The sequence below is a fragment of the Salinicoccus jeotgali genome, from assembly GCF_055379195.1.
Map to the genome: position 1 here is coordinate 115,343 of NZ_AP043830.1, position 57,671 is coordinate 173,013.

General features: G+C 42.6%; 57 protein-coding genes and 2 riboswitches (2 of these 59 running past the window's edge). Of the genes, 30 read left to right on the forward strand and 27 right to left on the reverse strand.

Features of this window, described 5'->3' with window-relative positions:
- From ACZ43I_RS00510 to ACZ43I_RS00520, 3 genes are all read left to right on the forward strand, one after another.
- Nucleotides 1-89, forward strand: partial view of a cation:proton antiporter gene (locus ACZ43I_RS00510; RefSeq protein WP_344700743.1) — the final stretch only. It extends 1,723 nt beyond the left edge of the window; 89 of the gene's 1,812 nt are visible here — the last part of the coding sequence; the start codon falls outside the window, past its left edge; it ends in the stop codon at nt 87-89.
- A gap of 89 nt (nt 90-178) precedes the next feature.
- Nucleotides 179-496 (forward strand): helix-turn-helix domain-containing protein, encoded by a 318-nt coding sequence (locus ACZ43I_RS00515; protein ID WP_344703118.1) that lies wholly within the window; start codon nt 179-181, stop codon nt 494-496.
- Nucleotides 497-498: 2 nt separating this feature from the next.
- Nucleotides 499-1,338, forward strand: a complete 840-nt coding sequence (locus ACZ43I_RS00520) for an IS3 family transposase (RefSeq protein ID WP_344703120.1) — start codon at nt 499-501, stop codon at nt 1,336-1,338.
- A 208-nt stretch (nt 1,339-1,546) separates the two neighbouring features.
- Here ACZ43I_RS00520 and ACZ43I_RS00525 read toward each other — a convergent pair whose 3' ends face one another.
- The 6 genes from ACZ43I_RS00525 to ACZ43I_RS00550 all read right to left on the reverse strand — a co-directional run bounded on the left by ACZ43I_RS00525 (nt 1,547) and on the right by ACZ43I_RS00550 (nt 10,020).
- On the reverse strand, nt 1,547-2,776 hold the full coding sequence (locus tag ACZ43I_RS00525) for an IS110 family RNA-guided transposase (RefSeq protein ID WP_344703124.1): 1,230 nt from the start codon (nt 2,774-2,776) through the stop codon (nt 1,547-1,549).
- A gap of 368 nt (nt 2,777-3,144) precedes the next feature.
- Nucleotides 3,145-4,641 carry a phytoene desaturase family protein gene (locus ACZ43I_RS00530; RefSeq protein ID WP_344703844.1) on the reverse strand — a complete coding sequence of 499 codons (1,497 nt, stop codon included), beginning with the start codon at nt 4,639-4,641 and terminating at the stop codon, nt 3,145-3,147.
- A 13-nt stretch (nt 4,642-4,654) separates the two neighbouring features.
- A complete protein-coding gene (locus ACZ43I_RS00535; protein ID WP_344703842.1) occupies nt 4,655-5,542 on the reverse strand; it encodes a phytoene/squalene synthase family protein in 888 nt (295 codons plus the stop codon).
- A gap of 12 nt (nt 5,543-5,554) precedes the next feature.
- Nucleotides 5,555-7,057, reverse strand: a complete 1,503-nt coding sequence (locus tag ACZ43I_RS00540; RefSeq protein WP_344703840.1) for a phytoene desaturase family protein — start codon at nt 7,055-7,057, stop codon at nt 5,555-5,557.
- Nucleotide 7,058: 1 nt separating this feature from the next.
- Complete coding sequence (gene fni, locus ACZ43I_RS00545; protein ID WP_344703838.1) at nt 7,059-8,129, reverse strand: type 2 isopentenyl-diphosphate Delta-isomerase; 1,071 nt, start codon at nt 8,127-8,129, stop codon at nt 7,059-7,061.
- A gap of 286 nt (nt 8,130-8,415) precedes the next feature.
- Nucleotides 8,416-10,020, reverse strand: a complete 1,605-nt coding sequence (locus ACZ43I_RS00550; protein WP_344703836.1) for a BCCT family transporter — start codon at nt 10,018-10,020, stop codon at nt 8,416-8,418.
- A gap of 230 nt (nt 10,021-10,250) precedes the next feature.
- On the opposite strand from ACZ43I_RS00550, the gene ACZ43I_RS00555 reads away from it, so the two are divergent.
- Nucleotides 10,251-11,468: an MFS transporter gene (locus ACZ43I_RS00555; protein WP_344703834.1), complete on the forward strand. Its 1,218-nt coding sequence runs from the start codon at nt 10,251-10,253 to the stop codon at nt 11,466-11,468.
- Nucleotides 11,469-11,526: 58 nt separating this feature from the next.
- Here the strand turns inward: ACZ43I_RS00555 and ACZ43I_RS00560 are convergent, their stop codons facing one another.
- Complete coding sequence (locus ACZ43I_RS00560; RefSeq protein WP_344703832.1) at nt 11,527-11,991, reverse strand: TspO/MBR family protein; 465 nt, start codon at nt 11,989-11,991, stop codon at nt 11,527-11,529.
- 95 nt (nt 11,992-12,086) lie between these two features.
- On the opposite strand from ACZ43I_RS00560, the gene ACZ43I_RS00565 reads away from it, so the two are divergent.
- Complete coding sequence (locus tag ACZ43I_RS00565) at nt 12,087-13,292, forward strand: iron-containing alcohol dehydrogenase (RefSeq protein WP_344703830.1); 1,206 nt, start codon at nt 12,087-12,089, stop codon at nt 13,290-13,292.
- Between the two features lie 51 nt (nt 13,293-13,343).
- On the opposite strand, the gene dhaM is transcribed toward ACZ43I_RS00565, so the two are convergent.
- The 5 genes from dhaM to ACZ43I_RS00590 form a co-directional block, all read right to left on the reverse strand.
- Entirely contained in the window at nt 13,344-13,706 is a 363-nt protein-coding gene (gene dhaM, locus ACZ43I_RS00570; RefSeq protein WP_344703828.1) for a dihydroxyacetone kinase phosphoryl donor subunit DhaM, read from the reverse strand.
- A complete protein-coding gene (dhaL, locus tag ACZ43I_RS00575; protein WP_344703854.1) occupies nt 13,699-14,283 on the reverse strand; it encodes a dihydroxyacetone kinase subunit DhaL in 585 nt (194 codons plus the stop codon). The genes dhaM and dhaL overlap by 8 nt, the downstream gene beginning before the upstream one ends.
- A gap of 13 nt (nt 14,284-14,296) precedes the next feature.
- A complete protein-coding gene (gene dhaK, locus ACZ43I_RS00580) occupies nt 14,297-15,262 on the reverse strand; it encodes a dihydroxyacetone kinase subunit DhaK (protein ID WP_344703826.1) in 966 nt (321 codons plus the stop codon).
- Nucleotides 15,263-15,299: 37 nt separating this feature from the next.
- On the reverse strand, nt 15,300-16,727 hold the full coding sequence (locus ACZ43I_RS00585; RefSeq protein WP_344703824.1) for an aldehyde dehydrogenase family protein: 1,428 nt from the start codon (nt 16,725-16,727) through the stop codon (nt 15,300-15,302).
- A gap of 126 nt (nt 16,728-16,853) precedes the next feature.
- Nucleotides 16,854-18,044: a YeeE/YedE family protein gene (locus ACZ43I_RS00590; protein ID WP_425568409.1), complete on the reverse strand. Its 1,191-nt coding sequence runs from the start codon at nt 18,042-18,044 to the stop codon at nt 16,854-16,856.
- 244 nt (nt 18,045-18,288) lie between these two features.
- Between ACZ43I_RS00590 and ACZ43I_RS00595 the strand changes: the two genes are divergently transcribed.
- The 8 genes from ACZ43I_RS00595 to proC all read left to right on the forward strand — a co-directional run bounded on the left by ACZ43I_RS00595 (nt 18,289) and on the right by proC (nt 25,347).
- On the forward strand, nt 18,289-18,861 hold the full coding sequence (locus ACZ43I_RS00595) for a thymidine kinase (RefSeq protein ID WP_344703820.1): 573 nt from the start codon (nt 18,289-18,291) through the stop codon (nt 18,859-18,861).
- Nucleotides 18,862-18,954: 93 nt separating this feature from the next.
- A complete protein-coding gene (locus ACZ43I_RS00600) occupies nt 18,955-19,692 on the forward strand; it encodes a methionine ABC transporter ATP-binding protein (RefSeq protein WP_344703818.1) in 738 nt (245 codons plus the stop codon).
- A complete protein-coding gene (locus tag ACZ43I_RS00605) occupies nt 19,685-20,368 on the forward strand; it encodes a methionine ABC transporter permease (RefSeq protein WP_344703817.1) in 684 nt (227 codons plus the stop codon). The genes ACZ43I_RS00600 and ACZ43I_RS00605 overlap by 8 nt, the downstream gene beginning before the upstream one ends.
- A 24-nt stretch (nt 20,369-20,392) precedes the next feature.
- Nucleotides 20,393-21,235, forward strand: a complete 843-nt coding sequence (locus tag ACZ43I_RS00610; protein WP_344703815.1) for a MetQ/NlpA family ABC transporter substrate-binding protein — start codon at nt 20,393-20,395, stop codon at nt 21,233-21,235.
- 164 nt (nt 21,236-21,399) lie between these two features.
- Nucleotides 21,400-22,065 carry an HAD family hydrolase gene (locus ACZ43I_RS00615; RefSeq protein ID WP_344703813.1) on the forward strand — a complete coding sequence of 222 codons (666 nt, stop codon included), beginning with the start codon at nt 21,400-21,402 and terminating at the stop codon, nt 22,063-22,065.
- Between the two features lie 68 nt (nt 22,066-22,133).
- Nucleotides 22,134-22,463, forward strand: a complete 330-nt coding sequence (locus ACZ43I_RS00620; RefSeq protein WP_344703811.1) for a hypothetical protein — start codon at nt 22,134-22,136, stop codon at nt 22,461-22,463.
- 438 nt (nt 22,464-22,901) lie between these two features.
- Nucleotides 22,902-24,410, forward strand: coding sequence for a malate dehydrogenase (quinone) (gene mqo / locus ACZ43I_RS00625; RefSeq protein WP_344703809.1), 1,509 nt, complete (start codon nt 22,902-22,904; stop codon nt 24,408-24,410).
- Between the two features lie 148 nt (nt 24,411-24,558).
- Nucleotides 24,559-25,347: a pyrroline-5-carboxylate reductase gene (proC, locus tag ACZ43I_RS00630; RefSeq protein ID WP_344703807.1), complete on the forward strand. Its 789-nt coding sequence runs from the start codon at nt 24,559-24,561 to the stop codon at nt 25,345-25,347.
- Nucleotides 25,348-25,457: 110 nt separating this feature from the next.
- Here the strand turns inward: proC and ACZ43I_RS00635 are convergent, their stop codons facing one another.
- Nucleotides 25,458-26,585: a trans-sulfuration enzyme family protein gene (locus ACZ43I_RS00635; RefSeq protein WP_344703805.1), complete on the reverse strand. Its 1,128-nt coding sequence runs from the start codon at nt 26,583-26,585 to the stop codon at nt 25,458-25,460.
- Between the two features lie 368 nt (nt 26,586-26,953).
- On the opposite strand from ACZ43I_RS00635, the gene ACZ43I_RS00640 reads away from it, so the two are divergent.
- From ACZ43I_RS00640 to ACZ43I_RS00655, 4 genes are all read left to right on the forward strand, one after another.
- Entirely contained in the window at nt 26,954-27,706 is a 753-nt protein-coding gene (locus ACZ43I_RS00640) for a hypothetical protein (RefSeq protein ID WP_344703803.1), read from the forward strand.
- 26 nt (nt 27,707-27,732) lie between these two features.
- Entirely contained in the window at nt 27,733-28,557 is an 825-nt protein-coding gene (locus tag ACZ43I_RS00645; RefSeq protein ID WP_344703801.1) for an SDR family NAD(P)-dependent oxidoreductase, read from the forward strand.
- Between the two features lie 80 nt (nt 28,558-28,637).
- Nucleotides 28,638-29,267, forward strand: a complete 630-nt coding sequence (locus ACZ43I_RS00650) for a hypothetical protein (protein WP_344703799.1) — start codon at nt 28,638-28,640, stop codon at nt 29,265-29,267.
- Nucleotides 29,254-29,799, forward strand: coding sequence for a redoxin domain-containing protein (locus ACZ43I_RS00655; protein ID WP_344703797.1), 546 nt, complete (start codon nt 29,254-29,256; stop codon nt 29,797-29,799). Before ACZ43I_RS00650 ends, ACZ43I_RS00655 begins: the two co-directional genes overlap by 14 nt.
- 168 nt (nt 29,800-29,967) lie before the next feature.
- Here the strand turns inward: ACZ43I_RS00655 and ACZ43I_RS00660 are convergent, their stop codons facing one another.
- From ACZ43I_RS00660 to ACZ43I_RS00690, 7 genes are all read right to left on the reverse strand, one after another.
- On the reverse strand, nt 29,968-30,726 hold the full coding sequence (locus ACZ43I_RS00660) for an arylamine N-acetyltransferase family protein (RefSeq protein WP_464761648.1): 759 nt from the start codon (nt 30,724-30,726) through the stop codon (nt 29,968-29,970).
- A 260-nt stretch (nt 30,727-30,986) separates the two neighbouring features.
- Nucleotides 30,987-31,766 carry a sulfite exporter TauE/SafE family protein gene (locus ACZ43I_RS00665; RefSeq protein WP_344703853.1) on the reverse strand — a complete coding sequence of 260 codons (780 nt, stop codon included), beginning with the start codon at nt 31,764-31,766 and terminating at the stop codon, nt 30,987-30,989.
- Nucleotides 31,766-33,127 carry an MBL fold metallo-hydrolase gene (locus ACZ43I_RS00670; protein ID WP_344703793.1) on the reverse strand — a complete coding sequence of 454 codons (1,362 nt, stop codon included), beginning with the start codon at nt 33,125-33,127 and terminating at the stop codon, nt 31,766-31,768. The genes ACZ43I_RS00665 and ACZ43I_RS00670 overlap by 1 nt, the downstream gene beginning before the upstream one ends.
- Nucleotides 33,128-33,178: 51 nt before the next feature.
- Entirely contained in the window at nt 33,179-34,276 is a 1,098-nt protein-coding gene (locus tag ACZ43I_RS00675) for a DsrE/DsrF/DrsH-like family protein (protein WP_344703791.1), read from the reverse strand.
- A 127-nt stretch (nt 34,277-34,403) separates the two neighbouring features.
- Entirely contained in the window at nt 34,404-34,631 is a 228-nt protein-coding gene (locus ACZ43I_RS00680; protein ID WP_464761751.1) for a metal-sensing transcriptional repressor, read from the reverse strand.
- 201 nt (nt 34,632-34,832) lie between these two features.
- Nucleotides 34,833-35,828 (reverse strand): ornithine carbamoyltransferase, encoded by a 996-nt coding sequence (argF, locus tag ACZ43I_RS00685; RefSeq protein WP_344703850.1) that lies wholly within the window; start codon nt 35,826-35,828, stop codon nt 34,833-34,835.
- Between the two features lie 237 nt (nt 35,829-36,065).
- Nucleotides 36,066-36,908: a prephenate dehydrogenase gene (locus ACZ43I_RS00690; protein WP_344703789.1), complete on the reverse strand. Its 843-nt coding sequence runs from the start codon at nt 36,906-36,908 to the stop codon at nt 36,066-36,068.
- 408 nt (nt 36,909-37,316) lie between these two features.
- Between ACZ43I_RS00690 and aroF the strand changes: the two genes are divergently transcribed.
- On the forward strand, nt 37,317-38,354 hold the full coding sequence (gene aroF, locus ACZ43I_RS00695; RefSeq protein WP_344703787.1) for a 3-deoxy-7-phosphoheptulonate synthase: 1,038 nt from the start codon (nt 37,317-37,319) through the stop codon (nt 38,352-38,354).
- Nucleotides 38,355-38,373: 19 nt separating this feature from the next.
- Complete coding sequence (locus tag ACZ43I_RS00700) at nt 38,374-38,667, forward strand: chorismate mutase (RefSeq protein WP_344703785.1); 294 nt, start codon at nt 38,374-38,376, stop codon at nt 38,665-38,667.
- Between the two features lie 57 nt (nt 38,668-38,724).
- Here ACZ43I_RS00700 and ACZ43I_RS00705 read toward each other — a convergent pair whose 3' ends face one another.
- Nucleotides 38,725-39,642 carry a homoserine O-succinyltransferase gene (locus ACZ43I_RS00705; protein WP_344703783.1) on the reverse strand — a complete coding sequence of 306 codons (918 nt, stop codon included), beginning with the start codon at nt 39,640-39,642 and terminating at the stop codon, nt 38,725-38,727.
- Entirely contained in the window at nt 39,643-40,920 is a 1,278-nt protein-coding gene (locus ACZ43I_RS00710; protein WP_344703781.1) for an O-acetylhomoserine aminocarboxypropyltransferase/cysteine synthase family protein, read from the reverse strand.
- A 70-nt stretch (nt 40,921-40,990) separates the two neighbouring features.
- A riboswitch (SAM riboswitch) is annotated at nt 40,991-41,086 on the reverse strand.
- A 128-nt stretch (nt 41,087-41,214) separates the two neighbouring features.
- On the opposite strand from ACZ43I_RS00710, the gene ACZ43I_RS00715 reads away from it, so the two are divergent.
- The 3 genes from ACZ43I_RS00715 to ACZ43I_RS00725 all read left to right on the forward strand — a co-directional run bounded on the left by ACZ43I_RS00715 (nt 41,215) and on the right by ACZ43I_RS00725 (nt 42,847).
- Complete coding sequence (locus tag ACZ43I_RS00715) at nt 41,215-41,961, forward strand: alpha/beta hydrolase (protein WP_344703779.1); 747 nt, start codon at nt 41,215-41,217, stop codon at nt 41,959-41,961.
- 92 nt (nt 41,962-42,053) lie between these two features.
- Nucleotides 42,054-42,149: riboswitch (guanidine-I (ykkC/yxkD leader) on the forward strand.
- Between the two features lie 46 nt (nt 42,150-42,195).
- Nucleotides 42,196-42,531, forward strand: coding sequence for a DMT family transporter (locus ACZ43I_RS00720; protein ID WP_344703848.1), 336 nt, complete (start codon nt 42,196-42,198; stop codon nt 42,529-42,531).
- 1 nt (nt 42,532) lies between these two features.
- Nucleotides 42,533-42,847: a DMT family transporter gene (locus ACZ43I_RS00725; protein ID WP_344703777.1), complete on the forward strand. Its 315-nt coding sequence runs from the start codon at nt 42,533-42,535 to the stop codon at nt 42,845-42,847.
- A gap of 95 nt (nt 42,848-42,942) precedes the next feature.
- Here ACZ43I_RS00725 and ACZ43I_RS00730 read toward each other — a convergent pair whose 3' ends face one another.
- Nucleotides 42,943-43,293, reverse strand: a complete 351-nt coding sequence (locus ACZ43I_RS00730) for a YflT domain-containing protein (RefSeq protein WP_344703775.1) — start codon at nt 43,291-43,293, stop codon at nt 42,943-42,945.
- 188 nt (nt 43,294-43,481) lie between these two features.
- On the opposite strand from ACZ43I_RS00730, the gene ACZ43I_RS00735 reads away from it, so the two are divergent.
- Entirely contained in the window at nt 43,482-44,795 is a 1,314-nt protein-coding gene (locus ACZ43I_RS00735; RefSeq protein WP_344703846.1) for a Na+/H+ antiporter family protein, read from the forward strand.
- A gap of 60 nt (nt 44,796-44,855) precedes the next feature.
- Nucleotides 44,856-46,226, forward strand: coding sequence for an MATE family efflux transporter (locus ACZ43I_RS00740; RefSeq protein WP_344703773.1), 1,371 nt, complete (start codon nt 44,856-44,858; stop codon nt 46,224-46,226).
- A gap of 60 nt (nt 46,227-46,286) precedes the next feature.
- Here ACZ43I_RS00740 and ACZ43I_RS00745 read toward each other — a convergent pair whose 3' ends face one another.
- Nucleotides 46,287-47,645, reverse strand: a complete 1,359-nt coding sequence (locus ACZ43I_RS00745; protein ID WP_344703771.1) for an aldehyde dehydrogenase — start codon at nt 47,643-47,645, stop codon at nt 46,287-46,289.
- A gap of 294 nt (nt 47,646-47,939) precedes the next feature.
- On the opposite strand from ACZ43I_RS00745, the gene ACZ43I_RS00750 reads away from it, so the two are divergent.
- The 3 genes from ACZ43I_RS00750 (at nt 47,940) to ACZ43I_RS00760 (ending at nt 49,606) form a co-directional block, all read left to right on the forward strand.
- Nucleotides 47,940-48,122, forward strand: a complete 183-nt coding sequence (locus ACZ43I_RS00750) for a hypothetical protein (protein WP_344703769.1) — start codon at nt 47,940-47,942, stop codon at nt 48,120-48,122.
- Between the two features lie 117 nt (nt 48,123-48,239).
- Nucleotides 48,240-48,773 (forward strand): NADPH-dependent FMN reductase, encoded by a 534-nt coding sequence (locus ACZ43I_RS00755; RefSeq protein WP_344703767.1) that lies wholly within the window; start codon nt 48,240-48,242, stop codon nt 48,771-48,773.
- A 50-nt stretch (nt 48,774-48,823) separates the two neighbouring features.
- On the forward strand, nt 48,824-49,606 hold the full coding sequence (locus ACZ43I_RS00760) for an N-acetylglucosaminidase (protein ID WP_344703765.1): 783 nt from the start codon (nt 48,824-48,826) through the stop codon (nt 49,604-49,606).
- 14 nt (nt 49,607-49,620) lie between these two features.
- Here ACZ43I_RS00760 and fdhD read toward each other — a convergent pair whose 3' ends face one another.
- On the reverse strand, nt 49,621-50,415 hold the full coding sequence (gene fdhD, locus ACZ43I_RS00765) for a formate dehydrogenase accessory sulfurtransferase FdhD (RefSeq protein ID WP_425568407.1): 795 nt from the start codon (nt 50,413-50,415) through the stop codon (nt 49,621-49,623).
- Nucleotides 50,416-50,934: 519 nt separating this feature from the next.
- Between fdhD and ACZ43I_RS00770 the strand changes: the two genes are divergently transcribed.
- Nucleotides 50,935-52,275, forward strand: coding sequence for a sodium-dependent transporter (locus ACZ43I_RS00770; RefSeq protein ID WP_344703761.1), 1,341 nt, complete (start codon nt 50,935-50,937; stop codon nt 52,273-52,275).
- A gap of 219 nt (nt 52,276-52,494) precedes the next feature.
- The gene (glnA, locus tag ACZ43I_RS00775; RefSeq protein ID WP_344703759.1) at nt 52,495-53,829 is read left to right on the forward strand and encodes a type I glutamate--ammonia ligase; all 1,335 of its coding nucleotides are present in this window, start codon (nt 52,495-52,497) and stop codon (nt 53,827-53,829) included.
- 360 nt (nt 53,830-54,189) lie between these two features.
- On the opposite strand, the gene ACZ43I_RS00780 is transcribed toward glnA, so the two are convergent.
- Both ACZ43I_RS00780 and ACZ43I_RS00785 read right to left on the reverse strand, forming a co-directional pair.
- Entirely contained in the window at nt 54,190-55,149 is a 960-nt protein-coding gene (locus ACZ43I_RS00780; protein WP_380710055.1) for an IS30 family transposase, read from the reverse strand.
- A 144-nt stretch (nt 55,150-55,293) separates the two neighbouring features.
- Nucleotides 55,294-56,961, reverse strand: coding sequence for a Na/Pi cotransporter family protein (locus ACZ43I_RS00785; RefSeq protein WP_344703159.1), 1,668 nt, complete (start codon nt 56,959-56,961; stop codon nt 55,294-55,296).
- 369 nt (nt 56,962-57,330) lie between these two features.
- Here ACZ43I_RS00785 and ACZ43I_RS00790 point away from each other — a divergent pair, with 369 nt between their 5' ends.
- Nucleotides 57,331-57,671, forward strand: partial view of an HAD family hydrolase gene (locus ACZ43I_RS00790; protein ID WP_344703157.1) — the 5' end (the start) only. Its footprint extends 793 nt past the window's final position; the window shows 341 of its 1,134 coding nt (coding positions 1-341); the start codon lies at nt 57,331-57,333; the stop codon falls past the right edge of the window.

Here is a 57,671-nt window from a genome sequence, read left to right on the forward strand (position 1 = left end):
CTGAAGATTTGTCCTATGGAGACGAAGGTGTAGTAGGCGTATTGAAAGGTGCTCATACTTTTAAGGAAGAAAAAAAGAACGGAGGATAAGTCTAGACTAACCTAATTATTTGAGACAATATAAAACACCTTCGAAATGGTACAATGTTCATCAAGTACTGAATCGGAGGTGTTTTTGCATGGGCAAAAACGTATATTCAAGTGAGACCAAGTGGGCAGTGGTCAAAGCGAAAATGGCGGGTGAATTGACTACAAATGAAATTATGGAGAAATACGGCATCAAGAATAAATCTCAAATTTCCACATGGGTCAGATGGTATAAGCAAGGGGAACTTTATCGATTTGATCAACCGATTGGAAAGCAGTATACCTATGGACATGGTCCTGAAGAGCGCTCAGCTGATGAACGAAAAGATCGTCAGATTGAACATTTGAAGATGGAGAACGATATTTTAAAAAAGTATATGGCGATCGAAAAGGAGTTGAAAAAGAAATAGTTCTGACACTTGTTGAAAGAATGCAGACCAAATACACGATTACTGCCATTTTAAGTGCATTGCTTGTGCCGCGTTCAACCTACTACCGATGGCGATCGGAAGCCACTGATTCATCGTTGACCGATGTCGAGCGGACAATCATTGATATATGTGAGTCGACGAAGTATCGATACGGCCATCGCAAGGTGAGAGCGTTGTTGCAGCGAGACTACAATATCAAAAGGAATCGGAACACTGTGCAGCGCATCATGCAGAAATATCATCTACAATGCCGGATTAAGCCGAAAAAGAAATGGCAGTCACAAGGGGAAACCATTATTATCGCACCCGATCGAATCAAGCGTGACTTTCAGGCTGCCGCGCCCAACCAAAAATGGGTCACGGACATTACTTACATCCAATACGGGCGCACTGTGCAGTACCTGTCAACGATTATAGATCTTTACAACAATGAGATTGTCGCAGCCAAATTGTATAATCATCAGCAGACGCCATTAGTGCTGGATACACTGAAAGAAGCTTTGGAGAAACGGGCACATCCTAAAGGCGTGATCATTCATTCGGACCAAGGGAGTGTGTATACATCATATGCCTATCAGTCATATGTAATGGAAAATAATCTGGTGAGCAGCATGTCCAGACGCGGGAACTGTTGGGATAATGCGGTCATCGAATCGTTCCATTCTAACCTGAAGTCTGAAGCGTTTATATACACCAGATTCAATTCACTCAGTAATGTTGAGACGATTTCACGTGTGAATCAATACTTAAAGTACTATAACGAAGAAAGAATACAAGAAAAATTAGGCTACCTTCCTCCAATTCATTTTGGAGGAAGGTAGCCTAATGAAGGTGTTTTATATGTGTCTCATACTGCTAGGTCAGTCTAGTCCTCTGTTCTTTTCTTACGATTAGTCAATAGATTACAAGCATATATTCCATATTTTTCATCCCTATCCAGCGGGGCGCCCCGCTGGATAGGGATGTCGGCATGCCAAATAGGCCCTGCTTTTTCAGTTTTTTCGGAGCAGGGGCTGTGGTATACTTGAGTTACGAATTGACGCAGTGGTGGGTGGCCACAGCGTAATCATATCGCTGTCCAACGGTGACAAGATGGAAGAGGCACTTCAAAAACTTGTTCACACAGGCGATGCAGGCAACCTTATGGTGTTTACCATGGGGTTGCTTTTTTAGTTTCCGATAGTAGTCCACCAGATGGTTATCCGCGTGCCTCTGGTTCCGGATCATATTCTCGATCATGTAGTACAGGATTTTCCTTAGATGCTTATTGCCGCGCCGATTGATCTTATCCTTGTACAGAAGGGTGCCGGATTGATGGCGGCGGATGTCGATGCCGGTATAGGCATTCAGCTGATTGGCCGTGTCGAACCGGCGGATGTCTCCGGCTTCAGCGATGATACGGACCGCTGTAATGTCTGCAATCCCTGGAAAGCTCTTCAGGATATGGTATTCCGCCTGTTCCTGAGACATGGCGACCATTTGCTGGATGAGCCGGTGCTTCAGCTCCAGCAGGGTCTGACAGCGTGCAGCATAGTTTCTGAGCTGTTCAATTCGGACGTCATCTGTAGACAGTGCCGGATAGGCATCTGCGGCCGCCGACATCAGCTGATCGGCTTTCTCTTCTGCGCGTTTTCGGGACTGGCGCTTCCCGGTGCTGCCGAGGATCATATTCTTCACTTTCGTTCTGGACAGCACAGTCACCCGATCCGGATGCGGAAACAGTTGGAGGATGGAAAGATACAGGTCGGAAGTTCGGGTAAAGAGCTGCTCCAGTTCCGGGAAGGTCATCTGAACCAGGGCATGGATCCGGGTTCTCAGTCGGACAATCTCCTGCTCCAATTCAGCGTAGTGGCGGGAGAGGCTGCGCATTTCTTCGTAATACCCTTCTTGAACCTGCTTGTTGCGGGGCGGATGGGTAAAACAGGCCTGGGCGAGTTTATGGGCATCACTCCGGTCCGTCTTGTGCATCCGCATGGACAGGCTCTGCATCTTGGCCGCCAGTGGATTGAGCAGCGCATACTCGAACCCGCATGCCTGCATGAAGCGTTCCAATGCCTTTGAGTAGACCCCTGTGGCTTCAAATACAATATCAGGCAGGACGCCATCCTGTTTCCGTTGCGTCTCAATCTGGATCCGGACATTATCAAAAGCCGATCTGGTATGCGTGATATCCCCTTCAAATATACAGTGCTGCCAAGCATCATAGACGACCATGTAGCTGTGTCCCATACTGACATCAAATGCGATGACACTTTTCATTTGGTTCTCCTCCTTTGTTTTAAGCAGAAGTGACCACGTATCCTCATCGATTCCCTTTTCTCATACTCGATCTCGAAGATCCCACATACTGAACCTGATTCAGATAAGGATAGTGGAGCTGGCCCGTTTTTATTCCGGATTCTAAATCCTAAAACCTCGTCGACCTGATCTCCACTCCTACTATATGAAAATAGTACCACAGGACCTGGCCGGGTCCTGTGGTACTAATCTTAGTATGTTTTTATTGCCCGGGAAATATCCTTTCCCATTTTAAGTTCGATTTCTGAGGGATCTAAAGTTGATTTAGATTATCTCGCAGTTGAAATATTGAAAGAAGATGAAAAATGCTTTGATTGCGGGGGAGGATACTATTCACGATCTGCACTTTCAGAAATCATACGGCCCACCTGCTGACCGCTCAATGTGACCATCGGCATGCCTCCACCGGGGTTTACAGTCCCACCGACAAAATATAGATTTCCGATCTCGCGATCTTTTTTTGGATGTTTGAATCCCTTGTTTTTCTTTTTATCCGATACAGTGCCGTATATCGCACCATGATCGGAATTGTACATTTTTTCGATATCATGAGGTGTCAACATGTACTCTGTAACAATATGATTTCTTAAATTCTCAAGTCCCATCGATTCAAGTTTTTCAAGGACTGTACTTCGGAAGTTCATATAATCTTCTTTTGTATATTGTTCCTGCTGAAGAGGTGGGATATGTGGCAATATTTTTAGGTTTTCATATCCTTCAGGTGCTTGTGAAGGATCAGTCTTATTGGTGTTCACTACATAGATTGTAGGATCACCCGGTATGATTTTCTTTTCGAATACTTCTTCATAATTGCGTTTTGAATCGTTTGAGAAGAAGAAATTATGATGTCTCAATTGTGGATACTTGCGATTGACTCCGAGATGTAGGACCAGCCCTGAACTGGCTGGTTCAAATTGTTTTTCCAGCTTCTCGAACTTTTTCGGCATTCGGTCGAGTACATGCCTATAAAAGGGCAACACTTCCATATTGGAAACATAATAATCTGCTTCTATACGGCTTCCGTCATTAAGCAACAGAGTTTCTATGTTGTTTTGTCCATCAGTCAGTGCTGTCTCCACAGATACACCCGTATATAACTTGATCCCTATGTCTCGTGCCAACTGGGTGATTCCTTCAGCTAGACGATGAAGTCCGCCCTTTACATACCATACTCCTTGCTCATGTTGCATATGGGCCATCATATTCAACACAGCCGGGGCTCGGTATGAGCTTGAGCCGACATATTTTATGAAATAACCTAACATATCTCGCATATGCGGATTTTTAACCCTCTTGTTTATGCCGTGCTGCATCGTGGATGGGTAGTCGAACCCTTTAAATGCTTCGATTGGGCCATGGAAACGCAGCACATCTTTTAAATCATCAAGTCCTTTTTCGAAATATCCAGGGACCGTGGTTCTATCTATTTTTTTGGCATACTCAAGGAAGTTCCTATAATCGCTCATGTCTTCTTTTCCGAACTGAGGATTTTCTTCAGCCATCTTCTGAAGGTTTCCATATAGGTCGATATGGGAGTCATCAGGGAAGAAGGCGCGCCATTGGAGGGGTATTTCCTCAATTTGGACATAGTCATCCATAGCTTTTCCACTGCCAGTGAAAAGCCGTTCGAACACGTGGGGCATCGTCAGCAGTGATGGCCCGAGGTCAAAACCGAATCCGTCTTGTTCATGACGGTTCAGCTTTCCTCCAAAGTGTGTATTCTTTTCGTATAGTGTTACATCGAATCCCCTTTGTCTCAGGGAAATTGCTGCAGAGAGGCCTCCGAGGCCGCCACCTATTACAACCACTGTTTGAGATTCTTCCATGATGCTCCCCCAATCATTTGTCTTCAAGTGTCTTGATATATATTTTTTCCGCTTCCCTTATCTTTATCTTTTTGGCTAAAGAGACTGAGTTTCGCTTGGAGAAGCAGTCATATTCATTGTGGCGAACTTCATTCAAGATCTCACGGTATATGGAGAGTGAGAGGAGAAGCGGCAGCCTGGCTTCCGGTTTATAGTATGTAATTTCTTCACGGGCAGTGTCATATAACTGTTCAGCGGTTCCAGCAAGATCCTCCCACATAGCCCTGAAATTTTTGTTGATTTCGCCTGAGGCAAGCTGTTCTTCAGTGTAACCATGCTTTTTCAACACCGACTTTGGAATATAGATACGACCATGATCCCTGTTGTCTTCACCTATATCCCTCAAAATATTGGTGATTTGCATAGCAACACCAAGCTTTTCTGCATTTTGCCTGCGCGGACCTGTAAGGTCATTGGATAGTATAGGCAGAAGAAGCCTCCCGACAGACCCTGCAACATGATTACTGTAATTGATCAGGTCATCGATGTCTTCAGGCTGTTTAAAGCGGATATCCATTCTTTGGCCGTCCAGTTGAGTGTAGAGCATTGATGGATCGATATCATACCGACCCATCACATCGGCCAACGCACGCCACATGGGAGCTTTGGGGACGTTTCCGCTTAAGAAGTTATCCAGTTCCTTCTCCAGCCTTTCCAAATTTACGATGCGAGTTTCCATGTTCTTGGCATGGTCGATTGCATCGTCAGCTGTGCGGCAAAATGCATAGATTGCATACACTGCATCGGCATCTTTTTCGGGAAGGGTAGAAAAAGCATAATAGAAGCTCTTCGAGTGATGCTTGATTATATTTTGGCAATGGTTGTAATCATTTTTTAATGAAGGTTTGGAATGAGCCATCATGCTTCACGTCTCCTATTGGTGATTTTCATCTTTCAGCAGTTCTTCGACTGCTATTTTTGATGAGAGCAATACAATCGGTACGCCGGCTCCCGGATGAGTACTGCTTCCGGTAAAATACAGATTGTCGCAATGCGTCGCTTTACTCTGGGGGCGCATATGATTGCTTTGGGTGAGTGTCGGTCTAAGTCCGAATGTAGCACCATTGTAGGCGTTGAAACGCCCCTCGAATTCCGCTGGTGTCATAGTGGTTTCGACTACGATCTGTTCTTCAAAGTTCTCCATACCAGGTAGTTTACTGATTTTCGACATGATTTTGTCCCGGTACATATTGGAGGTTTCCTCAGTCCACTTATATTTCAATGTATGTGTGTCTGATACAGGCATTAATACATATATACCATCCTTGCCTTCAGGGGCGAGCGAAGGATCAATCTTTGAAGCGATATACATATAGAGTGATGGGTTTTCGATGACATCACCCTCAAAAATTTGATTGATGTTAGTATCAAGATCTTCAGAGAAAACAAAGTTATGGACGTTATCAAGTTCAGGGTATTTACGGTCCATGCCCAGATACAGAACGAAGCAGGAACATGAATAATCCATCTTATCAATTTTTTTGTCCTGATACTTTCCTTTATGCTCCGGCTCTTTGACCAGATTTTTCATGGCATATGGAAAGTCTGCATTACACATCACATAATCAGAAGCAAGCAATGAACCGTTGACCATGACACCTGTTGCTTTTTTATCTTCTATGACAATTTGTTCTACGCTGGTGTTATATGTGATTTTCCCGCCCATTTCCAAAAATAGGCGTTCCATGGCAGACGCCATGGTGCGCATCCCGCCTTTGATGAACCAGATACCGTATAGAAACTCGATCATGGGAATGATGGTGTACAGCGAAGGGCCTTTAAATGGCGATATACCGATATATAGGGTCTGGAAGCTGATCATCTGGCGCATGCGTTTGTCTTTGATGTATTTTTTCATTAAGTTTTCAGCATTGTTGAGAGTTTTCAACTTCATGCCTTGACCGATCATGAATGGGTTGTAGAAATCTTTCTTGTTTCTGAACGGACGTTGCAGAAAATGTTTTTTCGCAATATTGAAGCGTTGGTATAGATCTGTCAGATAGCGTAGAAATCCTTCAGCATCTTCATCGCTGATTTCTTCAAACATCTCTATATTTTTAACAAGGTCGTTTGTCACCTGATATTCTTTAGTTCCATTGTCAAAGTATCCACTGTACATGGGGTCAAGGCGCATCATCGGGATATAGTCATCAGGATTACGGCCTGTAATCTCGAATACTTCCCTATACAGTTCAGGCATCATCACAATGGTGGGGCCAAGATCGAATGCATATCCTTCAAGGTCAATCCGGTTCATTTTGCCACCAGGCGTCGACTCTTTCTCCAATATAGTGACTTGGAACCCTTCGTTCTGTAATCGGATGGCACTTGCAAGCCCTGCGACACCAGCACCTATAACAGTAATCGTCTTTTTCATATCAAAATCTCCCTTGCTGTTCCATAGACCGTTGCTGCTGCCATGAAATCAATTCAGGACTTAGGACAATCGGCCGGTTTCTCAGCTCTTCAATGTTTTTAGCGTTGGTTATTATAGCAATTTTCTTCATCTGATGGTGGAACTGATCCACGAACTCGATAGCGGCTTCGACACCAGAGTGTTCGACTTGTTCCAGCATCATTTTTGACATTCCTACAGCGCGGGCACCAAGTGCCAAGCATTTCATAGCATCAAGAGGTGTACGCACCCCTCCGCTAGCCAGTATATGCATATCTTGTTGGAAGGGTTTTGTTTCAAGAAGCGATGTGACTGTAGAAATGCCCCAGTTATCCATGTAGGACATCTCTTGATTTTTGCGTCTTGAATTTTCAATGGTTGCGAAGTTGGTTCCCCCTTTACCACTGATGTCTGCATACTTGATGCCGATATTTTTTAAAATCTGAAGTGTTTCTTTGCTCATACCAAAGCCTACTTCTTTAATGATTACAGGCATATCAATTTTTTCTGCAATCTGCTGGATGTTGTCACGCCAAGTTTTAAAATTACGGTCCCCTTCAGGCATGATCAATTCTTGAGGCGCATTGATATGGATTTGTAGTGCATCTGCTTTGAGAAGATCTACAGCTTTTTTTGCCCCTTCCATTGAAACATCCGCCCCTACGTTGGCAAAGAGAAGGCCATTTGGGTTATTTTCTCTTGCAATAGTGAAAGAGTCCGACAGCTCTGGTTGCTTTATTGCAGCATGCATCGAACCGACTGCCATGGGAATGCCTGTAGCTTCAGCGACAGCAGCAAGCTTTCCATTGATGGAGCGTGTCCATTCGCTGCCCCCGGTCATTGCATTGATATAGAGTGGCAACTCAAGACGAAAAGGACCGAGGTCTGTTGAGAGGTTCACATCATCCAGGTTGAAGGAAGGAAGTGACTGGTGGATGAAATAAACACCGTCAAAGTCGGATGGTGCAGATTGCAGAGATTGGTTTAAGGCATGCTGAACATGTTCGTTTTTTCTTTGGCTACGTTTATCAATCGGTTTGCTCAAGAGATTCATTCCTTCCATCCTGTCGTTTTACTTCCGGGTGTATGAACGGTTTTTAGATAGGGTTGAGATATTTACAGTTTTTTATATCTTGTAAAGCACCATAAAAAGAGTAAGCAGTGGAGCTGTTTCTTCATACTTACCCCTTTTATGGGGATATTGACCAAAACTTGTAAAGATGGTTCATCTTTAATGTGTATTAGTACGATTATCAATGATTAGGAGGCATTTTGCAAACTGATTGGAAGTAAATGAAAAAAGACATCAGAAGGTTCTGATGTCTTTTCGTCAGTGGAATCTAATTTAATTTTTGTTCCTCTTCGAGCTCCTCATCACGTTCTTTTTCAGATTGCTCCACATATTCTTGCATGCGATGTTTATTTGGAGTAATGGAAAGCCCCAGATGTTTACGTTCTTCATTGGCATCCTTATAGAAGGATACCAGTACGGAGAGGATGACGAAACTGAATGGGAATGCTGAAACGATGGCAGCTGATTGTAATGCTGACAACCCAGTTTCTCCTCCTGAAAGAAGAAGGATGAAGGCAATTGCAGAAAGCGCAACCCCCCAGATTATTTTAATTTTATTCGAAGGTTGCAGAGAACCATTTGAAGTCTGAATGCCTAGGACGTAAGTGGCTGAGTCAGCAGATGTTACGAAAAATGAAGCAACGAGCATCAATGCAATGATCGATAAAATCATGCTCATCGGCAATTCATTGAATATTCCGAATAGCATTGTCTCTGCAGGCATTTCAAAAATTTGCGGCGTCTCTTTAGCAATCTCGATGCCTGTAGTACCAAACGCACTGAACCATACAATGGCTACGGCAGTAGGAACAAGCAGGACGGCCATGACGAATTCACGGACTGAGCGGCCACGTGATACCCGTGCAATGAAGGTCCCTACAAATGGACTCCAGCTCATCCACCAAGCCCAATAATAGATTGTCCATGAATCGAGCCACACGCTTTTCTGTTCATTCAATGGTGCAACATCCAGACTGTTGAAAAGGAAAGTATCAAGCAGTGCGCCTGTCGATGTACTCATCATATTCAAAATCAGCATTGTCGGGCCGATGATGAGTATGACAATAAATAGAATGGTCGCAAGGCCTAAGTTTAGATTACTTAAATACTGGATGCCTTTATTCAGGCCACTCCAGGCACTCATTAGGAATAAGAAGGTTACGACAGCTATAATTGCACCTTGAACGCCGATGTTGATTGGAATTCCAAACAGATAGTTCAAACCACCATTGATTTGTAATGTACCAAGTCCAAGCGAAACTGCTACTCCGATAACTGTTGCGAATACTGCTAAAACGTCCACAGCGGTACCAATCGGCCCATCTACGCGATCTCCAAGTAGGGGGCGGAGTGTTTTGGAGAGCAATCCAACTTCGTCTTTTCTGAACTGGAAATAAGCAAGGGCTAATGCAATGACGCTGTACATTGACCATGTGTGGAAGCTGTAGTGGAAAAACGTTGAGCGCATTGCTTCGATCATAGCAGCATCTGTCTCTGGATCCGCAGTAGGAGGTGCGAGATAGTGCTGGATCGGTTCTGCCGCTCCGTAGAATACCAAACCGATACCCATACCGGCACTAAATAGCATAGCGAGCCATGGGAGCGTTCTAAATTCTTTTTCATGATACGGTTTGCCGAGTTTCAATTTACCGATAGGACTAAAAATGAGGAAGATACAGAAGAATACAATCCCTGCGGTAATGATCAGATAATACCAGCCAAAGTAATCCGTAACCCATGCTCCGGCACTTGCAGTGAATGCCCCAAATTCCTCAGGTAATACGGCACCTATGGCAACCATGATGCCAATGATGATTGATGCATAAATAAAGACATTGGATACTTTCTTTTCACCTTTTTTGGTCTTTGCCATTAGTTAAGCTCCTTTATATATACTTATTAAATTGTCCGCAGCGCCTCTATAAGTGTAATATTAGTTCAACAACTTATAAATAGTAACAAAGGATTTATCGTTTGGCAACCACTTGAATCAGATATGCGTGGTTGATTTCATTATACTGAGTCTATCGGTTTTCAAACATATACCCCAGGTGGTATTATACCCAAATATGATATGTAATTTTGTTCGGGAGGACCGGGATTATGGATAAAGTAAAAATAGGTATAAAGGAAAATCTGATGCAGTTCACTTTCTTGGTTGTAATGAGCTTTTTTGTCGGTTCTATGGTAGGAATCGAACGAACTGTATTACCTCTACTCGGTGAAGAGGAGTTCGGCTTGATTTCTACAAGTGCAGCACTCAGTTTCATCATTACATTTGGTTTCTCCAAGGCGGTAATCAATTATTTTGCAGGTGGTATTGCAGACCGGTACGGACGGAGACGTGTTCTTATAGTAGGCTGGATCATAGGTCTTTTTGTCCCGATCCTCATCATCACGGCAGGGTCCTGGTGGATCATAGTCCTTGCAAACATGATGCTCGGCATAAACCAAGGACTGACATGGTCCATGACGGTTAACATGAAGATTGATTTGGCAAGGAGCGACCAGAGGGGCACTGCAGTGGGATTGAATGAATTTGCTGGTTACACGGGGGTGGCGGTGCTCGCGGCGGTATCAGCCTCTATCTCTTCAAATTACGGAATGCGTCCGGAACCGTTTTATATTGGTATAGGAATTGCTCTGGTGGGGCTGCTGCTCTCAATCACCATTAAGGATACTGAACAGCATCTAGAACTCGAGGAACGAAATTCAGGTACAGAGAGTAATCATCTAACTGCAAAGCAGATTTTTAAACGGACGACACTGCAGGACCGGAACCTTTCTTCAGCAAGCCTTGCAGGACTATCGACCAATTTAAAGGATGGCATGGCCTGGGGTCTCTTCCCGATTTACTTTGTGGCTGCAGGACTGACAGTGCCGCAAGTGGGTATGATTGTGGCCATCTACCCTGCAGCTTGGGGTGTGTTCCAACTCTTTACTGGAACTTTAAGCGATAGATTGGGGCGTAAGCCATTTATTGTATCGGGTATGCTAGTGCAAGCTGCAGCTCTGTGGTTCATTATTTTTACACAAGGATATGGATTATGGATCACTGGAGCCATCATTTTGGGATTGGGTACAGCGATGGTATATCCGACATTACAGGCTGCGATTAGTGATGTTGCGGCGCCAGCTTGGCGTGCCTCCTCTATGGGAGTCTATCGGTTCTGGAGAGATAGCGGCTATGCATTTGGAGCATTATTCGCGGGTATCGCTGCAGATTTACTTGGTGTTGGCGCGGCGATAGGCATCGTTGCAATATTGCCGTTGCTATCGGGTATCGCCGCTTACATCAGAATGGATGAAACATTGAAATGATTATGGTCTGAAAATATAAGAACTGGCCTCGGAGCAATCGCTTCGAGGCCAGTTCCTGTCATTTTGCACGGTTTAGGTACCAACTGCCCAGTGTCAGATAAGCTGCAAATGTCGTCCATAATGTATACGGCAGCAATATGATGCCGGAGAGCCGATTTACCTTAAAGAATTTCGTTAATACGGCGTACATCGTAACCCAGATCATAACACTGTTGACCAAGGCCAATTGACGCTTTCTGAGTCGGAAAAATAGGAACGACCAAGTATAGTTGATCATAAGGTGAATCTTGAACAGTTTACTTGCTTGACGATTCCCTTTCCTATTGACGAGAGCATGGGCCAGTCCCATCGTCAGATATAGGAAAGTCCACATGGGCGCGAAGATTTTACGCGGTGGGGCAAACGGCGGTTGTTTCAGCTTCTTGTATTGTCTTGGAGCGGATCTAGTAGATAATTTACCGACTGTTTTACCTAGTATGAGCGGAGTGACAAGATGAAAAATAAACTGAATGATTGATTTCATGAGACATCCTCTTTTCGGAATTTGATGATAAGTATATGCTATATTTAAGTTGATGTAATAGCAATAATAATGTTGGATATAGAGGAAGTGATTGGATGACGGAACTATATTATAGAGCGTATCAATTTGTTGTAAAGCGGATAATGACCCGGCTCCCTTGGCGTGAACCATTAGTCGTCAAAGGCAAGGGCAGCCTTATGGAGTTGTCTCGGATGATTGCAGCGGCCCATTTGAAGAGCGTTCTCGTCGTCACTGATGAAGGAATTTCGAAATCGGGCCTACTTGACGAATTTCTTCATCAATTGGAGACGATGGGGATAAGGGCGCATATATATGATGATGTTCACTCAAATCCTACCATCAAGGATGCAGAGTCCGCAGCAAGCCTCTATAAGGATATGAATTGCCAGGGTGTCGTGGCATTCGGTGGGGGTTCCCCGATAGATTGCGCTAAAGTTGCGGCAGTACGCGTAACAAAACCGAATCAATCGATAAGCAAGATGCGTGGGATATTTAAGGTCAGAAAGAACATGCCTCCTTTTTTTGTCGTTCCGACCACGGCTGGGACTGGCAGCGAAACCACATTAGCGGCTGTCATCACCAATGATGGTACGGATGAAAAATATGCTTTGATGGACCTATCACTGATTCCTCATGTAGCAATACTCGATCCATTACTTACAATAGGACTTCCAGAAAAAGTTACAGCAATGACGGGGATGGATGCCTTGACCCATGCTGTTGAAGCATACATCGGATACGGCGGTACTGCGGAGACGGATAAGAATGCCAAAGAAGCGGCACAACTCGTTTTCAATAATCTATACCATTCCTTTAATGATGGGGGTGATATAGAGGCAAGGAGCAACATGCAGGAAGCGGCATATAAAGCAGGCTTTGCATTCACACGTGCCTTTGTCGGTAATGTCCATGCCATAGCCCACACGCTGGGAGGGTTCTATAATGTGCCTCATGGATTAGCTAACGCCGTTATAATGCCATATGTACTTGAATATTATAGCAAACTTGGTGTGGCCACTTACCAACTCGCTGAATTGGCGGATATCGTCAATATAACGCAATCTGACGACGGTGATAAAGAGAAGGCGCGCAAGTTTATTATTGCCATCAGAGAACTTAATGCTTCAATGGGTATCCCCGAAAAGATTTCCGGCATAAAAGACGCTGACATTCCACATATGATCGATAATGCTCACCGCGAGGCCAACCCACTTTATCCTGTGCCGGTCATATTCGGCCGAGCAGACTTTGAAAAAATCTACCGGATGATTAAAGAATAGTGAACAAGCCCGTACAGAGGCAGTACGGGCTTGTTCACATATAGCTAAAAATTATTTTTTCATGGATTGGAGTTTTTTACGAATCTGATCTGCTGTAGAACCTATGCTACTTTCTACAGCGGCCAAAAAGCTCCCTTCGACTATAGGGGCTTCAGTCAGGTAAATCGAATGGGGACCAGTATACATTTCAATCGCCATCTCAAGGTTCATCCTGCTTGAACCGATATCATAGAAGCAAAGAGTGTCGTCACTGACTTCATCCAGCATTTCAGTGATCTGATCGATATTAGTGCCGATTCCTCCATCCACTCCGCCTGAAGCATGAATGACGGTATTCTCAGCCATCTGTGAAATGAGTGCTTTAGTACCTTCCGCTATTTCAGCACTATGGCTGATGATAAGTATTTCAGCCATTCTGCACACCTTCTCCCAAAGCTTGGATGACGTATACTGCACTTTGGGCACCAGGATCAATCGTACCTTTGGAATTCTCCTTGAAATAGGCGGCACGCCCTTTAGTTGCAACCATATCTTCTGTATCATCTGCTAAAGCTTGTAGCGATTTCAAGTCGAGTGATCCTTTCTCCCGGAGTAGGTCTGCAGTTTTTGAGATAACATCGAACATTGTTTTTTCACCGCCCGAAACTTTCCCCTTCTCACCTACTGTTTTTGCAAACACCTCAAGTATGGTAGCCAAGTTCTCTGAGTCTATAGTATCTTCCGCCACTTCACTCATTTTAACGAAGCTGAAACCATATAGTGGGCCACTTGCGCCTCCTATTGAGCTCATGAGTGTCATGCCAGTTTGCTTTAAGATCTCCTGAGTGGAACCTTCAGTGACTTTTTCTGCCACGGCAGAAAATCCGCGTTTCATATTGACGCCGTGGTCACCATCACCAATCTCACGATCTAGCGCAGTCAATTCACTTTCTTTGTCATCAAATACTGCTTTCAGACCGTGGAGTTGTGAAATTAATTTCTCAGAATCCATCATCTTTAGCCTCCTAATTGAAATAATCCGAATTTGTTTCTGCTTCTAATGCTTTCATCAGCTCATCGGATGCATCGACTATCGTCAGAGAGAACCCTTGCATATCAAGGGAGGTCATATAATCCCCGACAAGCAGCTTTGCCATTTTCATATTTCTTCTTTTGAAGCTTTCCACAGTATATTTTGCAACAATGGAGAGTTCGCTTTGGGGCGTTCCGCCCATGCCATTGACCATCACGACAAGATCGTCATGTTCATTGTATTTAGAAAGTTCATCCAACAATCTTTCAATGATTTTATCGACAGGTTCTGCCTTTTCACGATATATACCTTTCTCCCCATGGATGCCGATACCGATTTCCATTTCATCATCTTGTAGATCGAAGCCATACTCTCCAGTAGTCGGAACCATGCAGGGATGGATCGCCATGCCTATGGAGTGGAGTGAAGTCATCATCTCTTCCACCTTTTCTTTAATGGTATTCAGGCTATGGCCGCTACTTGCCAGGAATCCTGCATATTTATGCACAAGTACTGTGCCGGCTACCCCTCTTCTTTGTTCCTCGTTTTCAATTGCGATATCATCACGCACTACTACGGCTTTCACCTCATGTCCATTCGCTTCAGCCATTTCCTGTGCTATTTCAAAATTCATGACATCGCCCGCATAGTTTTTGATGATGAGTAGTACACCGTCGCCATTATCTGCAGCCTCTATTGCGGCCAGCACCTTATCAGGTGTAGGGGAAGTGAATACTTCTCCACAGACTGCAGCATCGAGCATACCCTCGGCAACATATCCAGCATGAGCCGGTTCGTGGCCGCTTCCTCCACCCGAGATGAGCGCGACGCCGCTTGTCTTCTTATTGCGCCTGACGACTACGGTCTCTTCGATGACTTCTATCTTCTCATCACGATATTTGAGGCCATCCATCATATCTGCCAGGAAATGTGACTTGTCATTAATCAATTTTTTCATGATTATATCCCCTTCTTTTAAGCAATATGCTTTAATCCTATTTAAAGTACCCTTTGATCGATTTGACTTCAAGGAACTCTTCTATTCCGTAGTCTCCCCATTCCCGACCGAGACCTGACTGTTTATATCCGCCGAATGGCAGATCGGTACGTCCTTTAGCCACATTGATCTCAATTGTGCCGGCTTCGATGCGCCTTGCCACATACTGTAGTGTGTCCTGATCATTGCCGTATACATACCCAGCCAATCCATATTTTGTATCGTTTGCGATTTCAAGTGCTTCGTCGATGTCATTATAGGTGATTACGGACATGACCGGCCCGAATATTTCTTCTTGGGCGATGACCATGTCATTTTGAACATCAGAGAATATGGTCGGTTTGACATAGAACCCTTTGTCCAGGCCATCTGGATGACCAGTACCGCCATGATAAAGGGTTGCACCTTCCTCGCGTCCTTTTTCAATATAGGATTGAACCGTATCAAATTGTTTGCTGCTTACCAATGGTCCAACTTCAACGCCTTCTGTGCGCGGTTCTCCGACTTTAACTGCTTCCATTTTTTTCTTCGCAGCTTCCAAAAACTCTGTTTTCATGGAAGTGGGTATCAATGTGCGGGTACCTGCTGTACAGACTTGACCGGAGTTGCGGACCACTTTTTGGACAGCGACTTCAGCAGCTTCGTCTACGTCGACATCATCAAGAATGATGAGTGGGGACTTGCCGCCGAGTTCAAGGGATACTTTTTTGAAATCTTCACTTGCGTTCCTCATGATCTTGGCGCCAGTCGGACCGGAACCTGTGAATGACATCATGCGTACTTTAGGATGCGAACTGAGTGGCTCGCCTACACCTTCACCGTCTCCATTTACAAGGTTGAAGACGCCTTTTGGGACGCCGGCCGCTTCAAATATTTCAGCCAGGATAATTGCGGCGAATGGTGTTTCTTCTGACGGCTTCAATACGACTGGACTTCCCGCAGCAAAAGCAGCAGCGAGTTTCAATGAAGTCTGATTGGTCGGGAAGTTCCATGGTGTAATGAGCCCGGAAACTCCAACAGCTTCCTTCATGATGAGGTCGTCCCCGCGGCGTTCTTCAAACTCGAATGTATCAAGAGCATCACGAGCTGCAGTGAAATGGTTTAAACCGGCCTGGTAGTGGGTCTTCTCTGATAAACCGAGTGGTGCCCCCAACTCATCCGTCATCGTTTCTATCAGTTCATCTTTACGTTTCGTATATTCCTCAACGATGCGGTCCAGCATGGCGCGCCGTTCCTCAACAGGAGTGTGCCGGAATTCCAGATACACAGCATAGGCTGCTTCAACAGCACGATTGACATCTTCTTCGTTTCCTTTCGCAATCTTTCCGAAAGCTTCTCCAGTAGCTGGATTGATGACGTCCAGGGTTTCTCCGCTGGCACTATCGACCCATTCTCCATTGATGAATTGCTTTATTTGGTTTCTCATTAGTGGATGCTCCTTCTGTAAAGTGATATTGTTCTTTACCCTTATTTTTGATGTTCAATTTCCATTATGTGAGTAAAAATCAAATAAAAACAGCAAGACATCATTAAGCGATGCCTTGCTGTTGATTTAACATACTGAATCATTGGATTTAGGGACGGATAGTCCAAATAGAGGCCTTAGGTATAAAGCAAGAAACGTTCCGCCGAGCGCCATTATGCCCCAGATATATCCGTGCATGCTGAAGGAGGCGATTCCTCCAAAGTACGCTCCGATATTACAGCCAAACGCAAGACGGGCACCATATCCCATCAACAATCCACCGATGACTGATGCTGAGAAGTTCCCTAGAGTTATTTTGGTGAATTTGAATAATCCACCTAGGGCTGAAGCGATGAATGCACCTAGAATCACACCAAAATTCAGTATAGTGGTGCTGTCTGCAAATATAGAAGATTCAAGTGCAGTCGCATTTGCACCTTGCCAATATCCCCACTGGGCTACATCGAACCCAAGGAAATCAGCAACTTTTGAACCCCATAATGCAAATGCAGAAGTAATTCCCCAAGGTGTGCCGCGGGTCATCAAGGTCAAGGCATTCAATACAGCGAGAATGATGGCTGCTGTAAACAGGGGCCATGAGCCTCTAAATATGCGTTTCCATCCGCTCTCTGTCGGCAACGGAGCCATTTTAGGTGCATTTTTCCTTTTTTCTACAATCAACGTAATCCATGCGATCAAACCAAAGAGGGCGATGGAAAGAGCCCATGACCCGCCATATCCGAGGCCTGTGGATGTAGCGAGGGAAATGGGTTCGAATGCTGGAAGTTCCTCTGTCCAAAACGGCAGGTGATACGCACCGACTGTAGCACCAACGATAAAGAACAGTAATGTGATGAACATTACGGTACGGCCACCACCTATGGAATAGAGTGTCCCGGAGGCACACCCGCCACCAAGCTGCATGCCGATGCCGAACAGGAAGGAACCGACTATCAAGCTCACTCCGACCGGCGAAACATAACCTGCTATATCAGCGCCGAAGAACGATATGCCGAACGCCAGGATGGGGGCGAACAGTGTAACCGCAGCGGCTAGCATCAACATATGGGCTCTCATGGCCTGGCCATTGCCGACTGACATCATTCTTCTGAAAGCAGACGTAAACCCAAAACGCGCGTGGAACAATGTAAAACCGAGTGCTAATCCGATGAGCAGCAATACCGGCTGCATCATCGATTGTGTAGCAGCGAGATATATGAAGAGCAGAAGACTTGCTGCTATGCCTCCGCCAACAAGTGATTTTTGAACTGGATTCATGGCGGATGACTGTGTGGCTATAGAACTTTTCATCTTATTTACAGGATGAGCGATGGTGTTCATAAAATACGCCTCTTTTCATATCATTTAAGTAGGAATTTAAATCACTTTAATATATCATAGTAAATAAGTCAAGATAATGATTCCTACAATGACAAAGAGGTTATTGAAGTACACACAAATGTGGTATTATAATGTGCGCCGGGGTATACGGAAATCAATGGAAGAAAGTCGAGGGTGCACAGTGGCAAAATTATATTATCGTTACGGCACGATGCAAAGCAATAAGAGCAATCAGATCATCACCACTCATCACCAATATACAACTCAGGGGAAACGTTGCTTGGCGTACTCATCAAGAGTAGATACGAGAAGCGGATATAAAATGATCAAGTCGCGCATCGGATTGGAACTGATGTGTGAGTATATAACTGATAATATCTACGATGAAGTGCATAAGACCCATATGGAAGAAGAAGTCCACGCGATTGTAGTGGATGAAGCTCAATTCCTGTCCAAGAATGATGTCATGCGCCTCAGTGATATCGCGGATTACCTGGACATACCGGTAATCTGTTTTGGACTTAAGACTGATTTCCGCAATCAGCTCTTTGAAGGAAGCCGTACGCTGTTGGAACTGTCGGATGCAGTGGATGAGTTGAAGACGATTTGCCAATACTGTAATAAAAAGGCAACTTTGAACATGCGCCTGTTGGATGACCGTCCCGTAAATGTAGGGGAGAGCATTTTAATCGGTGACGAAGAATATGTGCCCGTCTGCAGAAAATGTTATAAGGAAAGACTGGAGCTTGTCTGAAATATTTTCTGTGACGGAGATATAGACGCATTAGATCATGAAGACAACGTTATATCGGCGATGTTTAGGAGGATCAATCAGGAGGCTTGAGAAATGATCGAGATCGAAACTGTTTCAAAATCCTTTACAGGGAGAGAGGGTACATTCAAGGCGGTCGATGCCGTGACTTTGAAGATTGCAGCGCGCGAAGTGTTTGGCATAATCGGAGAGAGTGGCGCTGGAAAGTCGACATTGATGCGCTTCATCAATGCCCTGGAAATACCAGACGAGGGGTCAGTCAAGATGGAAGGGGTCGATGTAGGTCGCTTGAAAGGAAAGGCGCTGAGAGATCATCAAAAAGATATCGGTATGATCTTTCAACATTTCAATCTATTAGGCAACAAGACGGTTGAAGAAAATGTACGGTTGCCCTTGATGCTCCATAATTATGAGCAGTCTCTATCGCTCGAAGAGGTGCTTGATTTTGTAGGTTTGGCTGATAAACGTAAAAATTATCCAGCGGAGCTCTCAGGAGGTGAGAAACAACGTGTTGGCATCGCTCGTGCCCTGATCACCCGCCCCAAAGTACTTCTCTGTGATGAACCTACTTCTGCGCTGGATGAAAATACTACATATGAAATAGTTGATGTGTTGAGAAAAGCCCAGAGGGAGTATGATATGACGATTATCGTGGTGACTCATGAATTGCATGTTATTAAAGCGTTATGCCATAGGGCAGCAGTCTTGGAAAAAGGAAAACTAATCGATACGGTAGAAGTAGTGAACAAACCGCATGAAAGAAGCATCAAATCATACCATGAACGGATATTGGAAGTGTTGAGGGATGACTGAATTCAACCGATATATCGAGAGGCTTATTGAGTATGCACCAAAGCTAGCTGTCAGTCTGTATGAAACCGGCATCATGATGGGTTTTGCCATGGCTGCAGCCATACTATTGGGCTTACCGCTTGGGACGCTGCTATTTCTCTCGGCTAAAGGGAATCCACTGGAGAACAGGTACATACAACAACTGTCCAATGTGTTTATAAATATCATACGTTCATTTCCTTTCCTATTGCTCGTAGTTGTCATGCAGCCTTTGATCCGTGCAGTATACGGAAGAGCTACTGGAGATCCGATTGCAGCATCATTTCCAATGATGCTGATTGCTATAGCATTATATGCACGTTTCGTCGAACAGTCTCTGCATGATGTGCCAAAAGGTGTTATGGAAACAGCGGAATCGATGGGTGCATCCACTTTACAGCTCGTATGGAAATTCCTCTATGTAGAGGCAAGGAGTTCATTGCTAATCGGCTTTACTACGGCATTTGTCAGCTTTATCTCCTACTCCACGATTATGGGAGTCGTAGGGGGTGGCGGTATTGGTGACTTTGCCATAAGATATGGGTATCAGCGATATGAGACCGATATTATGTATACGTCCATAGTAATCATAGTTATTTTCGTCATCATGGTACAATGGCTTGGTATGTATACCGCAAAAAGATTGGATAAGAGATGAGTCATATAAAAGGAGAGATATATCGTGTTTAAAAAAAGTATTTTATTGGGTAGCTTAGCTTTGCTTCTAGCTGGATGCAGTGATGGGGGAAGCGGTACTGAAGACTCGGCAGACGGTGGGAAATCGGAAGAAGAGAAGGTAGTGAAGGTCGCCTCACACCTGCCTCCAATGACGGATGTAGTCGAGATTGCTGGAGAAGCGATTGAAGAACCATATAAAATAGAGTTGGTTGAGGTGTCTGATAACATCCAATATAATGAGGCGCTCCTGAATGAAGAAGTTGATGCCAATTTTGCCCAGCATACGCCATTCATGGAAAATTTCAATGAGGAGAGGGGTGGCGATCTAGTGGCGTTACAACCCATATATAACGCCATTGTAGGATTCTATTCACCGACCTATGACTCCATTGATGAACTTGAAGAAGGTGCAGAAGTTGCAATTCCTTCTGATGGTACGAACGAAGCGCGTGCCCTGATGATCCTCGATCAGCATGATATCATTGGCCTGGCAGATGGGGCAGAACATACCGCCACTGTCGATGATATTGAAGAGAACCCAAAAAATCTAGAATTTACCCATATAGATCTGCTCAATCTTACAGGAGCATATGAAGATGGCGTGGAATTGGTCTTCAATTATCCAACTTATATAGCGAGTATCGATTTGACTACAGAAGATGCAATATTGCTTGAGGAAGATGAGAATGATACGTTTGCAATTCAGTTTGTAGCAAGGGAAGATAATAAGGATACAGAAGCAATTCAGGCAGCGAAGGAAGCATTCACCTCACAGGAAGTGTATGACTTTTTGGATGATTTGAGTGAGGAAGGGCATTTGGAACCGGCATTTGAACCAGGTGAATAGTAGAATTGATCATTCGTCAACATAGTATGTGTCAGATAATATATCATAAGCTTAAAAGTATGGAGAATTATGAGTGTTTCACACGAAACATAGGAGCACAGGAAAAGTGCCTCATATGTTAAAATACATTATAGGTAATGACTCCATAAGAAAGGAAATTTCAGATGAAAGTTGCCCTTTTTGATTTTGATGGAACTTTATATCCATACGAAACATTTAATATACTTATGGAACGCTTGAAAAATCATCCCCAATTCAAAAAAAACCATAGGCGTTTCATCAGTGCATTCGCGCCTGTATATATCGGCTATAAACTGAAACTCGTCAAAAAACATACAATGCAGCATAAAGCCATGGAATACTATCTGAGGTCTTTTAAGAGGAATTCGAGAAAAGAGATTGAATCTTTCTTTAGAGATGTGGCGAATGATATGATCGAAGATTTGAGAGTGCCACTTTTGGCCAAGATGCGGCAGCTGAAACAGGATAATTATTATATCATGCTTATATCAGGAGCCTTCAAACCTTTGCTGGAATCTGTATTCAAGGATTTCGATATAGATTGTGTAATAGGCTCTCAAGTTAATTATAGTGGCGAACATCTGGATTCGAAGTCCAAGTTTGAACGTGTCTATGCTGAACGTAAAATTGATATCATCAAAAAACACTTCGCAGATAAAAAAGTGGATTGGCAGAATAGCGAAGCATATAGCGATAGTTATGCAGACTTGCAGATGCTCGAATTGGTGGGGAATCCAGTAGCCGTAAAGCCCGACCCGAGATTACTTGCAGTAGCAACGCGTAAAGGTTGGAAAATCCATCAAGATTGACTTGAATTATTCGAATGCCGAAAAAAAGAGGCTATATTATCATATATTCTTTCAAGGAGTGAAAACCAATGAAACTGACAGAAATAAACGAGGATGAATTGTATCCTACGGAGAAGTTTGGACCTCATATCGAGGGCACGCTCATTTATAAAGTGGGCGAACAAACCCAGTTCAAAGGTGCTTATATAACGACTAACGAACGGATGATCATGAATGTGGACATGGGTGGAGAAAGCTATAGAAGGGTCTTCAGCTATAATGATATCGTAAGGGCTGCTTCTGAAAACGACACTCTGATTATAGAGTTCCCTGAAGGAATGGGCAAAATAGCCATGGTAGATGTCGTAGAAGGTGACATAGACGCATTTGTAGAATACGTCAACGAAAAAGTATCCTGACTAAATAAGGGCGCCTTGGAGAATGACCTCCTAGGTGCCCTTATTTTTATCCTTTTCCTTTATCTTGTCATAAACGAAACGTGCTGCCATGATAAGAAAGTAAATGAAAATACCCCCTGCAGCATTTTGTATATCTGTAATCAGAATGAGGAAAGCAAAAAGGAGAAGAGGCAGAAAAATATATATGAATTTAAAGGTCATGATAACAGCTCCAAAAGTATGTCATAAATATAAATTGTATGTCATATATAAGCCCCCTTTTATATGACTTATAAAAGGAGTATAATCAATATATGATGAATAGTGAATTTACAATTGCATTTTAGTATATCATCTATGCTTAAGTGGGCAACCCTAAACACCGGAGATGGATGATTGAAATGATGTTATCGTTTCAACAACAATATTATTGATATTGATAAGGAGCTTAGAGATATTATGAACAGTGTAATGAACAAGAGTGACATCATTATGATTGGCGGCGGCATCATGAGTGCGACTTTGGGCACACTTCTGAAAGAAGTGAATCCTGAATGGAACATGAAGGTTTTCGAAAAACTAGATGCTCTTGCGCAAGAAAGTTCCGATCCTTGGAATAATGCTGGCACAGGACACTCAGCGCTTTGTGAACTCAACTATACTCCTGAGCAGGCGGACGGATCTCTTGATATATCAAAGGCAGTACATATCAACGAACAGTTTCAGATTTCCAAACAGTTCTGGGCTCATCTTGTAGAAAAAGGAGACATGGAGCGTCCTCAAGATTTTATAATGCCGGTGCCCCATCTCAGTTTTGTCGAAGGTGAAAAAAACGTTGAATTTCTAAAAAAACGGGTCGAAGCGCTTTCTGAGAATCCACTTTTTGAAGGCATGGAAATTGCTGACGACAGCGAAACGCTGAAAGAGTGGCTACCATTGATGATGGAAGGCCGTAATTTTGATAAACCTGTTGCGGCTACAAGAATCAAATCAGGTACAGATGTTAATTTTGGCAATTTGACTAAAAAGTTGTTTGAAAATCTTGAAAAGAAAAATGTATCTATGCATACCAGACATGAGGTCATGGATATCCGCAGGACAAAAGGCGGAGAGTGGCAAGTTAAAGTAAAGAACCTTGATACTGATAAAGTAGAATATCATACATCAAAATTTGTCTTTATTGGAGCAGGCGGAGGCAGCTTGCCACTTCTTCAGAAGACTGGCATCCCGGAGTCGAAAAGCATAGGCGGCTTCCCGGTGAGTGGCATCTTCATGGTATGTCAAGATTCTGAGATTGTGGAGAAGCACGAAGCGAAAGTATATGGTAAAGCGAAAGTCGGTGCTCCACCAATGTCAGTGCCACATCTTGATACGAGGCATATACATGGCAAAAGGTCATTATTGTTCGGGCCTTTCGCAGGTTTTTCGCCTAAATTCCTGAAAACTGGTTCTTATTTTGACCTCATTAGTTCTGTCAAACCCAACAATGTGCTGACCATGCTGTCGGCAGGTGCGAAGGAGATGGGCTTGACCAAATACCTTGTTGAACAAGTGTTGCAGTCAAGTGAAGAACGGATGAAGGATTTGAGGGAGTTTATACCTACAGCCAAGAGCGAAGATTGGGATATCGTAGTGGCAGGACAACGTGTTCAAGTTATAAAAGATACAGAAAAAGGTGGCAAGGGGACACTTCAATTCGGTACAGAAGTCATAACTGCTGAAGATGGTTCCATCGCAGCCCTTCTTGGAGCATCCCCAGGCGCGTCAGTATCTGTAGATGTGATGTTGGATATTATGAAAAGGTGTTTCCCCGAGGAATATCCCAATTGGGAAGACAAGATCAAAAGTATGATACCTTCCTATGGTATGAAACTTACTGAGCACCCAGATAAATATAAAGAAATACATGATGCAGTCTCTGAGAGGTTAAATCTTAAGTCGCAAGAAGATGGAGCCCTCTTAAGTTGATGGAGTCCGATAGGCAGACCGATATGTTAGCGGTCTGCCTATTTATATTGCATAGCGATATATCGTTATAATGCATGGCGATATATTGTAATGCCGTAACTTAATAGAACTGACAATTGTAGCCTTTTAAAGGCTGAAAGGAGTATATATGAATAAAAAAATTGGATTTATCGGAGCTGGAAAAATGGTCGATCACATAGTAAGGGGGTTACTAATTTACCCGGAGATGAAAGATTCCATTATTGTGGTCGGTCGCAACCTGAAAAAACTTGAACTGTTCAATAAAGGAAAAGGGATTGAGATAGATACTGATTACAGTAGACTGCATGCATGCGACATCATTATAAACGGCGTAAGCTCAAGCCAAGTGCTGGATTCTTTTAAGCAAATTCAGCACTATACCAAAGCAGATGCATTATACGTATCAATTGCTGCTGATGTTTCTTTAGAAGAACTGGGAACTACACTACCAGGCTATAAAGTCGTCAGGAACATGCCCAATATTGCTGTGTCGTCACAAGAAGGGGTCATGATTATGACAGGGAATAAGCATGTTACAGAGGAAGAACGAAGTATTCTTACTGAGTTGTTCTCTACGATAGCTCTGGTGGAGTGGGTAGATGAGTCACTAATCAAGTACGCACCTTCCCTGACAGGTTCTTCCCCGGCTTATGTATTTATGATGATAGAAGCGATGGCCGATAAGGCAGTGAGTGTTGGTTTTCCGAGAAACCAAGCCTATAGGCTTGCAGCGCAGGCGATCAGAGGTGCAGGGAAGATGGTGATAGATACTGAATTGCACCCGGGTATGCTGAAAGATCAGATTACGACATCTGGTGGTTCAACGATACAGGGTGTCATGAAATTGGAGAGTCTCGGTTTCAGGAACAGCATCATTCAATCAATGGAAGAAATAAATAAAGCCAACAGTAAATAGAATACGATAGATGAAAAAATGGTGAAGGATGCTCACACACAAAAACACCTCTATGGCTGAATTTTGAAATTCAACACTAAAGGTGTTTTTATTGTTAAGGAGAGCTATTTTTAGATTGTTTCAAGAGCAGCTTGAAGGTCAGATATCAGATCATCCGAATTTTCAATGCCTACAGATAATCTGAACAAGCCATCGGTGATTTCCTTTTCTCTCTGTTCTGCTTCGGACAAATCTTTATGGCTAGAAGTTTTAGGATGGGACAAAATAGTTTCTACTCCCCCAAGACTTACCGAAATCAATGGAATTTTGAGGTGATCTGCGAATTTTTGTGCCTGACCTTCGTTCTTCAATTTAAAGCTGATTACGGCCCCTGCATGGTTGGCCTGACTCATATGCACCGAACTGTCTATTGGGTAATACACCTTTTCAACCTTTGCATGGGAGATAAGGAATTGGTGGATCTTTTCAGTGTTGCTAATAGATTGTTTCCATCTTATACCCAATGTTTTCAAGTGTTGGTTCAATGTCCAACAATCGTACGTGCCAAGTGCAAGTCCCATGACGACCTGAAGTTCTTTAAGAAGGGTACTTATGTCATCATCGTTTACAATGACTGCTCCGGCAATCAAGTCACTATGCCCACTTAAAAACTTGGTTGCACTATGAATCACTATATCAGCACCCAAATCCAGAGGGTTTTGTCCCAAAGGTGTCATAAAAGTGTTATCGACCAGTGTTTTAATATTATTGGCAGAAGTGAATTGGGTAATCGCTTTTATATTTGTCACTTTAAGCGTCGGATTTGACGGGGTTTCAATATAAATTGCTTTAGTGTTTGTATTGACCGCATCAGTTACATTATCTATATTTGTCTGATCTACTTCAGTGAAGCTCAGCCCAAACCGTTTTAAAATAGTTTTCACCAGCTGGTAGGTGCCACCATACATATCGGCAGGCATTATAATATGATCACCCGGTGAAAATGTCATCAAAGCGGCACTTATTGCTGACATCCCAGAGTTGAATGCATAGGCGTGTCTCCCATTTTCCAGGCTGGCAAGTTTTTCTTCGAGCTTATCCCTATTGGGATTGCCATGCCGTACATAAAGGTAGCCTTCCTCTGCGTTGAGGTCAGGTCTGAGAAAGGCAGTTGAATAATACAAAGGTTGGTTTGCGGTGCTGTAATCCAATCCTCGTTTATTATCTACGATCATTTCAGTTTCTTTTTTGTAACCCATGTAGAACTCCTTTATAAATAATATTTTTAATTCTAATGCACTTTCTCGATTAAAAATTAAAATCATCGAACATATATCCATTATAAACGGAATTAATGTATTACTAAAAGAAAAATCTGAATTGAATGATATTAAAAATGTTCAAGTGGCAATGATCATATAGCGTTATTAAAAACGATGAAATCATTTAGTTATAACGATATTATAATGTCTTATAAACTCAATTATAAAGGGTATTTAAATAAAATATAACGTATGTAGCACCATCGTTATTGCAACGATACGATGAAATGTGCTATTGTTATTTACATAAGAAAAGAAAATTACTTTTTTCAGCTATAATGACATTATGTTAAGGAGAAGATATCATGAAAGAATTAAACCAGGCGATATTTTATACGACTGCACAAGTTAAGGATAAAGTTGAACTTTCGGATCAGAACGTCCGTAAGTATGTAAGATTACTGGAAGACAGGAACTATGAAGTTGCCAAAGACGAGCATAATAGAAGATTATTTTCGCAGAATGATATTGCTGTCCTGCAAGAGTTCATTAAAACAGCTAAAAAACCAGGATATACACTTGAAACAGCTGCTGATGAAATAATTTCCCAAGTATCGGATATCGTCAATGAAAAAGAGAACAACATGCCTGCGAACGTCACTAATAATGACATCAATCATATGCTGGGAATTGTCATGGAAAAGTTGGAAACCATGCAGCAGGAAAACAGGGAACTTAAAAACAATGTACATAGATTGGTAGAGCGGTTAGATGAGTACGGCACACAAGCACAAACGCTTTCATTGAACTATAATGATGAAAATAGTGCATACGAAAGTCAAGGTGCTGCTACAGCAATTGAGGAGCACCAAAATTATGAGGATGTTGAAGTGGATGAGAAATTTGAAAAAACGGAAGAGGAATCTTCTGATACGCCTGTAGCAGTTGGCAATGATACTCAAGCGCCAGCTTCCGATGCTTCTTCGAACATAGATATGAACCAGTACAGCAACTATGAAGTACAGGAAGAAGCAGCAGAAGACCGCTCTGAAGTTGAACAGAGAGAAGAAAAAGGTGGGTATTTGAATAAATTATTTAATATGTTCAAAGGGAAATAAAGTTGAATAGGGTTAGGAGGCAGGCTGTGAAGAAGATAATTTGGATTACAGGCGCTTCAAGTGGTTTTGGAATGGCAACTGCCTTGAAGCTATTAAAAGAGACGGAGCATATAATCTGTGTAAGCGCCCGCCGTATTCATCTACTGGACATTCTTGTCAAAGAAGGCGCGATTGCCTTTCCTATGGACGTCGTCAATGCTGAAGAAATTAAAGAGACCCATCAGATGATAGAAAAGAAGATTGGTATCGTGGATGCAGTTCTAGTAAATGCTGGATACGGCGTCTATGGGCCGATAGAGGCTGTGCCTGGGAGTGAAATGAGGAGACAGTTTGAAGTGAATGTGTTTGGTGCTGTAGAAACCATTCGAGCAGTCTTACCTTCGATGCGTCGGCGCAGAGAAGGCAGAATCGTCATAACCAGTTCGTCTGCAGCGCATGTTTCGAGTGCTGGCATGGGATACTACGCTGCGACGAAGCATAGTATCAAAGCAATAGGCACTGCGCTTAGACAGGAAGTGAAAAATTTGGGTGTTGAGGTTGTGATGGTAGAACCTGGAGTTGTGAAAACATCGTTTGGAGAAACTGCCTTTAACCAGAATTATATGGAAGATGGAGGGGCCGACTATAGTGAACAGATGGAGAACATGAAGGCATTTATGATGAGGGCTTTCAACCGTGCGCCTGAGATGACGAAAACGCGGGATATAATGTATGATGCTTTATTAAACAATCGCGTTAAGTCTGTTTATAGGACAACACGAGGATCACTTGCCCTTAATTTAGCCAGCAAACTGCTCTCTACAAATATTTACGATAATATGGTGGGATTTGGGGTCAAGAAATTGAAATGAAGCAATATACTTTATTCACCGGTTATTTCGTGGGATGATTGAAATCGTCTTGATAAATCATAAAGAATTGGGTTGATGGCATGATCGAATCATTTAATATTGGAACTATATCAATACCGGGGATATATATTGTACTTCTATTGAGCTTGTTGGTCAGCTATCTGATGCTTTGGGAAGCTGAGTATAAGAAAGAACTGTTTAATGAATGGACAAACGCGCTTATAATGGTCTTTTTAATCCACAAAGGAACATACATATTATTCAGTTGGAGTGAATTTCTCAATAATCCGCTAGGTGTCTTTTATTTTGATGGCGGTCCTATCGGTCTCCTTATAGCTATGGTGGTTGCTTTCATATATATGTTCTATAGGATGAAAACACTGTTTCACGCAGAAGCGTACGCTATATTCATCGTTGCTTTCTACACCTTCTATGGCCTTCTTGAACTAAGGGCTTTCGGCCAATGGCATTACATCTTCCTGACCGTGCTGTCACTTGCTGCGCTTATCTTCATATACTTCAAATGGAAGCGCATAAGAGTTATATTGGGTACCGCTGTAACGTTACTCGTACTGCAGCTGATCGTGCGTTTCTTTATCTATAACGGTGCCGAAATATTCAATCTAAGCCTACTGCAATGGCTCATCGTCTTAAGCATCATCTATCTTTCTGTGACTGTAAATAGAGGAGGAGAAGATGAAGAAATATAGACATTATTTCATCGGTATAATAATCTTGAGTGCGCTCTTTTTCACCATCTATCAAACTGTTGCAGAAGATGCACAGGTAAACCAGTCGTTGGAATCCAACCCTGAAGCAGGGCTTGATATAGGGTCTGAAGCCCCTGATTTCACATTGCAGGGTTACGATGGCGAGACGATTTCGCTTGGTGCGATAGATAAGCCTGTAATGCTTAATTTTTGGGCTTCCTGGTGCCCACCTTGTAAAGCGGAAATGCCTCATATGAGGAATTTCTATGAGAAGAACAAGGATGAAGTTGAAATCGTAGCTGTGAACATGATGCATCAGGAAAGTAGTGATCAAGATATGGAGAAGTTTTATAAAGAATATGGATTAAACTTTCCTGTACCAATTGATGAAGATGGGATGGTGAGCACCACTTATCAGGTTGTGTCGATTCCGACGTCGTATTTCATAGATTCGGAAGGAATCATAGTATCTAAGTACACGGGACCTATGACAGAAACATCTATCTCAGAAACGTTTAAACGAATTAAATAATCAGCTACCATATTTTTATCTGAGATAATATATAAATTTTTCATCAGTATTGAAATTGCATAAAATTGATGAAAATGTCTGATTCGGATTCAACTAAAAACGGCCTGGAAATCTTAACTCAAGATTTCCAGGCCGTTCGTCTTATCTTTAAAGAACATTATACCTGAATTAAAGCAGTTGCTCTAATTTGATGCCAAAACATTCATCAAGTATGGACGATTGATCGTCCTCATCAACAGCAATCTTTTGTACTTCTCCTTCTTCGGTGGTAATTAAAGTATCTCCTGAAAGTGTGATACGCCCATTCAAAGTAGCTAAAGATACAATTTCTTTTTGTGTAAAATGAGATTCTGGTGAGTTTTGGTTAAAATGACATGCTTCTTTAAAATCAGTCAATTCTCGCGGTGTGATGTCAGCGCGGAATAACGTTCTCCATCTATGATCACTTTCTTTTCTCTGCAAGTCAAAGATCTTCTCTTTCACTTTGGCTACACGATAGACCCCGCTTACATCTTCCCTGATTTCACCTGTTAAAGGCAATGGCATTCTGGTAGAATCACCAAAACCAACATCGACCAGATAGGGTTGATCAAGCTCGACAATCAGAGAAGCATGAAGTCCTGGTTTTGCCCACGTTCCATCGGGACGTTTAACAGTAGCTGATATGAAGTAAGTATTAAAATCAAGATTCTTCAACAAAGAGTTAAATAGACCATTCAACTCATAACAAAAGCCACCACGCTGTTCCAATACAATCTTTTTATAATAATTCTCCACATCCAGCGGGATTGGGATATTATACATGACATTTAAGTTCTCAAAAGGAACATGCAGCATGTGCTGTAATTGCAGTTGCAGGAGAGTATCATAATTTGCATCCTCTATCTCCTTTAAGCCGATGCGTTGCAAATACCGGGTGATATCCAATTTCAAGGTCCTCCTTCATATTCGTCCTGATCGTAATTCAGGATGATTCATACAACAGACGTCTCTTATTGCACTTATCTGTCCACAATATAACGCCAAATATATTATTCAACAAGCAGCTTGCTTGTCATTAATTACATTGGGTCCTGAACTATCCAGGCACCAATAGAACGTATAACTGCTTGAATGCTGATATAACGACGATATAACACTACTGAAAATGAGAAAAAGTAAAAGGTCTGCCTAATTAGGCAGACCTTTTACATAACCACTTCTGTCCAAATCTTGATTGCTGTACCGAGAATGATCAGGGCCAGAATCCATTGTAGGACTTTTGTATTCATATTCTGTCCGGCTTTTGCCCCTAGCGGTGCTGCAAGAAGACTTGCAACAATCATTATGACTGCAGGACCGTAAAGCACCTGGTCGGTAACGACTTTACCTATGGTAGCACCAATCGAGGAGATGAATGTCACTGCAAGACTGGTGGCTATAGTGACCCGTGTGGGTATTTTAAGGACAACCAACATTATAGGTACTAGTATAAATGCTCCAGCTGCACCTACAATGCCAGCCGCTGCACCGGTAATCAAAGCCAGGCCAGCGGCCAGTGGACCATTAAACTGAAGATCATCTCCTGGACTAAAAGGAATCTCTTTCTTTGGAAGGAACATCATGACGACGGCTATAGTCGCTAAGATAGCGTAGACGATATCAATCTGGGTTTCTGTAAGGAACTCAGAACCATATCCACCTATCAGGCTACCAATCAGGATTGCGCCCCCCATATATGCGATTAACCTCATGTTGAGGTAGCCACTGCTTTTATAAGCCCACACTCCCGCTATTGTTGCAAAGAATACCTGAACGGCACTTATCCCTGCAACTTCATGGGAAGTGAAGGTTGCCACCCCCAGCAAAGGGGGGATATACAGCAGCATAGGATATTTGATGATGGATCCTCCGATTCCAACCATACCTGATATGAAGGAACCGACGAAACCGATCAGAAATATCACGATAATGAAAGATATATCCATCACTTCATCGCTTCTTTGATGCCGCCATAGCCTTTTTCAATATTGACGACGTTTTCAAAACCGCGTGCTTTCAACGCGCTCATAGCGATTGCTGAACGTACACCTGATTGGCAATGCACATAGATTGCCTCGTCAGTGTCGAACGGCACTTCTTTTTCATCGAGGTGGCCAAAGTGAACATGGTGTGCATTCTCCAGATGGCCTCCTTCAAATTCTGAAGTCGAACGGACATCGAGGATGTTTTTATCCTTGTAGTTTTCGACAAACTCTTCAGGAGATATATTATCATAGGAGTCATCGAAATATTTATCGGCTTTATCTTCAGGCACAATCAGTTTCAAATCATCAAAACCAATGGCTGCTAGATCTTCCTGTAATGTCTTGCTGTCTTCAGGATTCGCGATAACGGTCATTGGCTGATCAAAATCGATATACCACCCTGCGAACTGTAGGAATTTATCGTTGTAGGGAATATTTATAGCACCTTTTTTAAAGCCTTTTTTAAATGCTTCCTTACTTCTTAGGTCAAACACTTGGCCAGGTAATTCATCAGGTGTGTCTATCTCTACATCTTTCACTTTAAACTCTGGAAGTCCTTCTTTATTGACTTTCTTCATCTGCCCAAAATAGCTAGGTGGTTCGGGCTGGTCACTCGTCAATTCTTTGATGAAATCGTCTTTGTCCTTATAGTCAAACACCCAGTTATTCTTCCGCTCATATCCGAGGGTGGACAAAGGAACTGCGCCCAATGATTTACCACATGCACTGCCTGCACCATGTCCAGGCCATACTTGCATGAAATCTGGGAAGTCATTCATTTTCTTAAGGGAATCGAACATTGCGTTGGCACCCTCTTCAGTAGTGCCTTCCATGTCTGCTGCTTCTTCCAGTAGGTCAGGACGACCGATGTCACCAACGAATAGGAAGTCGCCAGTAAATATGCCCATTGGTTCTTCACTGCCGGCACCACGGTCCGTCAGTACAAATGAAATACTTTCTGGTGTATGCCCAGGGGTATGCATTACTTTCAGTTCTACATTACCTACATTGATGATATCCCCATCTTTTACATATACAGTATCGGTAGGCATATCCTCGTACTTCCAATCTTCACCGCCTTCGTCAGATACATATGCAGTGGCATTGAATTTTTTCGCAGCGTCACGTAGACCAGAAGCAAAGTCAGCATGGATATGGGTTTCAGCTACATGTGTAATGTTGAATCCCTCTGCGTTTGCAACTTCTTCATATTCATCAACAACGCGTTTTGGATCGATGATCATAGCTTCTTTTGTTTTCTGGCAAGCTACCATATAGGATGTCTGTGCAAGTTTCTTGTCGAAGAATTGTTTAAAGAACATTAATATACACTCCTTGAATTGATTGATTTTAAATGCATCGTATACTCCTAATTAGATGAACAGGTTCAAGTTCCCATTCTCGGCATCGCCAAGATAGGTACCTACTCCACCGAAATTAACATTAGGAAGCAGTTCGTCTTCTTCTACTGCCATTATATCCATACTCATTGTACATGCTACCATTTTGACGCCGAGTTTATCCGCTTTGTCTATCATTTCCGTGAGTGCATCCACACGTTTCTTCTTCATGACGTGCTGGATCATTTTGGAACCGAGTCCAAATAGATTCATGTTGGATATTGGAAGTTTAGAGGCTGATTTCGGCATCATCATGCTGAAGGCTTTATCGAGCCCTGTCTTTTTCTTTCTTGGGGCATTCGGGTCCTTGATGACATTTAGTCCCCAGAAAGTGAAGAACATCGTAACATCTTTACCCATGCTTTTAGCACCTGTGGCGATGATGAAAGATGCCAATGCTTTATCCAGGTCTCCACTGAATACGACCATAGTGGCCCCATCTTTGGTTTCAACCATCTGATGGCCTTCAGATGCAGTTTTCCCTTCAGAGTCATTCTTTTGAAGTACCACTACCACCTTATCGCCGACCTTTTCATTTTTAAGAATAAAGTGTCCCTTTTTACGGGCCCAGGCTTCAACGTCGGTACAGAAACCAAAATCGGTCACGGTCATTTCCATCTGTTGACCATCTTTTAATCCATCCATAACTTCATTTACCTTAAGAAGGGGACCTGGACATTGTAGACCACTTGCTTCTATTTTGACCCTATCAGGATCGATGGCGAGATTCTTCTCTAAAGACTGATTCCCAGCAGTCGTTTCATCAGCGCTATCATACTTTCCGTTGTACTGGCTATAACCTTCTTCAAGGTTTATCGCATCAAAACCGTTGCGCTTCAAGATATCTGTTGCATCAGCACCGCGTTTGCCTCTTTGGCAATATACGTGGATTCTCTGATTTTTAGGAAGTTCGTCTAAGCGCGACTCCAATTCATTTACTGAGATATTATCAGCGTTGGCGATATGTCCCATCTCATACTCGAAAGGCTCCCTTACATCGAGTAGATATTCGTTTTTTTCAACTAATTGATCTGCATCATTAATGTGATGCTTTGTAACTGTGTCGCTCATAATTGTTAATCGTCCTTTCATTTTTAAATACCTATAAGGGTATAATAGCAGGCACAATAAAACTTGTCAAATACCCAATGGGGTATACTGTAAAAAAATAAAAACAGATGAAATCATCTGCTCTTATTCAGAGCTCTACTGCTTCCTTCACAAGATCATCTGTATTTTCATCTGGATCATTCATCGTTTCTTTTACGCATTGAACGAGATTATCACTGACAATGACATTCATAGTACGGTTTAAAGCGCTTTTTGCGGCACTCAATTGTGTGACTACATCCTTACAGTCTTTGCCTTCTTCCATCATCTTTAAGGCACCGTTAATCTGGCCCTGTAAACGATTTATGCGATTCATGACAGCTTTATCGTAAACTGTCTTCTCTTGGATTGAAGTCAAACCATCACCTTCTTAAATTAGTTATATATATTATAGAAGTTGTAATTTAATTTGTCAAATACCCCTATAGGTATAAAAGGGGGTCTGTTCGCCAGGTCAGGTGTACTCATCAAGTAGGAAAATTGGACAAAGTAAAGAAGCGGTGAAATAACCGCTTCTTCAGTATACGTCGCCGCATGTCGCTGCAAGCAGTGCTTTAATCGTGTGCATCCGATTCTCTGCCTGCTGAAATACTTTTGAATAAGGGCTCCTGAAAACTTCATCAGTAACTTCAAAACCATCCATCCCGAATTTGTTGAAAACGGTGCGACCCATTTCCGTTTTTGTATCGTGTATGGCAGGGAGGCAATGAAGAAATATGGTGTGAGCTTTACCTGTCATATCCATCAATGACTGATTTACCTGATAAGGGCGGAGAAGGGCGTGTCGTTCCTCAAGAGCATCTTCTTCCCCCATGGAACACCAGACATCTGTATAGATGACATCACTGCCATATACACCCTCTTCAATATTTTCAGTGACCAATGTGCTGCTTCCAGAGTCTTCCTTGATTCCATTGGCTAGTTTCTGAATACTGGTGCTCGGCTGCAGTGCTTTCGGCGCTACTATATTGATATTTACCCCGAGTATCGCGCCTGTAATAAGAAGGGAATGTGAGATGTTGTTTCGGCCGTCTCCGACAAAAGTTACGGTCTTCCCATGAAAGTCCCCTAGATGCTCTTTGATGGTCAGAAAATCGGCAAGCATCTGCGTAGGGTGCCATTCATCGGTGAGTGCATTCCATATAGGCACTCCTGCATGTTCTCCAAGTGATTCGACCGTTGCCTGATCAAATCCTCGATACACTATGCCGTCAAACATCGAACCCAGTACTTTTGCAGTGTCTTCTACAGATTCTTTAGCCCCAAGCTGAATATCATCCTTATTTAAGTACTCTACTTGCGCACCAAGTTTACCGGCAGCTACTGTGAAAGCTGAGCGTGTACGCGTCGACTGCTTTTCGAAAATCATTGCGAGGTGTTTGCCACTCATGAAGCGTTGTGGAATACCGTGCTTTTCTTTAAGCTTCAAATGTTCAGCGAAGTCGATGAGTAATTCCAGTTGTTCCCTTGAGAAGTCGTGCTCCTTTAAAAAATTTCTATTGTGGAACTGTATGAGTTCTAATTGTTTTGCCGTCCCAAATAATCATCCCCTAATTAAAGTTATTAAAGTAATTATACATAAAAATGCCGATTAATCAAATAAATATTTAATATATTGTATAATAATTAGTTTATGGACTGTTTGGTGATGAAATATATTTATGTTGTTCCATACGCCTGCTTGGAGTGACTAATGAAAAAACCATGCATACAATGCATGGCACTCAATATTTTTATTCAGTGATGTGATTTAGTTGTGCAGATCATGATACCTGTTTCGTGCTTCAATCATCATTTCTTTCATTGCATTGAAATCCTCATTCTCAATGGCCTCTGATAGGTGGTTTAGCTGATCTTTAAAGCGTCCTATATGCTCCCTCAGGTAATCTTTATTCATCACAAAAAGTTCAGGCCAAAGCGCTTCATTGATATTGGTGATGCGTGTCAAGTCCCGGTAGCTGTCACCTGTATATCTTTTAGTTTCTCTTTTTGGGTCGTCGCTGTTGATGAGCGAGAGTGCTATGACGTGTGCAAGTTGACTTGTGAAGCCGATGACTTCGTCATGGAATTCAGGCGTAATCAAGGAAACTTCCTTAAATCCCATCTGTTGAACCAGTTCTTTAATGGTGTTGATGTTCCTGCTGTCATTCCGTTCTGTAGGGGTTAGGAGGTAGTTTGCACCTTCAAAAACTTCAGCACTTGAAAAATGCAGGCCCCGATTCTCACGGCCAGCCATGGGATGACCGAAGATGAAATCCACTGTGGCCGGCAAAAGTGGTTCGATTTGGTTGATCAATGCCCTTTTGACGCCTGTTACATCGGTAATGATGGTATTCTCTTTCATGTAAGGAGTGTATTTCTCGATCAGCGATTTTAGAATTCCAGGGTAGACTGAGAATATGATGATATCGGCTGCTGGAATAATATTTTCAGGGTTCTGATAGCCTTTAGAAATTATATTCTGCTGTTCTGCATAAAGGAGTGCCTCCTTATCGACATCAATGCCGAACACCTCATGTTCAGGTAAATGTTTAGCTAGGTTGAGTGCGAATGACCCTCCGATGTTACCAAGGCCGACGATGACTATTTTCATTGAATACCTCCATTTTAATGTCTTAAAGTAGTATAAGCATAAAAAAAATCTAAATCAATCCATATAATTCTGACAATTCTGTATTGACAAATAAATGATGGGTGGTTATAATTGCTCTCAACACATCTCAAAAGAGACGATTATAATGGGACACATAAAACACCAACAACATAATCGATTTTATTTTAGCTATTTTTGATGCCGTTTGTACTCATCATTGCGTACAAACGTAAAACATATTCTGTTTGTATCAATGATGGCTAAAGTATTTTGAGATGTCTAGCCATTTATATAAAATAAGTGGCTAGAATTCGGCAATATAATCTTATTCAACTTGAATCGCCACTTATTTATATAAATAGGTGGCGGTTTTTTTATCAAAATTTTATCTAATGGGAGGTTTTCAATATGATCATTCATGTTGGACAAGGTGCAGAAGAAAGTGAAATACAGGAACTTATACGTAATATAGAAGGTGCAGGATTCGGGGTGAATCGATCTGACGGGAGAAACCGGACTGTTATCGGACTGATAGGAGATACATCTAATGTTACAGAAAATGATTTCGCGAAATATAGGATTGTGGATGGTGTCCATCGTATACAAGCTCCATACAAAAAAGCCAATAGATTGTTTCACGAAGATGACAGTGTCATTGATATAGATGGTGTGAAGGTAGGTGCAGAGAATTTCATGGTCTGTGCCGGCCCATGCTCCGTTGAACATGAAGATGATATGGTGGCACTCGCCCAAAAGCTTAAAGCAACGGGTGCAAACACATTCCGAGGCGGAGCGTTCAAGCCAAGAACCTCCCCATATGCATTCCAGGGGCTTGGTCTCGAAGGATTGAGGATCCTCGATGTTGTAAAGAAAGAAACTGGCTTGCCAATCGTATCTGAACTCATGTCTACAGAATACATCGATGAATTCGTAGATACAGTGGACGTCATCCAGATAGGTGCGCGGAATATGCAGAATTTCGATCTTCTCAAAGCAGTAGGTGAGACCGATAAACCTATATTGCTGAAGAGAGGGATGTCAGCAACGATGAAGGAGTGGTTGATGTCTGCAGAATACGTCATGGCTGGGGGCAATGATAACGTCATTTTCTGTGAGCGTGGTATAAGAACTTTTGAAACGGCCACACGAAATACTTTGGATATTCAGGCAGTGCCAGTCATGCAGAAAGAATCCCATCTACCAATCATTGTTGACCCGAGTCATGCAGCGGGAGTCAGACATGTCATCCCTTCAATGGCGAAGGCAGCTGTCATGGCAGGTGCCAACGGGTTGCAGATAGAAGTTCATGAAGAACCTGAGAATGCGTGGAGTGATGGCCAGCAGTGTTTGACGCCTGATGAACTCGGTGACTTGATGCAATCGATAAACATGTTACTCGACATCGAAAAGAAAACCGCCAATAATCAACAAGTTATCCAACAATAGGATAAAGGAGGGGAACGCCATGAACACCCATGGAAAGTTGAGAGGGAAAATTGATGAGATAGATACAGAGATGATCGCTCTGTTTGAAGCACGCATGGAAATTGCTGAGGAAATAGCAGAATATAAAATTGCACAAGGCATACCAGTGTTTGATGGCACACGGGAAGAAGAAGTGATATGCAGGAATGTAAATAAACTTCAGGATGATGCCTTGAAAGAATACGCCAGCTCATTTTTCAAACATCTCATGGCGCTCTCCAGAAAAAAACAGCAGGAAAATTTTGAAACAAGCAAGATCTCCCATGAAATATAAAAACCGTTACGTATAAAGCCTCTGAAACTGGATCCAGTTTCAGAGGCTTTTCCGTTATTATTCCTCAAGGTGTGTGAGGTCGTAATAAGTATTTTGATATGTTTCATTGATCCAATTACTGAAAAGGAGATGGGCGTGGCTCTTCCAGGAGAACAGAGGTCTGGAAGTAGGGTCATCCTGGATGAAATAATTGCAGGGTGGCAGAATTTTTCCGCCCGTGCGCAAATCTCTTTCATACTCCTCCCCTAAAGTGTTTCGCCCATATTCCAGGTGACCGAGGACGAAGAGGTCACGCTGATCACCAGTACTCATTATGTCTGGGCCAAAGCGGTCGTTACTAGTCAATATCTCAAGCCCCTTTGTATGCTGAACCGCTTTATAATCTATTTGAGCATGCCTGGATTGAGGGACCCGGTAGACATCATCAAACCCTCTCAGTAAGGGGTGACCAGGTTTGAGGTTATCATAGTCGAATACACCGAACAGTTTGTCTGAAAGCAAAAACTTCTGAATGCCAAAATAATGGTTCAATGCGAATTGAGCTCCCCAACAGATGAAGAATCTTGAAAATACATGAGTTTCGGACCACTTCATCATATCGCGCAGTTCGTCTATATAATCCACTTCGTGAAAATCTAGTTTTTCGACTGGCGCGCCGGTCACAATCATACCGTCATACCGCCTGTCAGTTATTTCCCTGAATGTGTGATAATACTTTTGAAGGTGGCTGGTGTGTGTGTTCTTACTGATATGGCTGTTCATATGCATGAAATCCACATCGATCTGCAGTGGCGTATTGCCTAAGAGACGGAGAAGCTGTAACTCCGTCTCTTCTTTTTTAGGCATCAGATTCAGAATGAGAATGCGTAGTGGGCGAATATCTTGAGTATGTGCACGATGCTCTTCTATAGTATAGACATTTTCATTGTGCAAGTGTTCCCTGACAGGTAGACCTTCGATTATTTTTATAGGCATTTAAATCGCATCCAGAGCTTTTTCGAGGTCACCGATGATATCATCGATGTGTTCCAACCCTATAGATACTCGGATGGCTTCAGGTCTGACGCCGCCTTTCAACTGTTCAGATTCGTCGAGTTGCGAGTGTGTCGTTGAAGCGGGATGGATCACCAGAGATTTTGCATCGCCGACGTTAGCGAGTAAGGAGAAGAGCTCCAAAGATTCAATGAAACGTTTTCCAGCTTCATACCCTCCCGTCACACCGAAAGTGAATATGGCGGAGGCGCCCTTTGGAAGATATTTTTTCTGCAGAGCGTTATATTTACTGGATTTAAGCCCCGCATAGTCCACCCATTGTACTTTTTCATGAGCTTCGAGGTATTCTGCTACCACTACTGCATTTTCAACATGTCTCTCCATCCTCAAGGATAATGTTTCGATGCCCTGTATCAGTAGAAATGCATTGAAGGGGGATATCGCAGCGCCTGTATCACGTAATAACGTAGTTCGAAGTTTGAACACGTAAGCGGCCGGGCCGAATGCTTCGGTAAAAACAAGCCCGTGGTATGAGTCGTCAGGTTCAGTAAGCCCCGGGAATTTGCCGTTGTTCCAATTGAAATTCCCGCCGTCCACAATCACCCCGCCTATAGAGGTGCCATGTCCGCCGAGGAATTTAGTTGCAGAATGGACAACAACATTGGCTCCGTGCTCAAGTGGACGGCAAAGGTAAGGTGTGGCAAATGTATTATCGACGATGAGAGGGAGGCCATGAGTTGAAGCAATCTGAGCCAATGCTTCAATATCCTCTATATTGCCCTCAGGATTGCCGATTGTTTCAATGAATATCGCTTTTGTATTATCTTTAATTTCACGTGAAACATTGTCAAGATTCTTTGTGTCGACAAAACTTGTCTCGATGCCGAATTTCGTGAAGGTATGGCTGAATAGGGTGTGTGTGCCTCCATATAGGCTAGTCGTTGAAATGATATGGTCTCCGTTACCAGCAACACCTTGGATGGCATAGGTGATGGCAGCCATGCCTGACGCGACAGCCAAGCCTGCAACCCCGCCTTCAAGATCGGAAACCCGTGTTTCAAGGGCTGCAGTCGTAGGGTTCATGATGCGCGTATATATGTTGCCGGCATCCTGAAGACCGAATAGATCGGCCGCGTGCTTAGTATCATCGAATACATAAGAAGTGGTTTGATAGATTGGGAGCGCGCGTGATTTGGTGTCCGTATCGACTTCTTGGCCTGCATGCAATTGCTTTGTTTCAAAACGATAGTGTTCCGACATTTCCATACCTCCAGATAATATATTAAAATTAAAAAAGAGTCTGCCCAAAGATAAAGGGAGACTCTCGAGTCGCTCATCTTTCAGGACATGCCTGTTGGATTTAGCACCTTACTTAAAAGGTTGCCGGGTTTCATAGGGCCAATCCCTCCACCGCTCTTGATAAGTGAATATTGAATTAAAAGCTATAATACTATAGTCAGTATTTAATTGTCAAATATTTTAAAAAACTTTAAAAATGTTTGGTAGAGTTCCTAATAAGGAAAACGAAATAAAATAACGAAAAGGGGAATGAGCATGAAGATTGTCAAACCTGCTCCTATATATCATGAAGGTGGTTATAGAGCGATCATCCTATTGCATTCTTTTACGGGTACAGTAAGAGATGTGAAAACCTTAGCAGAACATTTGAAGAATGAAGGCTATACGGTATTGGCGCCCAGTCTGGCAGGACATGGCACGGGTCCCGATGCAATGGCGGAAGTTGGTCCTCGAGATTGGTGGCAAGATGTAGAAAAAGCTTATGATAACCTCAAGAAAGATGGCCATGACGAAATTGCGGTTGCTGGTGTCTCTCTTGGGGGACTCCTTTCCTTGAAAGCGGGCGAAGAGCTTGAAGACATAAAAGGAATAGTGGCGATGTCGGTGCCTATGGATAAGGATAGTGATGGCATCAACAGAAGATTGATAGATTACACGCGGAATTTCATGAAGTTCGTTGGGCATTCGGATGAAGAGATAGAAGAAAAGGTTAAGGAAATTGAAGAAGCGCCTATGGAAGGTCTAAAAGATTTCAAAATAATGATGGATGAAGTACATGGACGGTTAACGGAAATCGATGTGCCCGTATCGATAAAATACGGTGAGAAGGACGCTGAATCCTATAGACATAGTGCGCAGCAGATTTATGATGAACTGCAGATCGATGAGAAACATATCAAAGGATATTCAGATACAAGCCATCTCATGACTCGTAGCCGGGAACAGGAAACACTCTTTGAAGACATTACCAGATTTATGGATGGTCTCCCGTGGAAGCGCTAAAAATATCGACGATATAGCTGCAAAGTGAATGACTCCAAAGCTCGTGCGCTTGAAAATCTCTAGGAAACCAGTTAAACTTTACATTAAATTCATATGAAGCCGTCTAGGGTTCCGCCATCTAAATGGGACTGGTCCAAGAGATGGCGCATGAGCGGATCATGACACGGAGGGATAAAAGCCTGGGAGAGAAATCTATTTTCTCCCAGGCTTTTTTTACGGACTAGGAGGAGAATGATGAATATACAATGGATAAAAGTATTTATTGCGAGTGTTTTTGAAGTGGGTTGGGTGATTGGTTTGACCCATTCAACTTCATGGTATCATTGGCTGTTTACAGGCATTGCAATTTTTGTCAGTTTCTACTTGATGATTAATGCGGGGGAATATCTACCTGTAGGTACAGTCTATGCGGTTTTTGTAGGACTGGGTGCATTTGGGACTGTGCTCTCTGAAATCATCTTATTTGGGGCGCCCTTTATACCATTGAAGATCACTTTGATTTCATTAATATTGGTGGGTGTAATAGGTTTGAAGATAGTTACAGATGACAAGGAAAGGCAGGGGGATTAGTATGGCGTGGATATCACTTATAGTTGCCGGAATGTTTGAAGTATGTGGTGTGCTATCTATCAATAAATTGCATAAGGACAAATCGCTTCCTGCCTTGTTGCTCCTTCTCCTATGCTTTGGCCTGTCTTTCTTCTTTCTGGCAGTCGCACTGGAAACATTGCCGATGGGAATGACATATGCAGTGTGGACAGGGATAGGAGCTTCAGGAGGGGCACTTCTTGGAATGTTCTTCTTCGGAGAATCTAGGGATTGGCGTCGCATATTGTTTATACTATTGATTATTTCTGCCGTTGTAGGACTGAAACTTATTTCCTAGGAACCGTCTAGGATCAGCGGGAGCTTTAGTTAAGCTGTTCAAAGACGAGGGATGTAGAAGTAGAGGCCGCTTTCAATAAAGGCGGCCTCTACACATCAGTCTAGATACTTTTCCAGATCGGTATTATTTGTCACGATTAAAACTGTCTCCCCCTCATTGGAACTAGTTGCATAACGCTCGGCTTCATCTTCGCTGAAACCGAAATCCTGGAACTGTTTTCTCATGGTTGTATCCTTGTCTTCTAAAGTAGCTTTTATACTTTCTTTGACTCCCATTTCAATGACACCGGCTGTGTTGATGCCCATCTTGCTGACAATTTCCTTGGTATAATCATAATCATATGAAAGGATATAGATATCACTGCGATTTACATCGTTATTGATAAGCGTGTCTACGGCCTGTTGGAAGACATCCTGATCTTTATAGAGTCTAATGAATGGTTTCATGAAATTTCCTCCGATCCATTTACATAATTCCTATTAAGTTCCCGGTAGACAATCCACCTAAACATAAGAACTCCCACCATAATTTTAAGCTACATTTACAAAAGTGTGGCTATATACAAACATTGACAAAACTTTGGCCACTCTTTAGTATTACAATATTATAAATCCCAAAGAACGGAAGGTGTCTGATTGTGAACGCAGTCCTTATAGCAGTACTGGTAATGATATTATTGAGCCTCTTCAGATTGAACGTAGTATTGGCCCTTTTCATAGGCGCGCTTGCTGGTGGACTTGTGGCCGGTATGGGGTATGGAGAGGTTATCAGCATTTTTACGGAAGGAATCGTTGGTGGTGCAGAAATAGCATTGAGCTATGCATTGCTTGGCGGATTTGCAGCTTTAATCGCCTATAGCGGCATCACTGAAGTGCTGGTGGGTTTCATCATCAGAACCTTGAAAAAAGAGCAATCCAAGAAAGCACGGATTGTCGCCAAAGTGTCGATTGTTTTTGCTTTGTTGGCAATCTCCATAATGAGTCAGAACTTGATTCCGGTACATATTGCCTTTATCCCCATATTAATCCCACCTTTGTTGAGTCTGATGAATGAACTTGGATTTGACCGTCGTCTCATCGCAGTCGTTTTGACTTTCGGATTGACTTTTCCCTATGTTGTACTGCCGATCGGGTTTGGACAAATATTCCAGAATACCATCGTGACCGGGTTCCAATCAGCAGGGGTGGACATTGCTTTTAGCGAAGTCGCTCCTGCGCTTATTATACCGGCGGCTGGCTTTGTAGCAGGGCTGGCAGTGGCACTGTTCTTCTATAGGAAACGCCGTTATTATAAAACGATTGAAATTGGTGACGACACACCTAAACAAATCAACAGCAAGACCATAACCATTGCGATAATCGCAATCATTATAACATTCAGTGTTCAAATAATGACCGATTCCATGATATTTGGGGCGTTGGCTGGAATAATGGTCTTCTTCTTATCTTTCCAGTTCAAATGGCAACAGCTTGATGATGAATTGGTGTCCGGCATTAAAATGATGGCGTATATCGGCATTGTAATGCTTGCAGCAAATGGATTTGCGTCTGTCATATCAGAAACCGGACATGTCAATTCATTGGTTGATGGCATCGCAGGTGCATTGGAAGACCAAAAAGTCCTGATAGTCATTTCGATGCTTCTCGTTGGACTTGTCGTCACTATGGGGATAGGATCATCATTTGCTACAATACCGATCATCTCAAGCATTTTTATTCCGATGGGGATGGAACTTGGACTATCGATTACTGCCATTATTGCAATCATTGGCACCGCTGGTGCTCTTGGAGACGCAGGCTCACCTGCTTCCGATTCGACACTTGGCCCGACGGCAGGGTTAAGTGCAGATGGCCAGCACAATCATATATGGGACACTTGTGTACCCACCTTCGTTTTCCTTAATATCCCAGTCCTCATTGCCGGATTTGTTGCAGGAATGGTTCTATAGGTTGGTGGAAAGCGTCTGCTGTACAAATAGTGGATTAATGGAGAGTTGAGGAGTGACGGAATGTATCATACAGAATCTAAAAGAGAAATGTGGCAGCAATTCATCACGATATTATGGCCGATACTGATAACACAGGTGCTGCTATATTCCATGAACTTGGTCGATACGATGATGTCGGGAAGGGCAGGGGTGGCTGACTTGGCAGGGGTGGCAATTGGTTCTAGCTTTTGGGCCCCTGTTTCCACTGGGATCAATGGCGTTCTTTTAGCCGTTACAGCGATTGTTGCACAACTGTTAGGTGCTGGCCTGAAAGATGAAGTGAATCACACAGTGAACCAAGCGATGTATATTGCCGCTGCTTTAACTGTTTCCGTGGCTGTATTAGGTTTCTTTTTCCTCGATGACTTGTTGGTTCTGATGTCATTAGATGCTTCAGTTCATGATATTGCGTACAAATACCTTGCAGCCCTTTCTACAGGTATACTGCCGTTATTCTTATTCAGTGTATTGCGCAATTTCATTGATGCACAAGGTTTAACGCGTATATCGCTATACGTTATAGCGACATCATTACCGTTGAACGTACTCTTCAACTATGCATTCATATTCGGTAAATTTGGACTGCCGGCACTTGGTGGTGTAGGGGCAGGTGTTGCCACAGCGATTACTTATTGGCTGATATTATTCATCGCAGCCGGCATGGTCTTGAAAGTCGAGAAGTTGAAAGACTTTCAAGTACTAAAGCGGTTCACTCTGCCTGACTTCAGCGTCATAGGCCATCATCTTGCAGTCGGCATACCGATTGGCATACTTATATTTGTAGAAACGAGTATCTTCTCAATGATGACACTGCTGATTGGTATCATGTTCACGACGGAAATCATTGCTGCGAACCAGATTGTCTTGAATTTTACAACGATGCTCTTCATGCTGCCACTCAGCATCTCGATGAGCATGACTATTGTTGTTGGCTTTAGTGCAGGCGGGGGACGATTTGAAGAAGCAAAACTATATAGGACGATGGGAGTTGCTTCGAGTCTTGGGTTGGTAGGTGTGGCTTCCATCATACTGTACTTATTCAGGGAACCCATTTCATATCTGTACACCAGAGATCCTGATGTGGTTATGATAACGATGCCGCTATTCCTGTTTGCCATTGTCTACCAGTTTTCTGATGCTTTGCAGGCAGCTTTCCAAGGTATATTGAGAGGTTATAAGGATGTAGTCTGGCCTTCCATCATTGCAATCGTATCCTATTGGTTTATAGGAATGACTACAGGATATATTCTTGCTGCCTATTCAGCGTTCGAATTCTACGGACTCTGGATTGGAATCATAGCAGGGTTGACTTGTGCAGCCATTGGATTTTATTTACGTCTCAGGCTTATTGAGAAGAAGAAATTACAAGAGCATCTACAAGAGGGATTATAGGTATTCAATTGAAATTGAGTATAAGAAAATAAAGGCGGATGCTTTGGCATCCGCCTTTATTTATTTCCATATATACTTGATGACTTTTGAGAAGATTTTTGAACTGGGATATCTGAATGGGAAATCAAAACAGGTTGTCTGGTCAAGCACACTCTTTTTATGTGTAAAGGTATCGAATGAATATTTGCCATGGTAATTTCCCATACCGCTGTTACCGCGTCCACCAAATGGGAGATGTGGATTGGCCAGATGAAAGACGGTATCGTTTATTGCACCACCGCCGAAAGGAACAGCGCGCACTACACGCTTGGCTTCAGACTTTTTATCAGTGAATATATAAAATGCCAATGGGTCGGGGAGGTCTCTTACATCTAATAATGCTTTATTCAGTGAATCGAATTCAAGGACAGGGAGTACTGGGCCGAATATCTCCTCCTGCATCGCTGGGTGATCAAAATCAGCATTGTCTATAATGGTAGGCTCGATGGCAAGATCATTGCTGAAGGAGCGCCCGCCGTAAATGATATCTCCTTGTATAAGACCTTTTATTCTGTCGAAGTGGTTTTTGTTTACAATGCTCATGTAACGCCCTTTATTGAAGTCTTTGTCATAGAATTTCCTTGTGTAATACTTCATGTGGGTGATTAGTTGCTCTTTTACTTTCGAATCGACATAGACAAAGTCTGGTGCCACACAAGTTTGGCTGGCATTTAGAAATTTACCCCAAACAATGCGCTTAGCGGCTAATTTGATGTTGGCATGCCGCGTTACTATGGCAGGAGATTTCCCCCCCAGTTCTAAAGTGACCGGCGTCAAATGTTGTGACGCTTTCTCCATTACAATTTTCCCGACATGTGAGCTACCGGTATAGAAGATATAATTGAAAGGGAGATCAAGGAGTTCCTGATTGGTCTCTATTCCGCCTTCAACAGAAGTGACATGTTTTTCTGGAAAAGCCAGTGCCATAATATGGGTGATGACTCGGCTCACATGAGGTGTATGTTCTGAAGGTTTCAGAATTGCTGTGTTACCGGCTCCAAGAGCACCAATAAGTGGTGATACGGTGAGATTGAATGGATAGTTCCACGGTGCGATAATCAGCGTTACTCCGAAAGGCTCTTTGTGGATTTTAGAAGTTGAGCCAATATGTGTTGGAGGTGTCTTAACTTTCTCCGTTTCAGCCCATTCTTTGAGATTTTTAATGGTGAAATTGATATCGTTGTAGACATAGCCGATTTCAGTCAGATATGCTTCAGATTCGCCCTTGTTGAAATCTGCTTTCATAGCTTCAAGGAGCATTTCTTCATGGTACTTGATGCTGCGTTTTAACTGCTTGAGCGCTTCTATTCTGAAAGGTATAGGAAGCGTTTTTCCGGTTTGGAAAAATTGCTTTTGTCTTGCGAACAATGATTCAATCATTCAATCACTCCTTCTTCATATATTTAAACCCTACCCGTTTGTACCTTTAGTCAGTCATTTTTCATTAAGGTAACAATCTATATAGAATACGTATGTTCAATTGGAAATCTACTACATTTACTTAATTTTTCTTATTGAAGGCATTGTTTTACGGAGACATGTATACTTTATAGATGCATGTGACCTTATCTTGTGGATTCCTAACAGATGTATCTTCTTTAAATTACCCTATAAAGATGGACTTGTGGTATAATTAATTCTAATCTTACGAAATTGATTGAGGAAGGTGAATGTATGGATATTGGTGTAAACTTCGATCTGATGACCGAAAAATTGACGGCTTATCAAATAGGTAGGGCGGTCGACATTTCTGTTGATCAGGCTCAATCAATAATAGATGGCGATGTAAAGATTCATGAATTAGATGAAGAAACAGTGGCAAAACTAAAAAATTTAAACGATAAATTGATGAACTGAGGTCGGCTGCTGCCAATCTCAGTTTATTTAATACAACCTTTGACGGGTATAATTTAACTGCCTATGATGCTATCATGATGTATAAATGCAAAATAATGGGCAAAGGAGTCTTTCGAGATGAACTTATTGATTCTTTCAGGGAGTGCTTTTCCTGGTTCTCATACACGTTCAGTTGCAGAAACTATTGAAAGTCTCGTAGGACAACCAGAACATGAAGTCACGCATATAGATTTGCGGGAGTTAGACATCCCGATCTTCGGGCAAGGTAAGACGGATGATACAGAGTATTTGAAGCGCCTTGTGGAAGATGCGGATGCGGTCATTATCGGCACACCAAATTATCACACTTCATTTTCCGGAATATTGAAGAACGCATTGGATCATTTATCGATTGATGAGTTCGAGATGAAGTTCGTGGCACTATACTGCAACAGCGGTGGCATGCGGAATTCCGATCCCCTTACGCAACTCAGAATGGTCATGAGAGGGGTTCATGCGATGGTGATCCCAACTCAAGTCTGTACATGCAACGAAGATTTTGAAAAGACTGAAACAGGGTATACACTTAAGAATGAAGCACTCAGAGAACGCTTGAGCGTGATGGTTGATGGATTGATTAAACAATCTAATTCAGAGAGGGTGAGCATCTGATCTTCAGATGCTTTTTTAGATGGATAAACTGGATGTATGGAGAAAAATAAATGAACAAAAAACAAAGAGAGAATATACCTATTTTGATACTGATGGGTATCATAGCGATATTTTTCTTGTCTTTTGTGGATTCGGAGACGAACTTTATCAAAAAAAATAAAGATTCAAATTCATTCGAAGATGCTTTGGATAGACAGCTTTCAAGCGATGCGCTGCATTTAAAATTACAGGAAGGGGCCACTCGAAAAGCAACACCGGAAGAAATCGAAATGGCGATGGAATTACCTGGAGATGGCCTTCATTACCAATTTTTGGTGCTGACAGAATCTGTGGAGACATCAACAGAGGAACTGGATGAAATTCTAGAAGGTAAAGGGATATTGGAAGGACAGGGCGGGGCTTTCATGGAAGCCCAGTCCAGGTACGGAGTGAACGCATTATATCTCATCAGCCATGCACAATTGGAAACAGGAAATGGACGTTCACAGCTTTCTCAAGGCCAGGAACTGGAAGGGGAGCGCTATTACAATTTCTTTGGTATTGGGGCATTTGATTTTGAAGCTGTAGAGGCAGGAACGAGCTATGCAGTACGTGCAGGATGGAATGAACCGGAAAAAGCGATTTTAGGAGGGGCTGATTTCATCAAAAACAACTACTTGGATAAGGGTCAAAAGACCCTCTATGCAATGCGGTGGAATCCTGAATCTCCAGGCGATCATCTTTATGCTTCCGATATCGAGTGGGCGAGTAAAATCGGCAATATCATGAAGGGGCATTATAGACAGTTGGATCTGGAAGGTCACAACTTCATCCAAGATTATTATGATGAATAAGAAAAGAGTCCAGCCTAGTAGCTGGACTCTTTTCTTATTCGCCAAGGGTGGCTGTAAATATTGAAAGAATCTCCCCTTATAAATCCAACTGCAGTAATATTCAAATCTTCAGCCATCTTTATGGCTAGATTCGTAGGAGCGGACTTGCTTAAAACAATACCGACACCAATTTTAGCAGCTTTTGTCAACACTTCCGATGAGATCCGGCCGCTGAATATGAGTACCTTATCTTTTACGGAAATACGGTTCGTGAGGCAATGACCGTATAGTTTATCCAGTGCATTATGCCTGCCGATATCTCCCCGATGGAGAAAGGCGCCATCTTTAGTGCCAAGGCTTGCGTTGTGGATACCACCGGTCTTCTTGAAGATCATACTGCTAGATTGCATTTCTTGCATTAAACTGATGCATGCAGAAGGGGTAAGTGTGGTTCGGGACATTGAGATTTTAGTGGTTTCCGCATCATTCTGGAAATAGAATTGCCGGCTTTTACCACAGCATGAGCCGAGCACTCTCTTTGAATAGGTGAAGTGATCGGTCACGACTTCATGAAACAGTCGGACATGACAGAAGCCACCTCTGTCATCCAAGTTTATTGATTCAATTTCATTAAAATGCCTAATGACACCTTCGGAGGCAAGAAATCCAACCACCAGTTCTTCGAGGTGCTCAGGAGAGCACACCAGTGTAGCAAATTCGATATCATTTATATATATTGTGAGAGGGAATTCTTCAACGAGTGTATCCTCGATGTTTGTAATCCCTGCACTGTCGTAGCGGGTAATGGATCGCTTGGTCGTAATTTTCAAGGCAGTTTCCCTCCTCATCTTCGTGTTAAAAACGAATTCGTTCCTGCACCAACAACTTTGCCATTTCACATTTTCACCTATTATCTAACACTGCTTTTTTCTGGAATGAAAGTCAGTATATCTATGACTAGTTTAAAGCACAAATGGACTTATTAGTAACTAAACTGCTCTTTTATCACCATGCAAAACATGGCAGATCTGTCACTATTGCTTGACTTCATTTAGAATAGTCATGACCTAATATAATCATAAATGAATTTCAATCATCAGCATACCTAAAATTATTTGCTGGTGGCAAGAGTATCCTGATACTGATAAATTTATAATTCATATTCTAGGAAATAGGGCGGATAATGTTCGATATGATGATTTAAAAATGATACAGGCAATAGAATATTCATTGGACTATAACAGTCGATTTATGATGCAGAGTATTCAAACATCTGGAATATGTGCTAATATATTAGGAACTGTATGTGTAAAATCATATTGAATATACCTATAAAGTGAGGTTAGTGTATGAATAGTTCCAGATGGGGATCTAAATTAGGTTTTGTGCTCGCTGCAGCAGGTTCAGCAATTGGCTTGGGCGCGCTTTGGCGTTTTCCGTACATGACAGCTGAGCACGGGGGTGGCGCTTTCCTTCTTGTCTTTCTTCTAATGACACTTTTTATCGGCATGCCGCTTCTTCTATCAGAATTCGTCATAGGTAGAGCCAGTCAGCGTAATCCCATTGAAGGATTCGAATACCTCGGAGGGAAAAAATATTACCGTATATTCGGTTGGCTTGGTAATATTGGTGTCTTCCTGCTTTTGTCTTTCTATAGTGTCATCGGAGGTTGGATTCTGATATATCTGGTCATAGCACTCGGAGAGAGCATCAATATGATTCAGATTGACAATTATGGGGCGGCTTTCGAAGGCATAATATCCAACCCGCTCTATGCTGTGATCGGGCAAGGTGTTTTTATCTTCCTGACAGCCTTTATAGTGGCAAAGGGTGTACAAGAAGGGCTTGAGCGCGCATCTAAAGTGATGATGCCCCTCTTGTTCATTCTATTTTTGATTGTAATCATCCGTTCCGTAACTTTACCGGGAGCTGTGGAAGGAATCTCATTTTTCCTGACGCCAGATTTGAGTGAAATTGATTCGACCGCAATATTATATGCATTGGGTCAATCATTCTTTGCTTTGAGTATAGGTGCAACGACTATGATCACTTATTCTTCCTATCTTGGAGAAGAGCATAATCTGACTAAATCAGCGCTTTCCATTGTTCTTATGAATGTAACAATATCCATAATGGCAGGGTTGGCAATATTTCCAGCAATTGCATCTCTTGGCATGGAAGCAGCAGAAGGTCCAGGGCTCGTGTTTATAGTGCTACCTCAAGTATTTGCCGAGATTCCTCTTGGATTTCTATTCTATATTCTGTTCCTTGGAGCATTCCTGTTTGCGACTTTGACTTCTTCAATTTCCATGATTGAGATAAATGTGGCGAATGCGATAAAGGGCAATGAGAGGAAACGCCGCAGTATGGCTTATATATTCGGTTTCTTTGTATTTTTAGCCGGTATACCTTCTGCCCTCTCCTACGGAGTTTTGAGTGATGTATTGATATTCGGCAAGTCGATATTCGATAGCGTGGATTTCCTGGTCTCAAACATCATGTTGCCAATCGGAGCGCTTGTCTCCACTCTGTTCGTCGGATTTGTAATTGACCGCCGTGTCACCATGCACCAGCTCAATGTCGATAAAACTAGTGGTATGTATGGTTTCTACAAATTGTGGATGGTTATGCTCAGGTTTGTATTACCTGTCATAATATTGATAGTCTTTGTAGTAAGTATAGTAGGATAAATAATCTAAAGACCGTTGATTGAAGAACAATCAACGGTCTTTGTCTTATGACGTCATCAGTTTTAGATTGAATTTATGTTAGATTTCTGAAAAATCATGTGCTAGTATATTAATATGATTTGGGAAGCGGACATTTTGGTGGAACATCAACTGCTGTAATGACGTATATGATCAAATTTCAATGCAGATAAAGTCTTATAATTTATGGGAGAGTGAATAATGAGTCAGAGAAAAAAGCAGGACATCATCAACATGGCGCAAAAAGAAAACGTCAGGTATATCCGTCTACAGTTTACAGACATTCTCGGAACCGTCAAGAACGTTGAAGTGCCGACAAGCCAACTGGGTAAAGCGCTCGATGGAGAGATGATGTTTGATGGCTCTTCAATAGAAGGCTTCGTTCGAATTGAAGAGTCTGACATGTATCTTGTTCCAGACTTGGATACTTGGAGTGTTTTTCCATGGACCGCTGGAAAAGGTAAGGTCGCAAGACTCATTTGTGATATTTATACGATAGAAGGCCAACCCTTTGAAGGAGACCCAAGATCTAATTTAAAACGTGTGCTGAAAGAAATGGAAGAGCTGGGCTATAGTGCGTTCAACTTAGGGCCTGAGCCTGAATTCTTCTTGTTCAAACTAGATGATAAGGGTCAACCGACTACTGAACTTAATGATCAGGGAGGCTATTTTGACTTAGCCCCGACGGACTTGGGGGAGAATTGCAGAAGGGACATCGTACTGGAATTGGAAGATATGGGTTTTGAAATAGAAGCGTCACACCATGAGGGTGCTCCAGGACAACATGAAATCGACTTTAAGTATGCGGATGCCATTACTGCATGCGACAACATACAGACTTTCAAGCTCATAGTCAAAACTGTTGCGAGAAAGCATGACCTTCATGCAACGTTTATGCCGAAGCCGATATTTGGTGTAAATGGTAATGGGATGCATTTCAATGTATCGCTATTTAAAGGGAAGGATAATGCTTTCTATGATGAGAGTGAGGCTTCGGGCCTTAGTCAGGATATGTCCTACTTCATGGCAGGAATTCTAGAGCATGCACGAGGATTCACAGCCATCTGCAATCCCATCGTAAACTCCTATAAAAGATTGGTGCCAGGCTATGAAGCGCCAAGCTACGTGGCTTGGAGCGGTAAAAACAGGTCACCATTATTGAGGATTCCATCTTCCCGAGGGCTTTCAACGCGTGCAGAAATCAGATCCGTAGATCCAGCAGCTAATCCATATTTGGCATTGGCGGTCATACTAAAAGCTGGGTTGGAAGGAATCAAAAATGAAGTGGAACTTCCCGAGCCGGTCAATGTAAACCTCTATGAGATGTCTCGTGCTGAGAGGGAAGCTGTAGGAGTTGAAGACTTGCCTTCTACGCTTTATACAGCTTTGAAGGCACTTAATGAAGACGAGATTGTGAAAGAGGCACTTGGAAACCATATTCATAAGCATTTCGATAAAAACAAAAGTTTGGAATGGGAAATGTACCGTTCACAAGTAACGTCATGGGAATTGAAGCATTATTTAAAACAATACTAAAAATACGGGGCGGGAGCCCCGTATTTTTCATTTAATAATGGCAGTCGTTATAACGACCGGCATAATAACGGGCATAAATATTTTTTTGTTTCTCCATAATACGTGGTTTTTATCGGTAACGTAATGCGATATCAAGAGCGACAAATATGGTGGCGTTATAATCAGGTGGATATATTAAAAAGATTAACATCAAAAAGATGATTTGATATAAATCTTTAAAATTGCTCAGCCTCTAGAGTGGGGTTACGAACCTATTGAGGTGTACCCAGTTATCTGTGTGACAATGCGGAATGCTATCGCGGAAGAGGAAATTTTTATCTTATGATCAATTTTGGGATAAGAGGGATATTATTTCGTTTGTCAAAATAAGCTAGACAGTTCCTTTTCACCCATGTAACTCAAAAAGACTTCCAATGGTGTCCGGTAGTTCAATGATTTTCTCGGTATGTGGTTTCTTCTTGAAGCGACAGACGAGACAAATATCTGATCGACCGTGTTGAAATCCATGTCTTTGGGCAGTCCATCCTTTCTGAGCAGGCCATTGGAATGTTCATTCAATCCCCGTTGAGACGGTGTCCCTGGGTCGGCAAAGTAGATGGACAGATCGTTCTGGTTGCTCATCGATTGCCAGTTGGAGAATTCCTTACCACAGTCGAAAGTGATGGACTTGAACAGGTTTCTGGGCATCTCTTGACACCACGTATTGATGGCAGACTCGATTGCCTGTGCCGTCCGGCCTTCAGGCTTCAAGGTGATAATGACCTTAGACAGGCGTTCAACCAGCGTGATGACGGCACTCTTGTGGCGGACACCGACGATGGTATCTCCCTCGAGATGGCCGAATTCTTCATTGAACGCCGGGTAGTCAGTTGTTCTTTCAGAGATGTTTCGCCTGAAGGCCTGTCTGCCCCGGCGTTCCTGATGGCCATTTGGTTTTCGCTTGCCTTGCATCGGCAGTGTGGCTACATCAAAGGTTTTTCGTTTGAACATTCGATACAGTGTACGGCCCGAGCAGTCAATTGGCATCTCCTGCCGACCGACAATCACATCCGGTGTCCAGCCTTGCGCCACCTGCTTTTCAACATGTTTCTGCTGATCGGTCGGTAGAACAATCCGTTTTCTACCACACCGGCTTTTGTTTTCCTTATAGCGCCGATAATACTCCAGCGCAGTGTGCCCGTCCTTGAGATATGCGATGACATTATGGACCGTCTGACGGGCACGCCCAATCCGTTTCGCAATCTGTGAAGTCGGGGTCTCTTGATGGAAATAGGCTTCTATGATTACTAGCTCGTCCGTGGTAATATGGGTGTAGGTCATGCGTGATCACTCCTATGATTTTCTTTGGTCGGAAAACTCATTTTGAGTGTATCACGCGTGACCCTTTTTAGGTGTCTAGCTTAATTTTACAATCGGCGTTATAAAATAAAAACGCACATCGGCAAGAGCCGATGTGCGTTTATTCTATTCAAAGATTGTAAAATCTTCCGCCAGATCTTCGACATCATCATTGAGATTTGTCTCAGAAATATTGCGTGCATTGTACCCTATGCGTTCCAAAGTACTGATTAAGTCTACGTATAATAGGCCACCATCGGTTGAACATAGTCCTTTGTTCAGACGCTTGACGTGCTGTTTTCTAAGTTTGTTCTCGATCTTATAGGATTTTTGGCTGAGTCTGATGACTTCCTCCAAATCTTGTGGGCTGTAAATATCGAGCGATTGGACTGCCTTGCTGTAAGATTTATAGACATGTTTGAATAGGTCTTCCAAGCCCTCTTGTGCTGGCTCGGTCAGAACGATCTTTTCACGGAATTTTTTGTTGTAAAGGTCTGTATAGTCATTGATCTGATCTGTCGCCTTGTAGAAGATGCGGGTTACTTCGAGCAACGTTGATTGCCTCTCTGCATCTTCAGGGGAAATGTCGTACTTGGATGCATCTATCAGATACTTTCTGAGTGCATCTTGAAGTGTATCGACTACATTTACTTTTTCTTTGATCTGCTTATACATCTTAGGATCATTATTTTCACTGAATTTTTTTGCATCATCCAGTATGCTTATCGTAAGGTTTCCAAGGTTTTGAACTTCCTTTTGGGCACCTTGCAAAGCGAGACCTGGAGACCGCTTCAATAATAGTGGATCAAGATGGTTCGGTTTGTAATCCTCGGAAAAGTCCCGTCCCGGTACGATGCGGGTTACAATCCAGGCAAGGAGTGCAATGAATGGTAGTTGGATAAGCGTATTGGTGACGTTGAAGAAGCCGTGGGCAAATGCAATCGTCATTTCCGGATTCAGTTGGAGCACTGACTGCAAGTAAGATATCAAGCCGATAAAGAGCGGCATGGCGATCAGAAATATTGTGCCACCAATCAAGTTGAATATAACATGCACAGCTGCAGCTCTTTTTGCTGCAATAGAACCGACGAGTGCGGCAAGCACAGCTGTAATGGTTGTCCCTAAGTTATCTCCGAGCAGTACCGGCAATGCTGCACTTAGATCAATCAGATCATTGCTGAATAAACTTTGTAAAATACCAATAGTGGCACTCGAACTCTGTACGATGACCGTCAATACTGTTCCTACTGTTATACCGAGCAGCGAATTGGATGACATGTCAATCATGAGGTTTGTAAACCATGGGTATTCTGCCAATGGCTTCATTCCCTGCCCCATCAGGTCAAGACCATAGAATAAAGCACCAAACCCGAAAAGTATCCGTCCGATATTATGTGCTTTAGGGTTGTTTTTCAGGAAGAAGATAAGGAAAGCACCCACTGCAAGAATAGGCAAGGCGTAATCACCAATCTTCAACCCGATTATAAATGCTGTAACTGTCGTCCCTATGTTAGCTCCCATTATGACACCAATGGACTGACGCAATGTCATGAAACCTGCTGATACCAGACCAATAGTCAGAACTGTGGTTCCTGTACTGGTTTGAATCAAGATTGTAACTATTATACCAGCGAGTATACCTTTTATAGGATTTGAAGTCATGCGGTTGAGTATCTCTCGCAACCTGTCTCCGGCTGAAGCTTGTAAGCCGTCGCCCATCTGTTTGATGCCGTAAAGAAAAATACCAAGTCCGCCTGCGAATAGGAAGATGACTTCCATCGGACTGAGTTCCATAATTATTCCTCCAACCAGGTACATAGTACCTTACAAAGTTTTTACTTTTAAGAGTGCTGATCCATTTGTGGTTACGCCTTACATTATAAAATGAAAGATATTAAAATGCATTAGGATAAAAAAATTAATCTGAGTTAAAATCTTGTATTTGAAGGGAAGCGCGCGTTCATACGATTAAAATCAAAAATATTAAATATTCACAAAAGATAAAATACTGTTGTGTATATGGTATCTTAAATTATACTTTTACTAAAGGTAAAGCTATAATGATGGAGACTATTCAGATCATCTGAAGTATCGTCGACAACTACTTGGTGATATGAGAAACTTAATCTTATATCATATGACTAGAGACGGGGAGGATAAATTGTGACTGTTGTATTGTTTGATGTAGACGGGGTATTTTTAAGTGAAGAAAGGTGTTTTGATGTATCGGCACTTGCGGTCCATGAAATGCTTTATAGTCCAAGGTACCTAAACCTTGACCAACAGGAGTTCAAAACAGATTATAATGATCATCAGATTAAACAGATACGTAATGAAATATTTATCGACGATGCAGTTTTGAGCCGCTTTAAACAGATGGGGTTGAATTCCAACTGGGATATGCTGTTCATCACTTTCTCTATTGTATATATAGATCTGATTGAAAAAGCCGGCATCAACCCATCGAATATAGACCTTGCAGACCTCCAGGGTATGGGTGAGAT

Coding starts and splice junctions, on each gene's coding strand:
- ACZ43I_RS00565 (WP_344703830.1), top strand. CDS start 12,087: ATGACGGAACTATATTATAGAGCGTATCAATTTGTTGTAAAGCGGATA.
- dhaK (WP_344703826.1), bottom strand. CDS start 15,262: ATGAAAAAATTGATTAATGACAAGTCACATTTCCTGGCAGATATGATG.
- ACZ43I_RS00665 (WP_344703853.1), bottom strand. CDS start 31,766: ATGGATATATCTTTCATTATCGTGATATTTCTGATCGGTTTCGTCGGT.
- ACZ43I_RS00560 (WP_344703832.1), bottom strand. CDS start 11,991: ATGAAATCAATCATTCAGTTTATTTTTCATCTTGTCACTCCGCTCATA.
- ACZ43I_RS00635 (WP_344703805.1), bottom strand. CDS start 26,585: ATGGGTTACAAAAAAGAAACTGAAATGATCGTAGATAATAAACGAGGA.
- ACZ43I_RS00535 (WP_344703842.1), bottom strand. CDS start 5,542: ATGATGGCTCATTCCAAACCTTCATTAAAAAATGATTACAACCATTGC.
- ACZ43I_RS00745 (WP_344703771.1), bottom strand. CDS start 47,645: ATGATTGAATCATTGTTCGCAAGACAAAAGCAATTTTTCCAAACCGGA.
- ACZ43I_RS00720 (WP_344703848.1), top strand. CDS start 42,196: ATGAATATACAATGGATAAAAGTATTTATTGCGAGTGTTTTTGAAGTG.
- ACZ43I_RS00750 (WP_344703769.1), top strand. CDS start 47,940: ATGGATATTGGTGTAAACTTCGATCTGATGACCGAAAAATTGACGGCT.
- ACZ43I_RS00705 (WP_344703783.1), bottom strand. CDS start 39,642: ATGCCTATAAAAATAATCGAAGGTCTACCTGTCAGGGAACACTTGCAC.
- ACZ43I_RS00700 (WP_344703785.1), top strand. CDS start 38,374: ATGAACACCCATGGAAAGTTGAGAGGGAAAATTGATGAGATAGATACA.
- glnA (WP_344703759.1), top strand. CDS start 52,495: ATGAGTCAGAGAAAAAAGCAGGACATCATCAACATGGCGCAAAAAGAA.
- aroF (WP_344703787.1), top strand. CDS start 37,317: ATGATCATTCATGTTGGACAAGGTGCAGAAGAAAGTGAAATACAGGAA.
- ACZ43I_RS00640 (WP_344703803.1), top strand. CDS start 26,954: ATGAAAGAATTAAACCAGGCGATATTTTATACGACTGCACAAGTTAAG.
- ACZ43I_RS00530 (WP_344703844.1), bottom strand. CDS start 4,641: ATGGAAGAATCTCAAACAGTGGTTGTAATAGGTGGCGGCCTCGGAGGC.
- ACZ43I_RS00550 (WP_344703836.1), bottom strand. CDS start 10,020: ATGGCAAAGACCAAAAAAGGTGAAAAGAAAGTATCCAATGTCTTTATT.
- mqo (WP_344703809.1), top strand. CDS start 22,902: ATGAACAGTGTAATGAACAAGAGTGACATCATTATGATTGGCGGCGGC.
- ACZ43I_RS00770 (WP_344703761.1), top strand. CDS start 50,935: ATGAATAGTTCCAGATGGGGATCTAAATTAGGTTTTGTGCTCGCTGCA.
- ACZ43I_RS00650 (WP_344703799.1), top strand. CDS start 28,638: ATGATCGAATCATTTAATATTGGAACTATATCAATACCGGGGATATAT.
- ACZ43I_RS00590 (WP_425568409.1), bottom strand. CDS start 18,044: ATGAATCCAGTTCAAAAATCACTTGTTGGCGGAGGCATAGCAGCAAGT.
- proC (WP_344703807.1), top strand. CDS start 24,559: ATGAATAAAAAAATTGGATTTATCGGAGCTGGAAAAATGGTCGATCAC.
- ACZ43I_RS00670 (WP_344703793.1), bottom strand. CDS start 33,127: ATGTTCTTTAAACAATTCTTCGACAAGAAACTTGCACAGACATCCTAT.
- ACZ43I_RS00690 (WP_344703789.1), bottom strand. CDS start 36,908: ATGAAAATAGTCATCGTCGGCCTTGGTAACATCGGAGGGTCATTCGCA.
- dhaM (WP_344703828.1), bottom strand. CDS start 13,706: ATGGCTGAAATACTTATCATCAGCCATAGTGCTGAAATAGCGGAAGGT.
- dhaL (WP_344703854.1), bottom strand. CDS start 14,283: ATGGATTCTGAGAAATTAATTTCACAACTCCACGGTCTGAAAGCAGTA.
- ACZ43I_RS00675 (WP_344703791.1), bottom strand. CDS start 34,276: ATGAGCGACACAGTTACAAAGCATCACATTAATGATGCAGATCAATTA.
- ACZ43I_RS00620 (WP_344703811.1), top strand. CDS start 22,134: ATGAAACTGACAGAAATAAACGAGGATGAATTGTATCCTACGGAGAAG.
- ACZ43I_RS00755 (WP_344703767.1), top strand. CDS start 48,240: ATGAACTTATTGATTCTTTCAGGGAGTGCTTTTCCTGGTTCTCATACA.
- ACZ43I_RS00680 (WP_464761751.1), bottom strand. CDS start 34,631: ATGAATCGCATAAATCGTTTACAGGGCCAGATTAACGGTGCCTTAAAG.
- ACZ43I_RS00725 (WP_344703777.1), top strand. CDS start 42,533: ATGGCGTGGATATCACTTATAGTTGCCGGAATGTTTGAAGTATGTGGT.
- ACZ43I_RS00655 (WP_344703797.1), top strand. CDS start 29,254: ATGAAGAAATATAGACATTATTTCATCGGTATAATAATCTTGAGTGCG.
- ACZ43I_RS00600 (WP_344703818.1), top strand. CDS start 18,955: ATGATCGAGATCGAAACTGTTTCAAAATCCTTTACAGGGAGAGAGGGT.
- ACZ43I_RS00715 (WP_344703779.1), top strand. CDS start 41,215: ATGAAGATTGTCAAACCTGCTCCTATATATCATGAAGGTGGTTATAGA.
- ACZ43I_RS00785 (WP_344703159.1), bottom strand. CDS start 56,961: ATGGAACTCAGTCCGATGGAAGTCATCTTCCTATTCGCAGGCGGACTT.
- ACZ43I_RS00760 (WP_344703765.1), top strand. CDS start 48,824: ATGAACAAAAAACAAAGAGAGAATATACCTATTTTGATACTGATGGGT.
- ACZ43I_RS00710 (WP_344703781.1), bottom strand. CDS start 40,920: ATGTCGGAACACTATCGTTTTGAAACAAAGCAATTGCATGCAGGCCAA.
- ACZ43I_RS00605 (WP_344703817.1), top strand. CDS start 19,685: ATGACTGAATTCAACCGATATATCGAGAGGCTTATTGAGTATGCACCA.
- ACZ43I_RS00585 (WP_344703824.1), bottom strand. CDS start 16,727: ATGAGAAACCAAATAAAGCAATTCATCAATGGAGAATGGGTCGATAGT.
- ACZ43I_RS00780 (WP_380710055.1), bottom strand. CDS start 55,149: ATGACCTACACCCATATTACCACGGACGAGCTAGTAATCATAGAAGCC.
- ACZ43I_RS00730 (WP_344703775.1), bottom strand. CDS start 43,293: ATGAAACCATTCATTAGACTCTATAAAGATCAGGATGTCTTCCAACAG.
- ACZ43I_RS00515 (WP_344703118.1), top strand. CDS start 179: ATGGGCAAAAACGTATATTCAAGTGAGACCAAGTGGGCAGTGGTCAAA.
- ACZ43I_RS00555 (WP_344703834.1), top strand. CDS start 10,251: ATGGATAAAGTAAAAATAGGTATAAAGGAAAATCTGATGCAGTTCACT.
- ACZ43I_RS00615 (WP_344703813.1), top strand. CDS start 21,400: ATGAAAGTTGCCCTTTTTGATTTTGATGGAACTTTATATCCATACGAA.
- ACZ43I_RS00540 (WP_344703840.1), bottom strand. CDS start 7,057: ATGAAAAAGACGATTACTGTTATAGGTGCTGGTGTCGCAGGGCTTGCA.
- ACZ43I_RS00740 (WP_344703773.1), top strand. CDS start 44,856: ATGTATCATACAGAATCTAAAAGAGAAATGTGGCAGCAATTCATCACG.
- fni (WP_344703838.1), bottom strand. CDS start 8,129: ATGAATCTCTTGAGCAAACCGATTGATAAACGTAGCCAAAGAAAAAAC.
- ACZ43I_RS00525 (WP_344703124.1), bottom strand. CDS start 2,776: ATGAAAAGTGTCATCGCATTTGATGTCAGTATGGGACACAGCTACATG.